The sequence below is a fragment of the Butyricicoccus sp. AF18-9LB genome (assembly GCF_027684505.1).
In the GTDB taxonomy this organism is placed as follows: domain Bacteria; phylum Bacillota; class Clostridia; order Oscillospirales; family Butyricicoccaceae; genus Agathobaculum; species Agathobaculum butyriciproducens.
The window spans coordinates 1-54,118 of the sequence record NZ_JAQCWA010000017.1 but is presented as its reverse complement, the minus strand read 5'-3'; the positions used below and the strand labels follow the sequence as shown (position 1 = coordinate 54,118).

Annotated in this window: 55 protein-coding genes, 2 pseudogenes and 1 riboswitch; of the genes and pseudogenes, 34 read left to right on the top strand and 23 right to left on the bottom strand. The window is 53.5% G+C overall.

Features of this window, described 5'->3' with window-relative positions; genetic code table 11:
* The 7 genes from PGY33_RS10300 to PGY33_RS10270 form a co-directional block, all read right to left on the bottom strand.
* Nucleotides 1-445: FAD-binding oxidoreductase (locus tag PGY33_RS10300; protein ID WP_270478494.1), on the bottom strand; the 445-nt coding region annotated here is incomplete at its 3' end.
* A 211-nt stretch (nt 446-656) separates the two neighbouring features.
* Complete coding sequence (locus tag PGY33_RS10295) at nt 657-1,652, bottom strand: sugar ABC transporter substrate-binding protein (RefSeq protein WP_118480705.1); 996 nt, start codon at nt 1,650-1,652, stop codon at nt 657-659.
* 125 nt (nt 1,653-1,777) lie between these two features.
* On the bottom strand, nt 1,778-2,773 hold the full coding sequence (locus tag PGY33_RS10290) for a Gfo/Idh/MocA family oxidoreductase (RefSeq protein ID WP_270478492.1): 996 nt from the start codon (nt 2,771-2,773) through the stop codon (nt 1,778-1,780).
* Between the two features lie 207 nt (nt 2,774-2,980).
* A complete protein-coding gene (locus PGY33_RS10285) occupies nt 2,981-3,988 on the bottom strand; it encodes a Gfo/Idh/MocA family oxidoreductase (protein WP_118286021.1) in 1,008 nt (335 codons plus the stop codon).
* A 15-nt stretch (nt 3,989-4,003) separates the two neighbouring features.
* Complete coding sequence (gene iolE / locus PGY33_RS10280; protein WP_270478490.1) at nt 4,004-4,894, bottom strand: myo-inosose-2 dehydratase; 891 nt, start codon at nt 4,892-4,894, stop codon at nt 4,004-4,006.
* 15 nt (nt 4,895-4,909) lie between these two features.
* Nucleotides 4,910-6,040: a Gfo/Idh/MocA family protein gene (locus tag PGY33_RS10275; protein WP_118648954.1), complete on the bottom strand. Its 1,131-nt coding sequence runs from the start codon at nt 6,038-6,040 to the stop codon at nt 4,910-4,912.
* A gap of 108 nt (nt 6,041-6,148) precedes the next feature.
* A complete protein-coding gene (locus tag PGY33_RS10270; protein ID WP_118480699.1) occupies nt 6,149-7,744 on the bottom strand; it encodes a solute:sodium symporter family transporter in 1,596 nt (531 codons plus the stop codon).
* Between the two features lie 303 nt (nt 7,745-8,047).
* On the opposite strand from PGY33_RS10270, the gene PGY33_RS10265 reads away from it, so the two are divergent.
* The 4 genes and pseudogenes from PGY33_RS10265 (at nt 8,048) to PGY33_RS10250 (ending at nt 11,256) form a co-directional block, all read left to right on the top strand.
* The gene (locus tag PGY33_RS10265) at nt 8,048-8,887 is read left to right on the top strand and encodes a helix-turn-helix domain-containing protein (protein ID WP_118361181.1); all 840 of its coding nucleotides are present in this window, start codon (nt 8,048-8,050) and stop codon (nt 8,885-8,887) included.
* Nucleotides 8,888-9,094: 207 nt separating this feature from the next.
* Nucleotides 9,095-9,185: riboswitch (cyclic di-GMP riboswitch) on the top strand.
* A 377-nt stretch (nt 9,186-9,562) separates the two neighbouring features.
* A pseudogene (locus PGY33_RS10260) lies at nt 9,563-10,350 on the top strand (IS256 family transposase); the annotation flags it as partial.
* 62 nt (nt 10,351-10,412) lie between these two features.
* Entirely contained in the window at nt 10,413-10,949 is a 537-nt protein-coding gene (locus PGY33_RS10255) for a hypothetical protein (RefSeq protein WP_118480695.1), read from the top strand.
* A gap of 148 nt (nt 10,950-11,097) precedes the next feature.
* A complete protein-coding gene (locus PGY33_RS10250; protein WP_118480693.1) occupies nt 11,098-11,256 on the top strand; it encodes a helix-turn-helix domain-containing protein in 159 nt (52 codons plus the stop codon).
* A 385-nt stretch (nt 11,257-11,641) separates the two neighbouring features.
* On the opposite strand, the gene PGY33_RS10245 is transcribed toward PGY33_RS10250, so the two are convergent.
* The gene (locus PGY33_RS10245; RefSeq protein ID WP_270478486.1) at nt 11,642-12,478 is read right to left on the bottom strand and encodes a MurR/RpiR family transcriptional regulator; all 837 of its coding nucleotides are present in this window, start codon (nt 12,476-12,478) and stop codon (nt 11,642-11,644) included.
* 302 nt (nt 12,479-12,780) lie between these two features.
* Here PGY33_RS10245 and PGY33_RS10240 point away from each other — a divergent pair, with 302 nt between their 5' ends.
* The 8 genes from PGY33_RS10240 (at nt 12,781) to PGY33_RS10205 (ending at nt 19,297) form a co-directional block, all read left to right on the top strand.
* Nucleotides 12,781-14,190: an MFS transporter gene (locus PGY33_RS10240; protein ID WP_118361188.1), complete on the top strand. Its 1,410-nt coding sequence runs from the start codon at nt 12,781-12,783 to the stop codon at nt 14,188-14,190.
* A gap of 154 nt (nt 14,191-14,344) precedes the next feature.
* The gene (locus tag PGY33_RS10235) at nt 14,345-15,388 is read left to right on the top strand and encodes an endonuclease/exonuclease/phosphatase family protein (protein WP_270478484.1); all 1,044 of its coding nucleotides are present in this window, start codon (nt 14,345-14,347) and stop codon (nt 15,386-15,388) included.
* Nucleotides 15,389-15,477: 89 nt separating this feature from the next.
* Entirely contained in the window at nt 15,478-16,203 is a 726-nt protein-coding gene (locus PGY33_RS10230; protein WP_118361192.1) for an MgtC/SapB family protein, read from the top strand.
* Between the two features lie 13 nt (nt 16,204-16,216).
* The gene (locus PGY33_RS10225) at nt 16,217-16,909 is read left to right on the top strand and encodes an MgtC/SapB family protein (protein ID WP_118480685.1); all 693 of its coding nucleotides are present in this window, start codon (nt 16,217-16,219) and stop codon (nt 16,907-16,909) included.
* 274 nt (nt 16,910-17,183) lie between these two features.
* Entirely contained in the window at nt 17,184-17,471 is a 288-nt protein-coding gene (locus tag PGY33_RS10220) for a DUF960 family protein (protein ID WP_118480683.1), read from the top strand.
* A gap of 30 nt (nt 17,472-17,501) precedes the next feature.
* Nucleotides 17,502-18,464, top strand: a complete 963-nt coding sequence (locus PGY33_RS10215; protein WP_118480681.1) for a zinc-binding protein — start codon at nt 17,502-17,504, stop codon at nt 18,462-18,464.
* 1 nt (nt 18,465) lies between these two features.
* Nucleotides 18,466-18,855, top strand: coding sequence for a class II glutamine amidotransferase (locus PGY33_RS10210; protein ID WP_243022932.1), 390 nt, complete (start codon nt 18,466-18,468; stop codon nt 18,853-18,855).
* The gene (locus PGY33_RS10205) at nt 18,797-19,297 is read left to right on the top strand and encodes a hypothetical protein (RefSeq protein ID WP_243022931.1); all 501 of its coding nucleotides are present in this window, start codon (nt 18,797-18,799) and stop codon (nt 19,295-19,297) included. Before PGY33_RS10210 ends, PGY33_RS10205 begins: the two co-directional genes overlap by 59 nt.
* 253 nt (nt 19,298-19,550) lie before the next feature.
* On the opposite strand, the gene PGY33_RS10200 is transcribed toward PGY33_RS10205, so the two are convergent.
* Together PGY33_RS10200 and PGY33_RS10195 are read right to left on the bottom strand one after the other, a co-directional pair.
* Nucleotides 19,551-19,838, bottom strand: coding sequence for a nucleotidyltransferase family protein (locus PGY33_RS10200; protein ID WP_270478480.1), 288 nt, complete (start codon nt 19,836-19,838; stop codon nt 19,551-19,553).
* The gene (locus PGY33_RS10195) at nt 19,831-20,493 is read right to left on the bottom strand and encodes an HI0074 family nucleotidyltransferase substrate-binding subunit (protein ID WP_270478479.1); all 663 of its coding nucleotides are present in this window, start codon (nt 20,491-20,493) and stop codon (nt 19,831-19,833) included. Before PGY33_RS10195 ends, PGY33_RS10200 begins: the two co-directional genes overlap by 8 nt.
* Nucleotides 20,494-20,548: 55 nt before the next feature.
* On the opposite strand from PGY33_RS10195, the gene PGY33_RS10190 reads away from it, so the two are divergent.
* Nucleotides 20,549-21,118, top strand: a complete 570-nt coding sequence (locus PGY33_RS10190; protein ID WP_270478477.1) for a recombinase family protein — start codon at nt 20,549-20,551, stop codon at nt 21,116-21,118.
* A 133-nt stretch (nt 21,119-21,251) separates the two neighbouring features.
* On the opposite strand, the gene PGY33_RS10185 is transcribed toward PGY33_RS10190, so the two are convergent.
* Nucleotides 21,252-22,337: a HipA protein gene (locus PGY33_RS10185; protein ID WP_270478475.1), complete on the bottom strand. Its 1,086-nt coding sequence runs from the start codon at nt 22,335-22,337 to the stop codon at nt 21,252-21,254.
* 1,296 nt (nt 22,338-23,633) lie between these two features.
* On the bottom strand, nt 23,634-24,095 hold the full coding sequence (locus tag PGY33_RS10180; RefSeq protein ID WP_270478473.1) for a hypothetical protein: 462 nt from the start codon (nt 24,093-24,095) through the stop codon (nt 23,634-23,636).
* 131 nt (nt 24,096-24,226) lie between these two features.
* Between PGY33_RS10180 and PGY33_RS10175 the strand changes: the two genes are divergently transcribed.
* From PGY33_RS10175 to spoVAE, 4 genes are all read left to right on the top strand, one after another.
* Complete coding sequence (locus PGY33_RS10175; protein WP_270478471.1) at nt 24,227-24,442, top strand: DUF6870 family protein; 216 nt, start codon at nt 24,227-24,229, stop codon at nt 24,440-24,442.
* 111 nt (nt 24,443-24,553) lie between these two features.
* Nucleotides 24,554-26,212: a recombinase family protein gene (locus PGY33_RS10170; RefSeq protein ID WP_270478469.1), complete on the top strand. Its 1,659-nt coding sequence runs from the start codon at nt 24,554-24,556 to the stop codon at nt 26,210-26,212.
* The gene (locus tag PGY33_RS10165) at nt 26,196-26,633 is read left to right on the top strand and encodes a hypothetical protein (RefSeq protein ID WP_243022721.1); all 438 of its coding nucleotides are present in this window, start codon (nt 26,196-26,198) and stop codon (nt 26,631-26,633) included. Before PGY33_RS10170 ends, PGY33_RS10165 begins: the two co-directional genes overlap by 17 nt.
* Nucleotides 26,630-26,986 (top strand): stage V sporulation protein AE, encoded by a 357-nt coding sequence (spoVAE, locus tag PGY33_RS10160; protein WP_110435916.1) that lies wholly within the window; start codon nt 26,630-26,632, stop codon nt 26,984-26,986. The genes PGY33_RS10165 and spoVAE overlap by 4 nt, the downstream gene beginning before the upstream one ends.
* Before the next feature lie 64 nt (nt 26,987-27,050).
* Here the strand turns inward: spoVAE and PGY33_RS10155 are convergent, their stop codons facing one another.
* On the bottom strand, nt 27,051-27,239 hold the full coding sequence (locus PGY33_RS10155) for a hypothetical protein (RefSeq protein ID WP_118647595.1): 189 nt from the start codon (nt 27,237-27,239) through the stop codon (nt 27,051-27,053).
* Nucleotides 27,240-27,655: 416 nt separating this feature from the next.
* Here PGY33_RS10155 and PGY33_RS10150 point away from each other — a divergent pair, with 416 nt between their 5' ends.
* Nucleotides 27,656-28,315, top strand: a complete 660-nt coding sequence (locus PGY33_RS10150) for a prepilin-type N-terminal cleavage/methylation domain-containing protein (RefSeq protein WP_270478467.1) — start codon at nt 27,656-27,658, stop codon at nt 28,313-28,315.
* A 44-nt stretch (nt 28,316-28,359) separates the two neighbouring features.
* Here the strand turns inward: PGY33_RS10150 and PGY33_RS10145 are convergent, their stop codons facing one another.
* From PGY33_RS10145 to PGY33_RS10125, 5 genes are all read right to left on the bottom strand, one after another.
* A complete protein-coding gene (locus tag PGY33_RS10145; RefSeq protein WP_117489259.1) occupies nt 28,360-28,710 on the bottom strand; it encodes a cupin domain-containing protein in 351 nt (116 codons plus the stop codon).
* Between the two features lie 81 nt (nt 28,711-28,791).
* Nucleotides 28,792-29,613 (bottom strand): 4Fe-4S binding protein, encoded by an 822-nt coding sequence (locus PGY33_RS10140; protein WP_270478466.1) that lies wholly within the window; start codon nt 29,611-29,613, stop codon nt 28,792-28,794.
* Nucleotides 29,614-29,638: 25 nt separating this feature from the next.
* On the bottom strand, nt 29,639-29,899 hold the full coding sequence (locus PGY33_RS10135; protein WP_118730023.1) for a TIGR04076 family protein: 261 nt from the start codon (nt 29,897-29,899) through the stop codon (nt 29,639-29,641).
* Nucleotides 29,896-30,447, bottom strand: coding sequence for a cysteine hydrolase family protein (locus PGY33_RS10130; RefSeq protein ID WP_118753624.1), 552 nt, complete (start codon nt 30,445-30,447; stop codon nt 29,896-29,898). Before PGY33_RS10130 ends, PGY33_RS10135 begins: the two co-directional genes overlap by 4 nt.
* Nucleotides 30,448-31,284: 837 nt before the next feature.
* Nucleotides 31,285-31,467, bottom strand: coding sequence for a hypothetical protein (locus tag PGY33_RS10125; protein WP_110435910.1), 183 nt, complete (start codon nt 31,465-31,467; stop codon nt 31,285-31,287).
* Between the two features lie 300 nt (nt 31,468-31,767).
* Here PGY33_RS10125 and pyrR point away from each other — a divergent pair, with 300 nt between their 5' ends.
* The 4 genes from pyrR (at nt 31,768) to carB (ending at nt 37,742) form a co-directional block, all read left to right on the top strand.
* Nucleotides 31,768-32,298, top strand: coding sequence for a bifunctional pyr operon transcriptional regulator/uracil phosphoribosyltransferase PyrR (gene pyrR / locus PGY33_RS10120; protein ID WP_118361225.1), 531 nt, complete (start codon nt 31,768-31,770; stop codon nt 32,296-32,298).
* Nucleotides 32,299-32,330: 32 nt separating this feature from the next.
* Nucleotides 32,331-33,248 carry an orotidine-5'-phosphate decarboxylase gene (gene pyrF, locus PGY33_RS10115; protein WP_117752127.1) on the top strand — a complete coding sequence of 306 codons (918 nt, stop codon included), beginning with the start codon at nt 32,331-32,333 and terminating at the stop codon, nt 33,246-33,248.
* A 214-nt stretch (nt 33,249-33,462) separates the two neighbouring features.
* Nucleotides 33,463-34,557 (top strand): carbamoyl phosphate synthase small subunit, encoded by a 1,095-nt coding sequence (locus PGY33_RS10110; protein WP_119214838.1) that lies wholly within the window; start codon nt 33,463-33,465, stop codon nt 34,555-34,557.
* Nucleotides 34,557-37,742: a carbamoyl-phosphate synthase large subunit gene (gene carB, locus PGY33_RS10105; RefSeq protein ID WP_270478464.1), complete on the top strand. Its 3,186-nt coding sequence runs from the start codon at nt 34,557-34,559 to the stop codon at nt 37,740-37,742. The genes PGY33_RS10110 and carB overlap by 1 nt, the downstream gene beginning before the upstream one ends.
* A gap of 298 nt (nt 37,743-38,040) precedes the next feature.
* On the opposite strand, the gene PGY33_RS10100 is transcribed toward carB, so the two are convergent.
* The 3 genes from PGY33_RS10100 to PGY33_RS10090 form a co-directional block, all read right to left on the bottom strand.
* Nucleotides 38,041-38,283, bottom strand: coding sequence for an HPr family phosphocarrier protein (locus PGY33_RS10100; protein ID WP_118361231.1), 243 nt, complete (start codon nt 38,281-38,283; stop codon nt 38,041-38,043).
* 269 nt (nt 38,284-38,552) lie between these two features.
* A complete protein-coding gene (locus tag PGY33_RS10095; protein WP_118480651.1) occupies nt 38,553-39,941 on the bottom strand; it encodes an MATE family efflux transporter in 1,389 nt (462 codons plus the stop codon).
* Nucleotides 39,942-40,097: 156 nt separating this feature from the next.
* Nucleotides 40,098-40,964 carry an AraC family transcriptional regulator gene (locus PGY33_RS10090; RefSeq protein ID WP_118480649.1) on the bottom strand — a complete coding sequence of 289 codons (867 nt, stop codon included), beginning with the start codon at nt 40,962-40,964 and terminating at the stop codon, nt 40,098-40,100.
* Nucleotides 40,965-41,147: 183 nt separating this feature from the next.
* On the opposite strand from PGY33_RS10090, the gene PGY33_RS10085 reads away from it, so the two are divergent.
* On the top strand, nt 41,148-42,062 hold the full coding sequence (locus PGY33_RS10085) for a sugar phosphate isomerase/epimerase family protein (protein ID WP_117752129.1): 915 nt from the start codon (nt 41,148-41,150) through the stop codon (nt 42,060-42,062).
* A gap of 103 nt (nt 42,063-42,165) precedes the next feature.
* Here the strand turns inward: PGY33_RS10085 and PGY33_RS10080 are convergent, their stop codons facing one another.
* Nucleotides 42,166-42,516 carry an LPS biosynthesis protein gene (locus PGY33_RS10080; protein ID WP_199667462.1) on the bottom strand — a complete coding sequence of 117 codons (351 nt, stop codon included), beginning with the start codon at nt 42,514-42,516 and terminating at the stop codon, nt 42,166-42,168.
* Between the two features lie 1,480 nt (nt 42,517-43,996).
* Between PGY33_RS10080 and PGY33_RS10075 the strand changes: the two genes are divergently transcribed.
* The 3 genes from PGY33_RS10075 to PGY33_RS10065 all read left to right on the top strand — a co-directional run bounded on the left by PGY33_RS10075 (nt 43,997) and on the right by PGY33_RS10065 (nt 46,687).
* The gene (locus PGY33_RS10075) at nt 43,997-45,139 is read left to right on the top strand and encodes an iron-containing alcohol dehydrogenase (RefSeq protein ID WP_270478461.1); all 1,143 of its coding nucleotides are present in this window, start codon (nt 43,997-43,999) and stop codon (nt 45,137-45,139) included.
* Nucleotides 45,140-45,413: 274 nt separating this feature from the next.
* The gene (locus tag PGY33_RS10070) at nt 45,414-46,205 is read left to right on the top strand and encodes an S-layer homology domain-containing protein (RefSeq protein WP_270478459.1); all 792 of its coding nucleotides are present in this window, start codon (nt 45,414-45,416) and stop codon (nt 46,203-46,205) included.
* 164 nt (nt 46,206-46,369) lie between these two features.
* Nucleotides 46,370-46,687 (top strand): hypothetical protein, encoded by a 318-nt coding sequence (locus PGY33_RS10065; RefSeq protein WP_118480645.1) that lies wholly within the window; start codon nt 46,370-46,372, stop codon nt 46,685-46,687.
* Nucleotides 46,688-46,737: 50 nt separating this feature from the next.
* Here PGY33_RS10065 and PGY33_RS10060 read toward each other — a convergent pair whose 3' ends face one another.
* A complete protein-coding gene (locus tag PGY33_RS10060; protein ID WP_270478457.1) occupies nt 46,738-47,817 on the bottom strand; it encodes a sensor histidine kinase in 1,080 nt (359 codons plus the stop codon).
* Nucleotides 47,818-48,209: 392 nt separating this feature from the next.
* Here PGY33_RS10060 and gap point away from each other — a divergent pair, with 392 nt between their 5' ends.
* The 8 genes and pseudogenes from gap (at nt 48,210) to PGY33_RS10025 (ending at nt 54,022) form a co-directional block, all read left to right on the top strand.
* Nucleotides 48,210-49,238: a type I glyceraldehyde-3-phosphate dehydrogenase gene (gene gap / locus PGY33_RS10055; protein WP_118480641.1), complete on the top strand. Its 1,029-nt coding sequence runs from the start codon at nt 48,210-48,212 to the stop codon at nt 49,236-49,238.
* 150 nt (nt 49,239-49,388) lie between these two features.
* A complete protein-coding gene (locus tag PGY33_RS10050) occupies nt 49,389-49,823 on the top strand; it encodes a MarR family winged helix-turn-helix transcriptional regulator (protein WP_118480639.1) in 435 nt (144 codons plus the stop codon).
* A 1-nt stretch (nt 49,824) separates the two neighbouring features.
* The gene (locus PGY33_RS10045) at nt 49,825-50,601 is read left to right on the top strand and encodes a sulfite exporter TauE/SafE family protein (RefSeq protein WP_118480637.1); all 777 of its coding nucleotides are present in this window, start codon (nt 49,825-49,827) and stop codon (nt 50,599-50,601) included.
* Between the two features lie 54 nt (nt 50,602-50,655).
* Nucleotides 50,656-51,165, top strand: a pseudogene (locus PGY33_RS10040) (zinc-ribbon domain-containing protein); the annotation flags it as partial.
* Nucleotides 51,166-51,305: 140 nt separating this feature from the next.
* Nucleotides 51,306-51,443 carry a zinc-ribbon domain-containing protein gene (locus PGY33_RS14530; protein WP_442861152.1) on the top strand — a complete coding sequence of 46 codons (138 nt, stop codon included), beginning with the start codon at nt 51,306-51,308 and terminating at the stop codon, nt 51,441-51,443.
* Between the two features lie 555 nt (nt 51,444-51,998).
* Complete coding sequence (locus PGY33_RS10035) at nt 51,999-53,162, top strand: AfsR/SARP family transcriptional regulator (RefSeq protein WP_270478455.1); 1,164 nt, start codon at nt 51,999-52,001, stop codon at nt 53,160-53,162.
* 56 nt (nt 53,163-53,218) lie between these two features.
* Nucleotides 53,219-53,797 (top strand): flavin reductase family protein, encoded by a 579-nt coding sequence (locus PGY33_RS10030; RefSeq protein WP_270478453.1) that lies wholly within the window; start codon nt 53,219-53,221, stop codon nt 53,795-53,797.
* Between the two features lie 66 nt (nt 53,798-53,863).
* Nucleotides 53,864-54,022 carry a binding-protein-dependent transport permease gene (locus tag PGY33_RS10025; RefSeq protein ID WP_270478452.1) on the top strand — a complete coding sequence of 53 codons (159 nt, stop codon included), beginning with the start codon at nt 53,864-53,866 and terminating at the stop codon, nt 54,020-54,022.
* Nucleotides 54,023-54,118 lie beyond the last annotated feature (96 nt).

The window sequence follows — 54,118 nt, the reverse complement described above, 5'->3', positions numbered from 1 at the left end:
AGGCGTTCTTCATCTCGTCCTCGAGGATGATGATGTCCTTGTTGCGGAAACCGGCGATCAGGTCAACCTCAGCGCCCATTTCGTGCAGCTTCTTGGCCTGCGGATATGCGATCGCGCAGCCCAGACCGCCACCGACAACAGCGACCTTCTTGAGACCCTCAAGCTCGCTCGCCTTGCCGAGCGGACCGACAAAATCATGCAGGCAGTCGCCCTCGTTCAGCGCGCCGAGCGCCATCGTCGTTGCGCCGACCTCCTGAAAAATGATGGTGACAGAACCCTTTTCACGGTCAAAATCTGCGATCGTGAGCGGAATACGCTCGCCTTCTGCGCTGACACGCAGGATGATGAACTGACCCGGCTCTGCCTTGCGGGCAACGTGCGGTGCCTCGATCACCATCAGCTTGGTGTTTGCGTTCAGCGTTTGCTTTTTCAAAATCTGATACATTGGTCAAATATCCTTTCGCCAAACCGAATCGGGGTATAGGAAAAGCCGCATAAGCGGCTTTTCCAGCAATATGAGAAGAAAACTTATGGGTTAGTTAAAAGAGAGAGAATAAAAAATATTAGAGAGTATGTCTTAATGACATGAAGAATGGGAGGAACATTGGAGCGTTTTCCCAAGCGCGAGAGTGAGATGAGGGATCAGAAAATGATGCTTATACCAGGCTCTTCAGCTTGTCCAGATACTCCTGTGCATTGTCCGGAGTAATGACCTTACAGCCGGTGTCGATGAAGTCATCCAGCTTTTCGCCTTCTACAACGTCGAGCAGGCTCTTAACACACTGGTAGCCCATGTTGTACGGGTCCTGTGCAACGGTGCAGGAGATTTCGCCGTCAACAACTGCCTGTACGCCGGAGGAGATGCCGTCGAAGCCGCATACGATGATGCCGTCGCCGTCACGGCCTGCCTGCTTGATGGCACGGGATGCGCCGAGCGCAACATCGTCTGCGCAGCATACGATCGCATCGATGTCCGCGAAGGACTGGAGAACGCCATCGGTTACGGTAACAGCCTTGTCGCCTACGCCGTCGGTGTACTGCGTGGAGATAATCTCGCAGCCGCCTTCTTCCAGTGCCTTCTTGTAACCGGCTACACGAGCCTCAGAGGTGGACTCGCCCTGGATATTCGCCAGAATAACAACCTTGCCGCCCTTACCGATCTTCTCGGCTACATACTTGCCGCCCTCGTAAGCAGCGTCCTCGTGCGCCGTGCCGATAAAGGTTTCCGCCTGATCAAAATTGGTGTCGATCGCCAGAACCGGGATCTTGACGCCGGTCAGTGCATTTGCGATCTGGTCTGCCTGCAGCGGTGCGATAGCGATCGCTTCGCACATATCTGCGTTTACAATGGTCTCTACCATGTTCAGCTGACCGTCGAAGTCGGTATCGCTATTTGCACCGCGTACGTCAACTTCTACGTTGCCGAGATCCTTTTCCGCCTGCTCGATGCCTGCGATAACGTAGCTCCAGTATTCGGAAGAGGTGGTCTTGAGCACTACGCTCAGCTTATGGGTGTCGCCGCTGCTGCTTGCCTGGGAATCGCCGGAGTCATTGCCGGATGCGCTGCTGCCGCCGCATGCACTCATGGAAACTGCCATCAGTCCTGCCAGCAGCATCGCTGCGGAACGCTTAAAAAGGTTGCTTCTCTTCATCTTTCTTTCCTCCTGTTAGACAAGTTGTCTATTGGAATCATATTACCGGGTAATATGACCTTCTTTATATCAACAGGGGCGGTTTCACACCTATTCCCGCCCCTGCTGTATACCATTTGCGGGGATTATGCCTCTACCTTTTCCCACTGACCGGTGGTCTGTGCCTTGATCAGTGCGTCGGAGATCTTGCATGCCTCGTAGCCGTCCTCAGCACCCGGGCCCGGAACATCGGTCTTGCCCTGCAGGTAATCTACCCAGTGCTGCAGCTCTTCCTGATAAGCAACTACGAAACGGTTGGTCCAGTCCTCCGGGATTGCCTGACCACACTGCAGGTAAGAACGGACGATCGGCTCTGCCGCTACCGGCAGGCGGATGGTGCCCTTCTCGCAGACCAGTTCGCACAGGATCTCATAGCCGTAGTAGCTGTTGCCGGAAACCTCAACGTCGATCAGTACGCCGGAGTCAGACTGCATCAGTACCAGCTGCGGGTCCTGGCAGGTGCCTTCTGCAAAGCAGGTAGCACGCGGGAAACGAACAGCGACTTCGTTCAGGTCCTCACCCAGCAGCCAGCGGCAGATGTCGATCTCGTGGATGGCAATGTTGGTAATGTGCTGCTCGGTGGTGTGGTTCTTCGGATGGCTGCGGGTACGGCTGATGCAGTGCGCCATCAGCGGAGCACCCAGCTCGCCGGAGTCGAGGATCTTCTTCATCTTGATGTAGTCCGGGTCAAAGCGACGCATGAAGCCGATCTGCAGCAGACGCTTGCCGGAAGCCTTCTCCGCCTCTACGACCTTCTTCGCGTCCTCAAGGGTGGTAGCCAGCGGCTTCTCGCAGAATACCGGCTTGCCGGCCTGGATGCACTTTACCGCCAGATCAGCGTGCGTGCCGTCCCAGGATGCGATAACAACTGCGTCGATTTCGGGAGAAGCGATCAGCTCCTCTGCGCTTGCCATTACCTTTGCGCCGCAGGTCTTAGCAACCTCCTCGGCGCGCTCGGTGTTCAGATCGTAAACAGCAGCCAAACGAGCGCCGTCTACATAGGTTGCAATGTTCTGAGAATGGGTGTGGCCAATGTTGCCGCCTGCGCCCAGTACGCCAATAGCGAGTTCCTTCTTGCTCATGATGTGAATCTCCTTTTTTCCTTTATCTAAGGCAACACCGCACACTTAAAGCTGCGGCGCTTTGCGGAAATTTTGTCCCCTGATTGCGTTGCGATTTCTTGCAATACGTCAGTATTGCTGCAAAACCGCGCCTTATCAGTACGCAAAATTTACTCGCAAATCGCTCTTGTCCAATTATGCGGTATTGCCATAAAAAGCGGTTGTAATTTACTTCTTCTTACCGTCCAGATATGCCTGATGCAGCTGCAGACAGAACTTGAGGCTCATCGTGCCGTCGTGTGCGGTGGTCTCCGGCTTGCGGCCGGTGCGTACACAGTCAACGAAGTCGTCGATCTCAGCCTGGAACGCCTCGCCCCAGCGAGCAAGGAAGCTCTCCTGGCACTCTTCCACAAAGCCGTTCTCGGTGAACTGCGAGAGGTAATTCTTGCGCGGTACCGAGTTGACACGCAGCGTGCCCTTGGTTCCGACGATTTCACTTTCAACGTGGCTGCAGGTTGCGGTGCGGCCTACCTGAATGTAAGCGGTGGTGTTGTTATCGAACTTGGTCAGCGAGAAACCGTTGTCGTAGTCGTTGTAATCTGCCAGACCGGTGCAGACATAAGCATCGCCGGTTGCAAAGGAATCGACCGGATCGCCCTCGAGGAACCAACGTGCAAGGTCGGTGTCGTGGCTGCCCATCTCGATAAACCACGGAACGTAAATGCCCTTCTTGACGCCTTCCAGATGTGCCTCGAGCACGCTGGACGGGTCGAGCGAAACGCCCTTGAACAGGATCGGCTTGCCGATCGCACCGGCGCGGATCTTCTCCTTGGCCTCTGCGTAGGACGGGTCGAAGCGGCGCATAAAGCCAACCGTGAAGCACTTGCTGCCGTTCTCGGCAACTGCCTTCTCGATCTCCTCGCAGTCCTCGATGGTCTTAGCCAGCGGCTTCTCGCAGAAGATATGCTTCTTGGCCTTGCAGGCTGCCAGACACGGTGCCTTGTGGGCATCTGCGCCGGTTGCAACAACGATTGCGTCAACCTCGGGATTGTTTACCAGCTCGTCTACATTGGTGTAGCCATACGGTACGCCGAATTCCTCCTGAAACGCCTTGACCTTGCTCTCGGTGCGGGCGCAAACCGCTACAACCTCTGCGTGAGGATTACGCTGCAGGCTGGTGGCGTGCATACGGCCCATCATACCGATGCCAACGATACCGAAACGAATCTTCTCCATTTGTAATCCTCCTTATCAGATACCTGCGGTTTTCTTGATATACTCGCGTGCCATCTTGGCATACTCGAGCGGATTTGCCTTTGCCGGGTCCTGCTCGGCCTCTACGATGAACCAGCCCTCGTAGTGTGCATCGTGCAGAGCCTTGAATACGCCCGGATAGTCGACGCAGCCGTCACCCGGAATGGTGAAGCAGCCTTCCAGAACCGCCTTGCGGAACTTGAAGCCCTCGGCGTAAGCCTTTTCCATCATGTCGGGACGGATGTCCTTGAGGTGAACGTGGCCGATACGCGGGCCGAACTCCTTGGCAGCCTTGACGGCGTCCTCCTTGGAGAACGTGAAGTGGCCGGTGTCGAAGCAGAGGTAAACATAGCGCGGATCGGTGTTGTCCATCAGGCGCTTGGTTTCCTCAAAGGTCTGAACAACCGTTGCCATATGATGATGGAAGCACAGCTTGAAGCCGCGGTCAGTAGCAATCTTGCCCAGCTTGTTCAGACCGTCGCACAGCTTATCCCACTCTTCGTCGGTGGCGATCGGCTTGTTGTCACCGAACATCGAGCACTCCTCTGCGAACAGGCAGCGGGTCAGCTCGCATACGTTGATGCGGCTTGCACCGACAGCCTCGAGGAAGTCCAGCTGCTCGATAAATGCCTTTTCGTTCTCCTCGTAGGGGGTCGAGCACAGGAAGCTCGAGAACCACTGGGATGCAATCTTGATGCCGCGCAGGTCGAGTGCCTTGTTCAGTACGGCCGGGTCGGTCGGGAACTTGCCGCCAACCTCGGTGCCCTGAAAGCCTGCCAGAGCCGCTTCGGAAACCATCTGCTCGAAGGTCAGCTCGCCGCCGAGCTGCGGCATGTCGTCATTCGTCCAGCCGATCGGCGCAATGCCGAGTTTTACATTATTAAACATAGCCTTGAACCTCCCTTAGCACTTTTCCCAAGTGCCCGACTTAACGGACTTGAGCACTGCGTTGATAATGCCGTCAACCTTGGCGCCCATCTCGAAGTTGCAGATGTACTCGCCGCCGTGCATTGCCTGCATGAGTGCGTGAGCCTGCAGCGTCTTCATGTCGTCGAAGGCGATTGCGATGCCGCCTGCCGGCTGGAAGTACTTGAAGCCCTCGTGCTGCGGGTTGAGCAGTACGGTGCGGAAGCCGCAGTCACGGCCGTTGTCCTTGTCAGCGTCAGCCTTGAAGTAAACCTGAACCTCGCACATGCGCTCCAGATCGTATACTACAGAACCCTCGGTGCCCTGAATCTCGTAGTAGAAGTAGTTCTTGCGGCCGGTTGCAACACGAGAGGACGAGAAGTCACCAATTGCACCGTTTTCATACTTAACGAGGAAGGTGATGAGGTCGTCGTTCTCAACCTTGCCCATCTCAGTGCTGCCTGCCTTGACCGGACGCTCCGGAATAACGATGGACTGTACGCCCAGAACCTCGCTCATGTCGCCCATGATCATCTGGGAAACGCTCAGCAGATGGCTGCACAGGTCGCCGAGTGCGCCCGAGCCTGCCAGCTTGTTGATGTGACGCCATGCGATCGGAATGGACGGATCGAGCAGCATATCCTGATCGTAGGTAGCGTGTACGCGCATGATCTTGCCCAGCTTGCCGGACTTGACGAGTTCCGCAACATACTGGTTTGCCGGGTTCATGATGTTGGAGAAACCGCAGTAGTTGACTACGCCCTTTTCCTTAGCCAGATCAGCCAGCTCGCGGGACTGCTCAGCAGACAGAGACAGCGGCTTCTCGCAGAAAACATGTTTGCCGTGCTCCAGAGCAGCCTTTGCCATCTCGTAGTGCATGCAGTTCGGGGTCGCAACGTCAACCAGGTCGATTTCGGGATCGGTAACAACGTCCATCCAGTTGGTGGTGTAGCGGTTGTAGCCCATGTTCTTCGCGAACTTTGCTACTGCGTCCTCGCTGACATCGCTTACCAGCTCAAATACCGGCATATCATCGCCGAAGATCATGCGTGCATTGTGGAATGCGGTGGTGTGGGCCTTGCCCATCCAGCCGGCGCCGATCAGACCGATTTTAATTTCCTTGCTCATAAGTTTTTCCTCCTCAAAAAATCTCAATACCTTTGTTGGATTTTATCGAAAACGCCTTGTGCGTTTCTTACAATGTGAATAGTTGAATGGTTTCCGGGGTCCGGCTCATTATCGAGCCAGACCGATCGGAGAGAACAACGCGTAGACGCAAAGCATCAGGATGAAGCAGGTCAGCGCGGCGGGTTTTACATACTTCCACGGGGTCAGGTCAACAGCCTTGGAATCCTCGAGGATAAAGTCGGTAGCACGGGGCTTGAACTTGCCGATGAGCAGCATCAGTGCCAGGTCTACCGGGAACAGTACCGAAAGAACATACAGGTAATGCACATTCAGCGGCAGGAACTTGGAGATCGAGTACAGGATAACGTGTACGACCAGCGTAATTTTCGGTGCACAGGCCGGAACGCGCTTGGTGTAGAAGCCTACCAGCACGATCGCGAGGATCGGCATGGAGTAGAAGCCGAAGCACTCCTGCAGGAAGTCATACAGACCGGACGGTGCATTGCTGACGAACGGCGCTACGCAGATGGATACGATCGCAAGACCGGTACCAACGCGCTTGCCTACGCTTACCAGATGAGAGTCGCTTGCGGTCTGGTTGAACAGCGGACGGTGGAAGTCCAGCGTGTAAAGCGTTACACAGCTGTTCAGTGCCGAGTTAAAGGACGACAGGATCGCACCGAACAGAACCGCTGCGATGATGCCGAGCAGCCAGTTCGGAACAACCGTGGTGATCAGAGACGGATATGCCAGGTCGCTGTTTGCCAAGCCGTCTCCGAAGAAGCGGTAAGCCAGCAGACCGCAGATGGTGATGAAGAACGGATCCAGCAGCTTGAGGAAGGCGGTGAACACTGCGCCGCGCTGTGCCTGCGCCAGATTCTTTGCTGCCAGCGTGCGCTGGATGATGGACTGGTTGGTGCACCAGTAGAACAGGTTGTTGAACAGCATGCCGAGGAACAGGACCGGCCACGGAATCATCGGAGGCAGGGCGTTCGCCGGATTGACCGCGTTGAACTTTTCTGCCGGAACATTGGTGATGAAGTCCTGAATACCGGCAAGGAAACTGCCGTTGCCGAGGATGCAGATGGACAGGATCGGAATCAGCAGACCGCCGATCAGCAGGCCCACGCCGTTTACGGTATCAGATACCGCAACTGCCTTCAGGCCGCCGAAGATTGCGTAGATGGAACCGATAACGCCGATTGCAACACACAGGATCGCAATACTCTGATAAGTGGTGATGCCGAACAGCTGATCCAGATGGAAAATCTGGTTGAAGGCCAGCGCACCGGAGTATAGTACGGTTGGCAGGTAAGTAAGCATGTAGCCGAGCAGGAACAGGAACGAGATGATCTGCTTGGTGGTGCGGTCAAATCGAACCTCCAGAAATTCCGGAATGGTGGTGATGCCGGCTTTCAGATACTTCGGCAGGAAGATCAGTGCCAGCGCCAGCAGCGCGATACTTGCGTTTACCGACCAGCTCATGGCGCCCATGTTGGTCGAATAGCTTTGTCCGGCCTGTCCGACCAGCTGTTCGGTGGACAGGTTGGTCATTTCCAGTGAACCGGCGATGACCAGACCGGTCAGTCCGCGTCCTGCAAGGAAGTAGCCTTCCTTGGTGGACAGGTTCTCCTCCTTGGTCTTGTACCATGAGATCAAGGCCACCAGACCGGTGAAGGCGATGAATGTTAAAATGATAATCAAATGTTTCAACCCCTCTTCTGAATAAAAAAATCCTATTATATTGTAGAATTTCCTATTCTGGTTTTTTCTTTTCCCTTCGTCTTTTTAACTCAAAAGAAACTATTTTTGTGTTTTTGTTCGTTTCCCTTTCGTTGTACCTATCATATATCAAATTCTCACATTCATCACTACACAGGATAATAATAAAATATCAAAATTTTATACTTTTTATCAGTATTATTTTTTGATATAATTGTATAAGAAAAGCGAATGACAGCATTTCCATACCATGATATGGTACAAAAAAAGGAGTTGACACCAATTATGCTTAACGATATGGGTATTCTGGCAGATTCTGTCCGCTATTACCACGATGCAGATGCCTTCACCGCGACTAACCTGTACCATGTTCCGCACGCAGGCAGCTACCATTGCGACGAAACATACGGTATGCAGCGTAATTATCTGGATATCTGCCAGATGCTTATTGTAGATGAAGGCGAACTGTCGGTCACCTACCGCGGTGAAACACGCACTGCCGGTCCCGGCAGCCTGATTCTGCTTGACTGCAGAGAACCGCACAGCTATCACGCCCTCACACCGATTCGCATGCGCTGGTTCCACTTTGCAGGCAACGGCAGCACGGCCTATACACATCTTATCCTCAATACGCACGGGTTCATCCTGCCCACCGGAAGCAATGCCGAGATTGAGGAATGTGTCCGCCGCATCATGGTCTCGGTGCACCAGAACCAGCCCAATCCTCATATTATTTCCCTGACGATCAACAAGCTGCTCGTTCTGCTCGTGCTCGTGCTCGGGGAAAAGAAAAAAAGCGATCTCGAGATCGCCATTCAGGACTCAGCCGACTATATGACGTACAATTTTGCGGACAAATCGCTCTCCATCGAACACCTGTCCCAGCGTGCTGCGCTCAGCACCTGCTACTATATGCGTAAGTTTAAGGAATACCAGTCGGCAACACCGCATCAGTTTTTGCAGACTGTGCGTCTGAGCGCCGCAAAGCAGCAGCTGCTCACCACCTCGCAGAGTATTGAGACCATCGCAGATAACTGCGGTTTCTCCAGTGCTTCGCACTTTATTATGGCCTTCCGTAAGAGCACCGGCATTACCCCGCATCAGTACCGCACCCAGTGGAAATAAAAAGCACACTCTCCGTACTGCGTCCACAGGATGAAACGGTCGCGTGTACAGACAGGCAAGCGCAGCGCAGCTGTGCTATCCGAACGGTGATATTCATCAGATTGCTGCGCGAAATGTCGTTTTTATGACACGAATCGTATAACAGACCAATCGCGTGCTTATACAGATTATGGTATAACAATCAAAAATCAGGTACATATACGGTGTCTGAGAGATAGGCAAACCCATCGAAAGATGGGGGACGCAAAGCCGGAAGGGTCTAAGGCGGCGAACGCCGCAATGACAGCCGGTTGTAAGCATCAGCGAAGACGCTGTTAACCTCTTCTGCGCTTTATTTGGCAGAAGGAGGTGTACGCCGTCAAAAGAATATGGCAAGCCGATTCGCGGTGCAATACACTGCTCGCAGAGCAGGTAAAACTCTGCCCTTTTGTGCTGTTCCAACAAAGATATAAAAACGCTTTCAAGTCATGAGTAGCCATGTCTTGAAAGCGTTTTTTTATTTAAATTTGAAGCCGTTAAAGCAGATAAAATACGGAGGGAAAGTTATGAAAAACGATTGTTATCGGCAATAGTATCATTGTGTTTGTTGCGACAATGGCGCCGACTGTGGCGTTTGCGGCGGTCGCAGAACTCGAACGCGAGTACATCCTCCAGCGCCAGCGCGAGGGTATCGCCATTGCCAAGACAAAGAGCCAGTACACCGGACGCAAGCCGATACCGCTGCCGGACAACTACGAGCGGGTTGTTTCCCGATGGCGTGCCGGAGAGATTACCGCAATCGAGGCTATGTGGCAGACTAGACTTAAACCTAACACCGAGTTCATGGAAAACGGTCTGGAGGCCGAGCTGGACGATCAACTGGGCTACAGCCGGTATGACTACAAGAACAAGGACACGGATAACGGCCGGAACGGGCGCAGCAGCAAAACCCTGCGCACCAGTTTTGGCGATGTAGAGGTATCTGTGCCGCGGGATCGCAAGAGCGAATTCGAACCCAAGGTGCTGCGGAAAAATCAGACCAGCATCAGCCAGGACATCGAGGATATTTTCATTGCTGTACGGATAATTTGACCGGTTTTTCTGCGGCGATCGAGGCGGTCTATCCCAAGACGGAAATCCAGAACTGCATCATCCATCAGCTTCGAAATTCCGGCAAATATGTCTCTTACAAGGATTTGAAGGCACTTATGGCTGACTTGAGAGCAGTCTACGCAGCGGTAGATGAATCGGCTGCTTTGGACGCGTTAGACACGTTTGCAGAACACTGGGACAAGAAATATCCTAAGATTTCTCAGTCATGGAGGGATAACTGGGCAAATCTCAGTACCTATTTCAAGTTTCCTCAGGCACTCCGACGGCTGATCTATACGACCAACACGATTGAAGGCTTTAACCGTCAGCTCAGGAAGGTAACCAAGTCGAAATCCGTGTTTCCGACCGATGACAGTCTTTTCAAAATGCTGCAGCATGAGCCGAAAACCTGTAAACGCTGCACAGTATGTGCTCAGAAACGGAGGAACAGCAGATGATTACGAACGAGTACGGTATTCATACCTTTTCACTAAAATTTCAATGCAAATATTCCGAAATTCAGAATATTATCGAACAAAATGAGTGCATTCGTACCGGCAAAGGGAAATCAGGGCTTTCGTCATATTACCAGATGCCGCAGTTCAAGTCCATCGGCGTTGAAATTCACTTAGGGCAATCCATCTCGCATCCGTGCTGGCTGATACTGATTGTTAACCCGTCTTCTCCGCTCGCCAGTACCTATGAACCGACTGCATTATTTCAAGCTGACGAAAAGTCTGTTCAACAGCTAAAGCACCACCTGCGGAATATCCTTGATAAGATCGGCGTTGACCGGCGGCTCAAGGGGTTTAAGCTGTCGAGGTATGATTTGACCTGCAATCTGTATTATGACCGCAAGGCGGATGTTCAAGATCGTTTGGATATTTTCAAGAAATCCTTTCCTATCCTCCACTACAGTGCGGTTAAGTTCGGCCAATATTCAAATTCCAATGAAAGATTCAAAGGCGCCAATAAGCATTCATCGAGTTAACGTACTGGAAATGGTTCGGATAAAGGCTTGTTACAGGGTATTTGTGTCTGCTTAAACGGTGCGATTTGACAATCAATCGCCAACATTAGAATAAGCATACATGAATTAAAGTGAAATGCGTTTTCACCTATGTTGATGGAGGTTTTCTATGCCGAACGATGAAATCCTAACCGTCAAAGAGACGGCCGCCCTGCTCAAGACCACGCGCCAGCAGATCCGCAAAATGATCGCAAACGAAGAACTCCCGGCCGTAAAGGTTGGCCGGGAGTGGAGGGTGCGGAAGGCGGGGATTATGGAGTTTTTTTGAGGTGAATTTGTAAACATACCTATTGGATCATATAGCCGTATATTTTCCGCATCAACACATCCAGATAAAGTTTTCTTTCGCGCTGTAAAATATAATTTGATCCTGTGGAAGATGAAGAGTTTGGCTGATATATTTTCGCTGATGTTCCAGATTGGCAATCTGAGCTGCCGTCAGAGATGTGCTATGTCGCGAGATTGGCGCTGCTTTATCGGCGCAGTTAATCGCAATAATCAAACGGGAACATGAGACAGGGACAGCATTGACTGAAACAATGCTAGATCGTTAGCATAATCTCTTTGATCCGATCGCAGCACATATACGATACAGATGCAATGATGCAATATATCTTTCAAGCATCAAATTCCACACACAGGATCAGAAATGATCAATCAATGCGAAATGGCAGGAGCACTTCATTCATGCGTTCAATATTCTGTACGACGCTGTCCTTGCGGCGGATAGCAAGGCTGACATAAAGCGTGTCGATGAGGGAGAACTGCGCCACGCGCGGCGACACGAAAAGCTGCTCGGGCGAATACAGCTCAAGGCAGATGTCGCTGACTTCTTTGAGCGGCGTATCCGGATAGCCGGTGATGCCGATGGTCGGTGCGCCGCACTCCTTCGCGGTACGCACGGCCGACACGATTTCGCGCGTCTTGCCGGTATGCGAGATGGCGATAACCGCCGTATCCGGGCCGCATTGGCTCGCCTGAATCTGCATCAGGTGCGAATCGGTCAGCGAAACCGCGCGGATACCGATGCGCATGAGGCGGATGTAGAAGTCCTCCGCGATGGTGCCGGACGCGCCGACTCCGAGGATGAGGATATTCTCCGCCCGGTTGAGCGCCCCCACCGCCTGCTCGATTTTCTCGAAATCAAGCAGCTGGAGCGCCCGCTCGAGCGTGTCGATATTCCGGCCGAACACATTCTCCGAAATGGTCGAAATACTATCGGTTTCGGACAGATCTTCAAAAATCGTGCGCACCGACTTAGGAGAATATTTCGCCAGCAGCAGCTTTACCTCGCTGAAGCCCGCGCAGCCGACGATCTTGCAGAATCGAATAATACTCGACTCCGCGATGTCAAGCTCGGCCGCCATCTGCTGAATGCTGATCGAGGTAATATGTACCGGATCGGCTAAGATATAGTCCGCAATCCGCTTTCCAACCTTGGATAAAGTCGAATACTGCGACTGAATTGCGGCATAAACGTTCTTGTCCATGCAATCACCCTGCACTTCCGCATCATATAGTAATTTCATTGTATCACAAAACATCGACCTTGTGAAGAATGCACAAAATTGAATATTATTCTTTTTACAATATGATTTATTGAATTTTATTCCGCTCAGTGCTATACTTGTAGATGTTCGGTGGAACGGACTTCCACTGAAAGGGTATAGCGAGAGACGAGTCCGGACAACGTCTCAAAGGCAGACCCACTCCCGATGCGCCCGGCGCACCGGACGGTCTGTATCGCTGCAACTGAAAAGAAAAGAAAAACAAAAAAGGACTGAGCAAAACCATGGGCAAATCCAGCAACCCGACTTTCGCGGGTGATAAGGAATTTGAGAAAATCCATCTCAAAGAAAAGTTTTCCTACGGCCTCGGCGACGTTGCCTGTAACGTTGTCTACGCCCTGACAACCTCGCTGCTGATTTACTTCTACACCAACGTAGTCGGTATCTCGGCGGCTATGATCGGTACCATCATGCTGTTCTCCCGTTTCTTCGATGGTATTTCCGACGTACTTATCGGTCATCTGGTTGACCGCACGCATTCCAAGCACGGCAAATCCCGTGCATGGATTCTCTGGATGATGATTCCGTACGGCATCGCAGCCATCCTGCTGTTCACCGTTCCGCCCGCAACCCCGATCGTCAAGGGCATCTACGTTTTCATCACCTATAACTTCTGCACCACCGTTGTCTACACCGCACTCAACCTTCCGTATGCAACGCTGGCTACCCTGATGACCCGCGATACCGACCAGCGCGCCGTTGTCAACCTGTTCCGTACCGGTATGTCTGCCCTCGGCAACATGGTCATCACCGCCATTACCTTCCCGCTCGTCACCCGTCTGGGTGACACCCAGCAGGCATGGATCGAGGTTTCCATCCTCTACGCCATCGTTTCCATCATCATGCTGTTCATCTGCTTCAAGAACTGCCACGAGCGCGTCAAGGAAGAGACCAAGACCAAGGACGGCAAGAACGTTCCGCTCTGGATGGGCATCAAGCTCTGCGTCACCAACAAGTACTTCATCATGTTCTTCATGCTCGCTGTGTTCCTGTCCTTCTATGAGGCAGTTACCGGCACCTGCAACGCATACTACGCACAGTACATTCTCGGCAACCGCGACCTGCTCGGCGCACTCGCGTCCTTCGAATCCATTCCGCAGATCGTCACCGTTCTTGTCCTCTCCCCGTTCATCGCCAAGTTCGGCAAGCGCAATGTCGCTCTCATCGGCGCAATCGTCGCCGTTATCGGCACGGTTTCCCTGTTCATCAACCCGAGCGCCCTCAATCTTGCACTGTTTGCCTGCGTCATGCGCGGCATCGGCAAGGGCTGCTTCCGCGGCGTCAAGTACTCCATGCTCGCTGACGTTATCGAGTACGGCGCATGGAAGAGCGGCATCCGTGTACAGGGCCTGATGGTATCTGCTACCACTGCCGGCCAGAAGTTCGGCTCCGGCATGACCAGCGCGATCTTCGGCGCCCTGATGAGCCTTGTAGGCTTCGCCGGCACCGCAACCATCAATGCCGCACAGTCTCAGATGCTCATCGCCATCTACATCATCGGCAACATCATCGCCTGGGGCGGCATCGGCGTACTGCTGATCTTCTACAAGCTCGATAAGATCTATCCGCGCATTATCACCGAGATGAAGCAGCGCGAAGCTGCCGAGGCAGCAAAGGCGACCGCAAACGCCTGATTTTCCCCCGCACTCCCTCATTTTTACGCATCATCTTTTTCTTCCCTTATATGGATCAGCCGGCGGAGTCAAGCATTCCTGCCGGCTGCCCCCATATTCTACCGCAAATAAAATTCTGTAAATATCCACCATTTATATGAAAGGCGTGTAACAAATGGAAACCCTGTCCTACGAAAAACGCATCGAACTCGGTAATCTCGTCCCGGCGCTCGGCCAGTTCAAGGTCATGGAAAAAATCCCGCAGTATCAGCAGTGCGAGGTGCACAACCTCGTGGATGCGCCCGCCGAGGTGCCCGAAACGCTGCGCCACGTTGTATTCAACATCGAGCGCGGCCAGACGCTTCACGAAACCATCGACTTTCTCAATATGTGCCCCGACCTCAAAAACATGGACATCATCTACGCCAACGAGCTGGATGACGGCGCGGTCCGCTCGGGCAACTGCAACGTTGCCTACGAAATCGCGAAATCCATCGGCATGAATTACGCCTACGGTCTGGAGTTTATCGAGCTGGTAAATCCCGAGGACAACAAGGGCTTCCACGGCAACGCCCTGTTCTCCCGCTGGCCCATCCGCTGGGCGAAGGTCGTCCATATGCCCGAGCAGTACAACTGGTACTATGACCGTCAGAAGCGTATCGGCGCACGTGTCGCCATTGTCTGCTCGCTCGACATCGGCGGACGCGAGGTCGGCGCGGTCAGCGTTCATCTGGAGAACCGTGCGGACAGCGAGGGCCGCGAAGCGCAGATGGCAGTCGTATATGATGAGATCAAGCGTTCGTTCGCGCCCGATACGCCGGTCATGATCGGCGGCGATCTGAACACCAATACGTTCGACGGCAACGACATTCCGGGATTTACCAAGCTGTTCAACGACCCGGAGCGTCTCTCCAAGCACATGGAGCACGTTGAGCAGTACGAGCGCGTTCTGCCGCAGGCGGAGGAAAACGGCTTCTCCTACCGCGAGTTCAGCAGCATCGAGGGCACGCGCCGCAAGCCGATGCCGGGCGGCAAGAGCATGCTGCTCAAGCTGGACTGGCTGATGGCGCGCGGCATGGAATGCGTCGATCACGGCACGATTTCGACCGAGACGAAGGACTGCACCTGGGCCGAGCCGGGCAGCGCGCTGGCGAAGTTCACAGGTCCCGAGCTGTCCGACCACAACGCCTGCTGGGCAGACTGTCGATTCGCAAAGTAAATACTGAAATCTATTGTAGAAAGCTGCACACGCTGCATACATATTGGCAGCGTGTGCACTTTTTATCGAGTGAGGAGAACCTACATCAAATGAGTGGAATGATACAATACCTGCGCGAACTTCATTTCGCCTCGGTCGTAGTGCGGCTCGCCCTTGCGATGCTGCTCGGCGGCTGCATCGGTCTGGAGCGCGGACGCAAGCGCCGTCCGGCCGGTTTCCGCACCTATATGCTCGTCTGTCTTGGCGCGGCGCTGACCGTGCTGCTCAGCCTGTACGAATTTACCATGGTGACAGGGCCGTGGTCGGATATTTGCGCAGAGATCGGCATAAAAACCGACGTTTCGCGTTTCGGCGCACAGGTCATCAACGGCATCGGCTTTCTGGGCGCAGGAACCATTCTCGTTACCGGCCGCCAGCAGGTCAAGGGCCTGACCACTGCCGCTGGTCTGTGGGCGTCGGCCTGCACCGGCCTTGCGGTCGGCGCAGGATTTTACGAGTGCGTGCTCATCGCATTCGCGATGATATTTCTCAGCATCCGCCTGTTCCCAATTGTGGATGCGTACATACAGGAGAACGCGCGTGACATCAATCTGTACATGGAGTTCCATTCGCTCGGGGACATCAGTACCATCATCAATCAGCTGAAAGCGCAGAACGTGCAGATCTACGACATCGATATCGAGCGGAACAAAAGTGGCGAGGCGCTGCACCCAAGTGCGATCTTCTCGATCCGCCTCAATGAAAAAATACCGCACACGCAGCTTCTCTCCGATCTGGCGGAGCTGGACTGCCTTTGCGTGATCGAAGAGCTGTAAGGAGTGGACTGCTATGTTATCTGTTTTTGACGGCCTGCGCGACGTGACGACGCTTTCCGTGTTCGTGCGTCTGGCCTGCGCGCTCATCTGCGGCGGCATTATCGGTATCGAGCGCTCGTACAAGCGCCGCCCGGCCGGCTTCCGCACGCACATCCTCATCTGCATCGGCGCGGCCATCACCACGCTGACGAGTCAGTATCTGTATCTGAATATGCACTATTTTACAGATATGGCGCGCCTCGGTGCACAAGTTGTGGCGGGTATTGGCTTCATCGGTGCGGGCACCATCATCGTTACTAAGCGGCAGCGCGTCAAGGGTCTGACCACAGCGGCTGGTCTCTGGACCTCGGCCATCATCGGCCTCACCTTTGGCGGCGGCTTCTACGAGGGCGGCATTCTCGCGACCGTGTTCATCATGCTCGCCGAGCTTGTGTTCTCGCGGCTGGAGTACCGTGTGTTGGAGCACGTTCCCGAGATCAATGTGTATATGGAATATGAGGATAAAACGTGTCTGGACGATGTGCTGCAGTTGTACCGCAGATGTGATGTCAAGGTGCTGAATATCCAGATCACCCGTGCGGCGGAAAACGGTGAGCACAATGCCTGTGCGATCTTCACACTGCGCCTGCCGCGCAGCTGCACGGTAAACCGTCTGATGACACTGGTCGGCGAGCGTGAAGGCATCGTGTCGGTCGAGGAACTGTAAAACAACAGAACGCAGAAAGAGGCTGACGAATCTGCGCTTTCAAACGAATGGAATTCGCGTCCTATGTCACAATTTTTCGTCTTTTTTGTAAAAAATGAAGTGTACATCCCCACTTTTACAAAGATTACACAAAAATGAATTTCTCTATTTAATACGCGTTGCAGTGCGAGAACTTTTTTCTGTTTTTCCTTCATTTTTAACTATATATTATAGATGTAGAAGCTCCTGAGATATTCTCAGGAGCTTATTTTTTGCCCAAAAGGAGGAGGCAAATATGTTCAACAGTCAAAAATTTCTGACGTGCGGCGTGATGGCTGAGATTCCCTCATGGCTGACCAACCTGATGTGGCACATAGTGCTCACGATGGAGGTTGAGAAAAAGGACTATTTGCAGGTATTCACGCTGACGAAATTGCCGACCGGTCAGCACATCGTCCACGAGCAAGAGCAGCCGCCGTATCGTTATGAGCTCGATGTACCGTGTGACGATTCCGTCAATGCGAAGGTGTTCGTCATCGACAATTTGACGCATTCTACTATGCTGTTTTCCGAAGAGTATTGAGTTTTACCAAACGAAATGGAGGAACAGACAATGAGTGAAACAAGAATTTGTGCAAATTGCGGTGAAGATCATCCGATAGATGAAATGTTTCAAGTGGGAAATGACTGGCTCTGCGATGACTGCGGCCGCATTATTCATCGCGACCGCGCGTATTGGGATAATGACGACAACGCTTACTGTTCGTCCTGTTGGGACGAACAGTGCTCGGTCATTCACGAGTACAGCTACACGCCCGACCTTGTTTTCCACGGCAAGGGTCTGCGGCACTTCGGCGTAGCACTGGAAATCGACAACGGCGGCACAGACCGTTACAATGCCGAAAAATTGTTGAACATCGCCAATGCAGACGCGGAGAATTTATATATCAAGACGGACGGCAGCTTGGACGATGGTTTGGAACTTGTCACGCACCCAATGACACTTACATACCATCTGAATGAAATGCCGTGGGCGGAAATCCTCCGTAAAGCGCAGAGCATGGGCTATCTCAGTCATGCGGCAGGCACTTGTGGCCTGCACGTTCACATCTCGCGTCTGGCGTTTGGCTGTACTTACGAACAGCAGGAAGCCGCGATTGCCCGTTTGCTCTACTTTGTCGAGAAATTCTGGGCAGAACTGCTGCGGTTCTGCCGCCGCACACAGAGCCAGATGAACCGCTGGGCGGCGCGATACGGCATTCGCCTTACGCTGTCTGAGCAGATGAGCCATGCGAAAAACTCCTGTGCCGGGCGCTATACGGCGGTCAACCTTACCAACTCGGACACGGTTGAAATCCGAATATTCCGCGGTACGCTCAAACTAAATACCCTCAAAGCCACCTTGCAGATGGTAAATCATCTCGTCGAGGTGGCTGTTGCTATGTCCGACACCACTGTACAGGAGCTTAGTTGGTTTGATTTTCTGGACACCGTGCATGAACCAGAGCTGATTCAGTACCTCAAAGAGCGCCGTTTGTACGTCAACGAACCCGTAAATGCAAGCGAGGAGGAATAATATGTGCAGTTTATTCGGCTTAATCGACTTTAAAGAGTGCCTGAGCACTCACACGAAAAACAAAATCCTGAATACGCTGGCGCGTGAATGTCAGGTGCGCGGCACGGATGCAACCGGCATCGTCTATAACTTCAAAGACCGTCTGCGGATTTACAAGCGCCCGATTCCCGCTCGAAAGATGAAGATTCACATTCCGAACGGCGTGAATGCGGTTATGGGGCATACCCGTATGACCACACAGGGCAATGCGCAGTTTAACCAGAATAACCACCCGTTCCTTGGTCATGCTGACGGCAGCAGCTTTGCCCTCGCACACAATGGCGTTCTCTGGAATGACAAAGACCTGCGGATGGACGAAAACCTTCCTCAGACGAGCGTCGAATCTGGATAAGGACAACTCCATCTGGTTCGTCGTCGGAGATAATCCGCTCTGCGTGGTGTTCTATGATAGCTTCCTGCTGTACGCTTCCACACAGGAAATCCTGTGCAAAGCGATCACAAAGCTGCACTTAAAGGCGCCAACGGACATTCTGGAGCCAAAGGAGGGCGAGATATTGAAGATTGACCGCAATGGCCGTATCACTACTGGGACATTCGCACCAAGAACCAGCTATGAGCATTGGTGGCGGCGTTATCCATATTACCGCGACTACTATGAGGACACACCTGAGAACTACAACGACCTGTTCAGTGTGGCAAAAGCATTCGGCGTAACCGCCGATGAGGTGCAAGCACTTCTCGATTACGGCTGTTCGGAGGAGGAGATCGAAGAAATGCTCTACGATCCGACTTTGCTCCACGAAATGACCGACGAGCTGCTATATGCGTACTGATTGGAGGTGATTTCATGGACGCAGCAAAAATCGTTCTCGGCGTGATGACGGTAATCGGCCTGCTGGCTGATCTGCTGTCAGACGATGACTGAACGCAAAAGTACCGGATCACGCGAACCGGTACTTTTTTGAGTCTGTCATTTTGGTATACCCTATCGAAACAGGGAAAAGTTGTGTCAATAGAGTTGCTTTCGGAGTTTTGCAATATGTCAGAACAGAGTGTGATCCTATTGCAATACCCTACCGTTTTCGGTCAAGAGGCTTCATACAGTAACACCTCATCATCATGAATAGAATCTAAAAAGCGCTGGTCCAGGCTGGTGGTTGGTACCAGATCGACCGGTCGTCCAAGAGAATCCTCCAAATCGAGGAGAAGTCCTGCAAGCTGAAAGCCTTTGATACTGCCCTTGTCAATACGCAGGTCAATGTCGCTGGAATCCGTCATATCGCCGCGAGCGAATGAGCCGAACAGGTAAACACGCTTTGCGCCATACTGGGCAGCAAGTAAAGGAAGTACGGCGACCCTATTGCAATTAACCACGTTTCAACTGCTCAATAAGATTATCAAACAGAGATACAAACTCGCTCTCAATCTGCGAGTAAATTTCCTGTGCGGTTGCATCGTCATAAATGTGCAAGGTCTGATTGCGTGCGTTCAGCAATGCTATCCATGCTTGCTCATCGTCAATCAGGCCATACGAGAACGCCTTACGCATCGTTGCTTTCGGACTGTTCAGTTCAGTAAATCCTTGGTCAAGTAAGAACTCACGTGTGGTTTTCCACGCCAGCTCACAGGTGAACTCAAAGCGCTGGATTACACCATCGCGAATGATTTTGGCCGGATTCTCTTGATGCGCCTGCACGCCTTCGCGCAAGCGCTCTACAGCATTGGTGAGATTTTCGAATTTCGTATTGTAACGGTCCAGCAAGCAAATCCCGTCCTTCTCTATATTTTGAAGCAATGCGGCATCGGTGTGTTCGCTGACAAACACCAAATCAACCGAATACAGCGAGTCCAGATCATTTTCCACTGCATCGCTGAATAGTGTACGCTGCTGCGGCGTGCAGCCCCATACCGCGAAATCATAATCACTGCGGGCGTGATGATCGCCGCGGGCACGCGAACCGAATAATATCAGTTTCGGCACTCCATAACGGTGCGCTAACTGTTTTACCTGTTCGATTGTCTTATCCATCAGCGTCACCGTCCTTATATTTCTCATTATACCATACTTAAAGGAGAGATACACCATGAAAATCGGCTATATCCGCGTCAGCACCGGGGACCAGAATACTGCACGTCAGGAAGTCCTGCCGCACGACCTCGGCGTTGATGAACTGTTTATCGACAAGGCCAGCGGCAAAAACGCTGACCGTCCAGAGCTGAACCGCATAATGGAATACATCCGGCACGGCGATACGGTTATTGTCGAGTCCATCAGCCGCTTTGCCCGCAACACACGCGACCTGCTTGATCTCGTGGAACGGCTGACCGAGAAACAAGTAGAATTCGTCAGCCGCAAGGAGGCCATCGACACGACCACACCGACCGGCAAATTTATGCTGACCGTATTCGCGGCAGTCGCGGAACTTGAGCGGGAGTATATTCTTCAGCGTCAGCGCGAGGGCATCGCGATTGCCAAAAAGCAAGGTAAGTACATCGGCCGCAAACCGATGCCGTTGCCGGACAATTTCGAGCGGGTAGTCGCACGCTGGCGTACCGGCGAAATCACCGCGACCGAGGCCATGCGGCAGACCGGATTGAAGCCGAATACGTTTTACCGGCGGTGTGCGAAATCGAAACAAACCGCAAACAACTAAGATTCCATTGTATACTTTAGTTACCGCTATACCTTAAACATTAACCGCCGAACCTCAAAACAGCACGAGGTTCGGCGGATTTGTTTTTTTGTATTCAATCTATGTTTCCGGCCAAAAATGCGGCAAAGCCCTGTCATGCCAGAATCGCTCTTCTCTGTTGCTCCACGATTTCAGACAGCCGGTTCAGCCGTTCCTCCGGCAGTTCGATAGTCGAATGCGGCCTGAATCGAAAGCCGTCCAGGTTTTTCAGCTCCTGCCGAATTTCATCTGTCAGCACACCGCGTGCCGTCTTGATAAAATCCACGCCGATACGCGGACGGCACTTGCCGATGTACCAATCCGGATTGGCCAGCTGATCTTCGTCCAGATCGAACAGTAGACTGCGGTTGTGGTCAAAGACCGGCGCAGGCTTCTTAATTTCCATCGTCTGATTGTCGAACAGGAAGCCGAAATTGCCGAGATGGCGGTCTGTGTTGAGAATGAGCGCGTCCAGCACGAACATGCGGCGGAGTGCGTCTTCCGCGCCAAACCCGGTATACAGCCGCAGCAGCTCGGAAACCGTTGTCGGCCGGTCGGGAAAGTCACTGATTTTGATGAGTCCGGCCTGCTCATCGGTAAACAGACGGCACTTGGATATCAGCCGATGATGGTAGAAATCCAAGTCGTAATCCACAGCCTGTGGACAAATACATACCGCAAGCTGACACGCAAGGAATTCGGACAGCGGCTCGATTTCATAGGTGTCGCTGCCGCCCTTGTAGAGATAAATTCCGTCCGGTTCGCGCACCCAGCATTTTGCGTAATAGCCGTCCGTACCGAACTCCGGCGAGGTGGAGGACAGGGACTCGACGCTGATCACGCCGCTGAAAGCCGCCTGCGCGATGAGGGCATCAAACTCGTTTCGATATAGGGAAACCTTGTCCCAGCCGAGCGTTTCCGACTCTTCTTTCACCCAAAACGTATCGTTGAGCGACAGCGCATGCGTCACACGAAGAAAGCCCTCCAGACCGATGCAGCCGTACTGCTCCAGAAGCTGCTCAATGTGCTTGCGGTGCTTGGGTGCTTTACGCTTCTCAAGCCACGCCGTCAGCGATTGCAGACCGAGCGGGCGCAATTCGGTGTACCACTCCTGCAGAACCGCGCTTTCCTCTCCAAATTCGTCCTGTATACAGGAGAACAATGCCCACGGCTCGTCTTTATTCATTAAGATGTATCGCATAAGGCGCCCTCCTTTCGCACTTTGGTGAGGTAATTATAGCATATTGAACACAGAATGGCAAAAGTAGCATAGCATCCGCCAGAACTACAATGTAATTGATAAATTGTGCCATTCCGCAAAAACCTGTTTTCCTCATCAAGAACGAGGATGGCGATCTTGGTGTCATGGATTCATTCTCCGTGCGTAGCCGCTGAACTTCTGCGTCCTCTGCGCTCTATGGCAAATGCCTCCGGCCCTTTACTTCAAATCGTCTTGCTGTTTCGCAGTAACTCAACTTTTCTTTCATCATGTTTTGCACGACCAGTTTCTTAAGGCAATACCGCATAATTGAACAAGAGCGATTTGCGAATAAATTTTGCGTACTGATGAGGCGCGGTTTCGCAGCAATACTTGCCGTATTGCAAGAAATCGCAACAAAATCAGAATACAAAATTTCCGCAAAGCGCCGCTGCTTTAATTGTGCGGTGTTGCCTTAAATTCTGGCGTGTCCCGTTTGTTCATTTTTTCCTCTTGGCATAATAAATCACTCCATCTGTTAGATAGTATATCATACTGTCTAACAAATGGGGGTGCAGTTCAACATATGTCCCCCTTCTTTCTCATTCCTCTGCTGCAGTAAATCTGATTCATCGTTGGGTTTTCGATCAAGATCAGCAAGCAGATAATCTATAGCACTCCGAAGCGTAAAAGAACGCAGAATATCGTTTTTTAGGCATGGACGCATTTCCTTAACAGTTTCCCATTTGATATCCTCGAACATTTCTTCTCTATCTTCGTCTTCATCTTTTCGGCAATTATTTGTAAACTTATGAACCAGCTTTTTGTAATGTTCAGGCAGCACCCGTTCCTTCCCATACAGCGGGTAATACGGTGCTGAATGAAAGAGTAACAATCTTTTCGAGTGGGAAATACAGTTCTTTTATACAGAACCAGATGTTTTACCAGTACATCCTCTACTCTCTCCAGCAAGTGCTCTGACGCTTCACTTATGACAAAAGTTTCATACACATTATCTATTAAAGAGCAGGAGGTATTGTACTTCAGCAGTTCCGCTTTATCGTGCTTATTCCCGTCTCCCTTAACTTTATATATGGCATTTAATACGAACAGCAATGGCAGTACAGGGTAAATATATGGTGTCGAAAAAACTGCGTTACACCTTGTCTTACTGCAAACTGTTATCTTCTTTACAGGCACACCTTTATACAGTAGTTCGTTATCAAATCGCCGATAGCAATTATTGATATCCTCCGTAATTTTCTTTATTAGGTTTTTTCCATTATCCTCATAGTCATGCTATTTATCGCTCGTCTCTGAACGGCTCAGCAGATGCACCATATTACTGATCGCCTGAAACAAGTAATCATTTTCATCACGAATTTTAAACAGCAGTTTGTAAGACTTCATGTCAGCTTCATCATCATAGCTACGCATGTTAATTTTTGTAATATCTTCTTCAGTCCCAAAAACAAGTCTCGTATAGAGAAACTGAAGCTCATCCGAGCTCAATTCTTCTCTTTTTCCGGGCTCAGTCAGAAAATCTGTAAGAATACGGAAATTCCTATCTTTGTACCCAGTAATGAGGAAAAGAGCAACACCTGTCACCTGGGAACAGATAAAAGGGGCCGCATTCTGCTGCGAGTATTGCAGATCGACGTACAAACGCTGCGTGACAACGCCGAGAAGTATGACCTTTTCGATCAGCAGGCATACGAATAAGCCTATTTTTAGTATAGCCCCTGCGGCATTGAGCCGCAATACAGGCGCGGTTCCGCAGGTGTCTGATACGGCGAAATCCGGTTATCCCGAACTGTCGTATATATAGTATAACAATGGAAAGAATATACAATACACCCACCATCTACACAAACCAAAGGAGGTCAACCCTTATGTTCAAGCCCACACCCACCTGTCCCCTGCCCGACATCCGCGAGGCACGCATCGACCCGACCCTGCCGGTGAACGAGCGCCTGCGCCTGTTCGCCTCGTCTGTCAGCGACCCACACCGCTTCCGCGTAGGCGACACTGCGGTTGAGGTGCTGTTTGATGACGGCGCACCCAGTCTGCAATCCTGCCTGACCAACCTGTGCAAGCGGTTCCAGTGATGGTAAAAGCCGGATAACCGAAGCGAAGCCTTGCGGCACGCCGTGTGCTGTGATACACTATACGTGCAAAACACAGCCTGCGGCGTGCCGTCCGTTTTTAGGAGGCACTCAATGGCACGAAAAAGTAAATACGATCCCCAAAAGTTATCCACAGTCCTGTGGAAACCCGCGCTCTATATCCGTCTTTCCCGCGAGGACGGCGACAGCGAGGAGAGCAACAGCATTATCAGTCAGCGCGAGCTGCTGACCGAGTTTGCAGATACGCAAACCGACATGACCGCGTCCCGGCTGTACGTTGATGACGGCTATACCGGCACCGACTTCGACCGGCCGGATTTCCGACGCATGATGCACGACCTGCGCGCCGGCATCGTCAACTGCGTGATCGTCAAGGATCTATCCCGACTGGGACGCAACTACGTCAAGGTCGGCGAGTACCTTGAGCACACGTTTCCGCTGCTGAACGTGCGGTTCATCGCGCTGAGCGAGCGCATCGACAGCGTTGCCGACCCGCGCTCGGCGGACAGCCTGATCGTGCCGTTCCGCAACATCCTCAATGACGAGTACGCGCACGATATCTCCAATAAAGTCCGCGCTTCGCTTGACCTGAAGCGCCGCCAGGGCAAATTCATCGGCTCGTTCGCGTCCTACGGCTACCGCAAAGACCCGAACGACCACAGTCGGCTGCTGATTGACGAGCCGGCTGCCGCCGTTGTCCGCGATATTTTCAACTGGTTTCTCGCCGGAACAAGCGTACTCGGTATTGCCAAAAAGCTGAATGCTAAGAGCATTCCGAATCCATCTGCCTACAAACGGCAGCAGGGCATGAACTACCGCCATCCGGCCTCGGACAAGCTGAACGATCTGTGGCCGGACAGTTCGGTTCGCCGTATCCTGCGCAATCCTCTCTATACCGGCACTATGGTGCAGGGCAAAAACCGCATGAAAAGCTATAAGCTGCATGTCAGCGAGGCCGTGCCCGAGGAGGACTGGATCACTGTCGAGCAGACACACGAGGCTATCATCTCAAGCGAGCTGTTCGCCAAAGCGCAATCCCTGTTCGCCCGTGATACGCGCACCTCACCAACACAGCCCAAAGTCTACCTGTTCTCCGGTTTTCTTCGCTGCGCGGACTGCGGCAAGGCAATGAACCGAAAGCTGATTTCCCAGCCGCATCGCGACTATTACTACTATATCTGCTCGACATTCAAAAAGCAGCACAGCGGCGCCTGCACGAAGCATACCATCCGCAGCGACCGGCTGGAGCAGGCTGTATTGGAAACGCTCCGTCACCAGATTGCTCTGGCGGTCGAGATGGATGAGCTGATTGCCGAGATCAACCGCAGCGGCACGCGAAACCGTTCCGTTAAGCCTCTGCTTGACGAGCGGACACAGCTTGAAACCGAGCGCGAACGCATCGAGCAGATGAAGCTGTCCCTGTATCCGGACTGGAAAGCCGGAGATATTTCGCGTGAGGAATACCATCGGCTGAAAAAGCAGTTTGAGCAGCAGCAGGCCAAACTGGACACACGTCTTGCGTCCCTGCAAGCGCGCATTGACGAGGTGCAGAGCGGCGTGGACGAAACCAATTCGTTTGTATCACAATTCGTAAAATATCGCAATCTGCCCAGTCTGACGCGCGAAGTCGTAGTCGAACTGATTGACATGATTTATGTGCATGAGGGCGGAAAAATCACGATAAAGTTTAAGTTTTCGGACGCCTATGCAGTCGCGCAGGAGTATATCCGCAAGCATGGTCAGACCGCATAAGGCACATAGTCCTAAAATAACATCTTCCCCCGCTGCTGCCGACACCCTTTCCGCACTGCTGGAGGATTTGGGTGCCGAGCCGCGGGACTTTGACTGCATCGTCACCGGCGACCTCGGTCACATCGGTGCGGACCTGCTGCTGACGCTGCTGCGCGGTGACAGCATCGACCTGTCCCCTGTCTACTCGGACTGCGGCAGCCTGATTTTCGGTGACGAGCAGGACGCGCATGCAGGCGGCTCGGGCTGCGGCTGCTCAGCGGCAGTTCTCTGCGGACCGCTGCTGCGCGATATGCATCGCGGCAAAATCCACCGGCTGGTGTTTGCGGGCACGGGTGCGATGATGAGTCCGACCTCGGTGCAGCAGGGACAGCCGATTGCGGGCATCTGCCACGCCGTCGTGCTGGAAAGGAGCGAAGCATGAACTACCTGAACGCTTTCTGGGTCGGCGGACTGATCTGTGCGCTGTGTCAGGTGCTGATTGACAAAACCAAGCTGACACCGGCGCGTATTCTCGTTTCGCTGGTGGTGCTCGGTGTTATCCTGCAGGGGCTCGGCTGGTATCAGGCAGTCGTGGACTACGCAGGTGCAGGCGCGACTGTGCCACTGCTCGGCTTCGGATACTCGCTGGCAAAAGGCGTTGCCAAAGCAGTTGCGGAAAGCGGCCTGCTCGGCGTGTTCACCGGCGGCGTGACCGGTGCGGCAGGCGGCATTGCCGCCGCGATCGTGTTCGGCTGTCTGTTCGCGCTGCTGTCCAGACCGCAATCAAAGTCGTAAAAAATAACACTCCCGCTCGGAATCCACCTTCCAAGCGGGAGCATTTTTGCAGCCAATTCTTTCTTTATCCGATTACGCAGATCACGGTCATTACCATGGCGCATACCACCGCAGCCGCGCTGACAGTGCGTACCTTGCTTACCGCGCCATCGGCCTGCTGCCGGTCTTCACCCAGCAGCCATGCCGGTCGGAAATAGAACAAGATACCGAGAACGAACAATACGCCTATGCTGACCCAGTCATAGATTTGCATTTTCAATGCCCCATTTCTTCATTTCCGTAACCCAATACTCTCTCTTCATTTCTCTCTCCTGCTTCCGTCTGCCGAAAGCTGCGGCACTAACCGACCGGCTGCAATCCGTCGGTATCTGCCGCTCGCGCACCTGCGTCTGTATACGCGGTGCAAACCTGCTCATCGCCTGTCTCTGCAGGTGATTCTTTTTTATCAGGTTGATATTATTTTATCACATCCCGCTGAAAATCTCAATGTTTCTGCGGCTTTACAAAACACTTTCTCCAATTTAACCAATTTCTTTTTTATGTTTTTGGCAAGAACCCTTTATTTTTGTGCACTTTATCTGTATCTATCTCCTTGCTTTATTGCATATTTTCGAGTATACTAAGAAAGACGAACTTTATCCCGCAATTGGGAAGGAGGAACTTTTTCAAATGCTGTACTCCAAAAACAAAAAACGCGGCTTCACGCTCGTGGAGCTGATCGTTGTGCTGGTGATCCTGGCGATCCTCGCGGCGCTGCTCATTCCGGCACTGACAGGATATATTGATAAGGCGAAAAAGGACCAGGTCATCGCGGAGACGCGCATGCTGCATGAGGCCGTGCAGACGGAGATGTCCGAACTATATGGTTCTTCAAATTGGAAACTTAATTCCGCCACCACACTTGCAAACAGTACCGGCAAAGTAATTGGCAATAATCCTAATGGTTATGATTTGAAAGCCAACTACGATAAAATTGCAAAACTTTCCGAAGTACCTTGTCTGCAGAAAGGCGGTTCTGGACAATTTCTCGTTCTTATCAATAGTAAGGCACAAATCCACGCGATTATTTATCACTCCGACCGTGGCTATCTCGGTCTTTACTTTAGTGATACCAACCAATATAGTGCCTATAAAATTGGTGAAACCGCTGAAGGCGGTAAAATAAGCGATAACATGTTCCGTTCTTATTATAGTTCGGTTTATTATACTGCCGCCGTTGATGCCGTGCCCGACTCCAACGGCAATTACAACGACAAGAACTATTATTGGTGGTCTTGCACCGGCATCCGCGGTATGCTGAACATCAGCGAACTTGTTTTCCCATCATAACAAAATCCCCGCCACTCAGCGGGGATTTCTTTTACCATATGATATTACGCCTCAAACCCATCCGGGAACACAACGGTCAGCACCCACTTGAACGCCTCTTCGCCGTAAACGGCGTGCGGCACCTTTGCGGGCATGACCAGCGTTTCGCCAGCCTTGACGATATGCGGCACACCGCCGACGGTAAAGCGTCCCGTGCCCTCGAGCACAGTTACCATTGCGTCGCCGGTGGAGTCGTGCGTGCCGATCTCCTCGCCCTTGTCAAACGCGAACAGCGTAATGCTGACCGCCTTGTTCTGCGCCAGTGTCTTGCTGACCACCTGTCCCGACTGAACGGAAACCAGCTCGGCGAGCCTTACAACGCTCTCGTGGTCGATATTGCGGATGAACTTGTCCATAGCTTCTCCTCTTTCCTGTCGTTTGCTTTATGCGGACAGTATACCACGCCAAGCCGCCGATTTCTGTTGTCCGCACAACATTTACAGAAAAATCGAATTTTCCTTGCGCGCTTCAGTCTGGAATTGCTCGAGCATAGCGGTGTGCGACAGAAAATCCGGATCATCAAATTTCTTTGCACCGCTCGGGCAATAAGTCGTGCAGGCACAGCATTTAATACAGGTGCCCGGAATATTAGACGGGTCGTTCGGGTCAATCGCACCCATCGGGCAGATTTCCGCGCACAGACCGCAGTGCTCACACAGCATCATCATCGTGCTCGGCTTGGCCTTCAGGAACTTTGCGGGCGTTTTGTCGGTCTTGAGCGGCGTGTAGTAGGCTGCCTGCGCGTCACCCGGCACCTTCGGCGGCTTGATCTCTCCCTCGCTTCTCAGCTTGAGCGCCGCACCCTGAGCCAGCATACGCAGCTCACTGAGGTCAGCCGCGTCCGGACGGTCTGCCGCCAGTTTGTCCGAGAATACATGCCGGCACAAAAAAGCGCCGCCTGCCGCCGGTTTGAAGTTGTTTTTTGTCAGCAGCTCGCACATTTCGGCAAGCGCGTTGTCATACGCTCTGCCGCCGTAGGTGACAAGCGCCACCGCCGGTGTACCCTCACCGTGCAGGCAGCGAGCAAAGTCCGGCGAAATCTTGTTCGGCAGCCGACCGGCATACACCGGACAGCCGAATACAACCAACTCATCCGGGGCAAACTGATACTCCTGCGCACGGTCAGACGGCGTGTTGAGCGATATGTACCGACACTCTGCCTTAAACAGACGCGCCAGTTCATCCGCCGTTGTTTCAACAACGGTCTTTGTGCTTCCTGCCGGACTGAAATACACACCCGTAACTTTTTTGATATCCATATCCTTTTCGTCCTCCGCTTTACGCTTATTCTACAATTTCAATACGGAATACGTTGATCGTGTCAACATCGGGGCAGCAAAACACCGCCACGCCGTCCTCCTGCCCGGGAAGATGGCCGCCGTAACGCAGAATGTCGATGTATGGGAACGCAACGTGCATCGCCATCGGGCAAAGCTGCCCGCGCTCGGTGTCGAAGTCGAAGCTGTCGCCGATTTTGTGCCCGCGGTGGCAGCCGTGCTTGCCTTTTCGGTCGATCAGCGTAATTTTGATCTTGGGTCTGCTCATTTGCGCCACGGCTCCTCACCCTGATGCAGAATTTCCATCTGGCACAGACGCATCGCGTTCAGCGCGGTATCGTGCGACTCCGGCGTGACGCACGCGCACAGTGCCGCGTCGATTACGATGTTTGCCTCCGGGAATGCTGCCTTGCACAGCATGGCGTTGGAAATCACGCAAATACCAGTGCATACGCCGACAAATTCGATCTCCTCCGGCGGCTCGTGCAGAGCGTGCAGCGCGTCCACAAGCGACACCGCGCCGAAGGTCGGCTTGCAGATGATGCGGGACGCCGGAATGCCATCCACAGCGGCAGCAATGGCATCGTCCAGCGCATGGCCTTCCGTTCCTTCGATGCAGTGCGGCACCGGCAGATGACGCCCTTCGTTTGTCTCCATGTAGTTCGGCTGGTGGGTGTCCAGCGTGACAAACAGGTTCTCACGCGGTGTATTTTTTGCCTTCTCTGCCACATAGGGCACGATAGCGCGCGCTTCAGCCGTACCGAGAGGGCCGCTGATAAAATCCTTCTGCATATCCACTACGATAAGAATTTTCATAAATGACGGTTCTCCTTTGTGTAGTGGTTATAGTATAGCACCTTTTGCGGGGTTTTCAAACGAAAATTGCGTGAACAGCGGCACGCGCTGTCCGAGGCACGCGACCCGCGAAGCGATACGTTCCCTCTGGGCGAGTATTTCTCAGCACCCGCTGTCCGGTGTGCCCGAAACGCGCAGGCGGTTCGCCTATCTGAGCGAGGTGTTGCGCCGTCCGGCGCGGGGACAAAAAGGAAGGGACACCCATGGTTTCCCTTCCTCTTTGAACTCCTGCCTTTCCTTCAGAGGGCTTGGGTGCAGATGGTAGACTGCGTAAGCGTGGAAAAAGAGTCCGGCAGAGGATTTTTTCTTCCGCGTGGTATCCTCACATTCGCATTTCGGATAATTTACTGCTACACATACCGGCTATTCTACGCAGAGCGCGGCACAAGGTGAATTGCCCGAAGGGCAAGAGAGGGTACTCTGGAGTATGACATGCCGCGCAAACCGTTTTCTGGTGCAAATTGGCTACAACCGCAGGATTTAGATAATCTGCACAGGTAAAAACGTTGCGCGGCACTGTCATGCCGCGCCTGTGTTAATTTTACCGCCTGTGTAGCAGTACGGCAGCCGAAATGCGAAACGGTGTTATACCACGCGGAAGAAAAAATCCTCTGCCGTTCCCCTTTTTCCACGCTTACGCGGTCTACCATCTGCACCCAAGCTACACCGCAAGGGAAACGGGTGTTCAAAGAGGGTAGAAACCGTAGGTGTCTACCCTTTTTGTTCCCGCGCCGGACGGCGCACGTTCCCCGCACGCCGCAGCGTGCGAAATCTCTCACCCAGAAATGGCGAACCTCTTCACCCGATGAAATCCTCCACCCGGTCTGCCGCCCTGTGCATCGCATGCTCCGCCTTATGCGCCGCGTGCTTGGCATTCCGCCGCATCGACGGATTGAGCATCGCGCCGGCCGCTACCATCGAAACCACCGCGCCTGCCATCGCTCCGGTTGCAATGCCGGAAACAAAAGGTGAAATTCGCATAAAAGATCTACCGCCTTTCATAAAGTTTATAGAATCAGTATGCCCGCTCGTCCCTCAAATTTTACACAGCAAAAAAATGCTTGTTTGGCACAATCGACTATTTACAATCGCATGTTCATATTATATAATATATCTAACAATCCGCCTTTAAGGTGCGGCCCGTGAGCCGCGCAAGGCAGAAAACAGTGCATACGCCGTCAGCCGTAAGACAAGGGGGACAGGTGTAGTATTTCGTGCGGCTTTCTGCTAATTGTTGTGGCGGAGAGTCATTTTTTTGCATTTTTGAAGGGAGGCGGCAGATTGACCGAACCGAAGATCATACTCGATCAGGATGGCATTCGCCGTGCACTGACCCGCATCGCGTTCGAAATCGTGGAAAAAAACAAGGGCGCGGAGCACCTGCTGCTCGCCGGTGTGAAAACACGCGGTATCTATCTGGCACAGCGCATTGCTGCCAAGCTGGGCGAGGTTGAAGGCACGGCACCTCCTGTGCTCGAGCTGGACGTTACGCCGTGGCGCGATGACGTGCCGCGCATGGACGCTCCTCTGCCCGATCTCGATCCGCGCATTGCAGGCGCGACCGTCATCATCGTGGACGATGTGCTGTACACCGGACGCACCGTGCGTGCCGCCATCGAAGCCATCTCTCACCGAGGACGCGCCGAGCGCATACAGCTGGCTGTGCTGGTCGACCGCGGTCACCGCGAACTGCCGCTGCGGCCGGATTATATCGGCAAAAACCTGCCTACCGCGCGTGATGAACGCGTTTTTGTCCGCCTGACCGAAGTGGACGGCGAAGACAGTGTAAACATACAAGCTCGCAATCCGTAAAACAACATCGCACCTGAGAAAGGAAGAACCGAATGTCTATCCAAACCTTAGTAGAAAAGATCAAGGAAAAGGGCAACCCGACCGTAGCCGGCCTGGACGCTCGACTGGAGTACATCCCGCAGCATATTTCGGGACGCAACATGATGCTGCACGGCGAAACGCTGCGTGCTGCCGCCGAGAGCGTCGTAGCCTTCAACTGCGGCCTGATCGACGCACTGTGCGACATTGTTCCGGCCGTAAAGCCGCAGGCTGCGTATTACGAGCTGCTCGGCTCCTACGGTGCGATGGCACTCAAGGAGACCATCGACTACGCACACGCCAAGGGCATGTACGTTATCGGCGATATCAAGCGCAACGACATCGGCGCTACCGCGACCGCTTACGCAGAGGCTTACCTCGGCAAGACCCGCGTCGGCGATACCGAGATCGCACCGTACGGCTGCGATTCGGTTACCGTAAACGGCTATCTCGGCACCGACGGCGTGGAGCCGTTCCTCAAGGAGTGCCGCAGCCGCGAGAAGAGCCTGTTCATGCTGGTAAAGACCTCCAACCCGTCCTCCGGCGAGCTCCAGAACCGCGACATGGAGGGCAAGCCGCTCTACGCCCGCATGGCGGAGATGGTAGCAAAGTGGGGCGAGGGTCTGGATACGCCGTGCGGCTACAACCAGATCGGTGCCGTAGTCGGCGCGACCTACCCGGAGGAGCAGAAGATCATCCGTGAGCTGCTGCCGAAGAGCTACTTTCTCGTACCGGGTTACGGCGCGCAGGGCGCAACCGCCAAGGACATCGCCAATGCGTTTAACGACGACGGTCTCGGCGCGATCGTAAACTCCTCCCGCGGCATCATGTGCGCATGGAAGAAAACCGGTAACAACGGCGAGGACTATAAGGAAGCTGCACGCGCAGAAGCCATCCGGATGCGCGACGACATCGTAAACGCAATCAAATAATATAAACCGCGCCATCGGCGCGCATTAAAATAGAATTTGCCTCGCAAATTCATAAAAACCTGGAGCACGTATCAAGGTTTTTATACAAGTACGGAGCAAAGTTTCGCTCGTCGGAACTTTGTGCAGTTCTGGACATATCCGCGCTTTCAGCGCGGTATGTCCCCTCGATTGAAACCGTGGTTTCAATCGAAGAATTAAGGAGCGTGTGGATATAGTGAAAAAAGCATACTTACTGCTGGCGGACGGCACTCTGTTCGAGGGTACCGCAGTCGGCTACGAAGGACAGAGCATCGGTGAGGTCGTATTCAACACCGGCATGGCAGGCTATCAGGAGGTTCTGACCGACCCGTCCTACTACGGTCAGGTCGTTACCATGACCTACCCGCTCGTCGGCAACTACGGCATCAACTTTGAGGATTATGAGTCCCGCAAAAGCTGGGTTTCCGGCTTTATCATGCGCGAGATGTGCGAATACCCGTCCAACTGGCGCTGCAAGGTAACGCTCGACGAGTACCTCAAGGCACAGAAGGTCGTTGGCCTTGCCGGCATCGATACCCGCCGACTGACCCGCAAGCTGCGCGGCGAAGGCGTTATGAACGGCGTTATTTACACCGAGGGCTTCGAGCCGGATGAGCAGACCATTGCGGAAATGAAGGCTTACGTTGTAAAGGATGCGGTTAAGACCGTAACCTGTGACGAGAATATCGTTTATCCCGCTGACGGTGAGACCAAGTACCGCATTGCCCTGTTCGATTACGGCGTAAAGTACAACATTGAGCGCGAACTGTGCAAGCGCGGCTGCGAAGTCACCGTTGTTCCGGCGTACACCAAGCCGGAGGACGTAGTCGGCAAGTACGACGGCGTGATGCTGTCCAACGGCCCCGGCGATCCGGCGGAGAACGTTGAGATCGTGGCAAACCTCAAGGAGCTGCTGAAGTCCGACATGCCGATCTTCGGCATCTGCCTCGGCCACCAGCTGCTGGCACTGGCTATCGACGCAAAGACCACCAAGCTGAAGTACGGCCACCGCGGTGTCAACCATCCGGTAAAGGACATCGACGCGGACCGCACCTACATCACCTCGCAGAACCACGGCTATGCCGTTGTAGGCGAGTCGGTTGACCCGCAGATTGCCCGCGTGCGCTATGTCAACCTGAACGACGGCACCGTTGAGGGCCTCGAGCACATCGACCGTCCGGTATTCACCGTTCAGTATCACCCGGAGGTATGCCCCGGCCCGATGGATACCTCGTATCTGTTTGATAAGTTCATCGAAAATATTGAAAAGTCGAAAGGAGGCGCTCAGTAATGCCGCTGCGCAAGGATATTCATAAGGTAATGGTACTGGGCTCCGGCCCGATCGTTATCGGTCAGGCTGCCGAGTTCGACTATGCAGGCACGCAGGCCTGCCGCGCACTGCGCGAGGAGGGTCTGGAGGTTGTTCTGGTAAACTCCAACCCGGCAACCATCATGACCGACAAGGCTATGGCGGACAAGGTTTACATCGAACCGATGACCGTCGAAGCCGTTCAGGAGATCATCAAAAAGGAGCGTCCGGACTCTCTGCTGCCCAACCTCGGCGGTCAGACCGGTCTGAACCTCGCCATGGAGCTGTGCGAGAACGGTTTCCTCGATAAAATGGGCGTAAAGCTGCTCGGCGCTAATCCGACCACCATCGCAAAGGCAGAGGACCGCCAGATGTTCAAGGACACCATGGAGAAGATCGGTGAGCCGATCATTGCCTCCAAGGTTGTTCACTCGGTCGAGGATGCGGTTGATTTCACCCGTGAGATCGGTCTGCCGGTCATCATCCGTCCGGCGTACACGCTCGGCGGCACCGGCGGCGGCATTGCCTACACCTGGGAGCAGCTGCGCGAAATTGCGGCCTCCGGCATCATGTACTCCCGCGTGGACGAGATTCTGGTCGAGAAGTGCATCGCAGGCTGGAAGGAAATCGAGTACGAGGTAATGCGCGACCACAAGGGCAACGCCATCACCATCTGTAACATGGAGAACGTTGACCCGGTCGGCGTACACACCGGCGACTCTGTCGTAGTTGCGCCGTCGCAGACCCTGTGCGACAAGGAATATCAGATGCTCCGTACCTCCGCGCTCAACATCATCACCGAGCTGGGCATCGAGGGCGGCTGCAACGTGCAGTACGCGCTCAATCCGGAATCCTTCGAGTACGCCGTAATCGAGGTAAACCCGCGTGTTTCCCGTTCCTCTGCACTGGCTTCCAAGGCAACCGGCTACCCGATTGCAAAGGTAACCGCAAAGATTGCAGTCGGCTATGGCCTGGATGAGATCTCCAACGCCGTTACCGGCAAGACCAAGGCATGCTTCGAGCCGACCCTCGACTACTGCGTTGTCAAGTTCCCGCGCTGGCCGTTTGACAAGTTCGTTTACGCGGACAACACCCTCGGCACCCAGATGAAGGCCACCGGTGAGGTTATGGCCATCGACAACAGCTTTGAGGGCGCACTGATGAAGGCCGTTCGCGGCTGTGAGATCAAGCTGGACAGCATGATTGCCCCGCACATCCAGAAGCAGTCTGACGCCGAGATTAAGAAGGGCGTGGCACGCACAGACGATCAGCGTCTGTTCCACATCTGCGAGGCTCTGCGCCGCGGCATCATGACCATTGAGGAGATTCACGACATCACCACGATGGACGTGTTCTTCCTGCATAAGTTCCAGAACATCATCGACATGGAGAAGGAGCTGGCTGCAGCTGACAAGATCGACTCCGATCTGTATCTCCGCGCCAAGAAGATGGGCTTCCTCGACAAGACCATCGAGCAGCTGTCCGGTAAGGACATTTCGGACGTTAAGCGTCTGCCGGTATACAAGATGGTTGATACCTGTGCCGCTGAGTTCGAGGCAGAGACCCCGTATTACTACTCCACCTACGATGAGGAGACCGAGGTTGCACCTCCGTCCGGCAAGAAGAAGATTCTGGTACTTGGCTCCGGTCCGATCCGTATCGGTCAGGGCATCGAGTTCGACTACTGCTCGGTTCACGCTGTCTGGGCGCTGCAGAAGCTGGGCTGCGAGACCGTTATCATCAACAACAACCCGGAGACTGTTTCCACTGACTTTGACACCGCAGACCGTCTGTACTTCGAGCCGCTGACGCCGGAGGACGTTACCGGTGTTGTTGAGGCAGAGAAGCCGGATTATGCAATCGTACAGTTCGGCGGTCAGACCGCCATCAACCTTGCGGCGCACCTTGAGAAGCTGGGCGTTCCGATCCTCGGCACGCCGGCATGGTCGATCGACGCCGCTGAGGACCGTGAAAAGTTCGACGTTATCCTCGAAAAGTGCGGTATCCCGCGTCCGGCAGGCCATACGGTTATGACCGAGGAAGAGGCGGTCAAGGCAGCCGACGAGCTTGGCTATCCGGTTCTCGTTCGTCCGTCCTACGTTCTGGGCGGTCAGGGCATGGAAATTGCCTACAAGGAAGCCGATGTCCGCGAGTTCATGCAGGTTATCACCCGCAACAAGGTTGAGAACCCGGTTCTGGTCGATAAGTACATGATGGGCCGCGAGATCGAGGTCGATGCCATCTGCGACGGCGACGACATCCTCATCCCGGGTATCATGGAGCACTTCGAGCGCGCAGGCGTTCACTCCGGCGACTCCATTTCCATCTATCCGTCCATCAACATCGAACAGAAGCACAAGGACACCCTCGTTAAGTATACCGAATCTCTGGCAAAGAACCTCGCTGTTCTCGGTCTGGTCAACATCCAGTTCGTGCTGTACAACGATCAGATTTACGTTATCGAGGTAAACCCGCGTTCGTCCCGTACCGTGCCGTACATCTCCAAGGTTACCGGCGTGCCGATGGTCGATCTGGCTACCCGCTGCATGTTCGGTGAAAAACTGAAGGACATGGGCTGCGGCACCGGTCTGCATCCGGAAAGCGACCACTATGCGGTCAAGGTTCCGGTATTCTCGTTCCAGAAGCTGCGCGATCTGGATACCCAGCTTGGTCCTGAGATGAAGTCCACCGGCGAGGTTCTGGGCGTTGCGAAGACCTTCCGTGAGGCACTGCTCAAGGGTCTGACCGGCGCAGGCTTCCAGATGAAGAAGAAGGGCGCTGTCCTGATCTCGGTCCGTGATTCGGACAAGCAGGAGGCTATCCGCATCGGTGAGCGCTTCGAAGCTCTCGGCTTTGATATTTACGCCACCAGCGGCACTGCGAACGTGCTCAACCGTCACATGGTCGCCACTAACGCCATCCGCAACGTGGACGAGCCCTCCCCGAACATCATCGACTTGATCGAGTCCGGCAAGATTGACTACGTTGTTGCTACCTCGGTCAAGGGCCGTCACCCGGAGCTTGGCTCGGTACACATCCGCCGTACCGCGGTAGAGCGTGCAATCCCGTGCCTGACCTCGATGGATACGGTTTCCGCGCTGCTGCGCTGCCTGGAAGGCGATATTAAGATTGAAAACTGCGAAATGGTTGATATCAACACCATCTGATTGCAGTGAAATAAAACAGAAACCCGAAGGGAGGAACTTCGTAAAGAAGTTTCTCCCTTCGGGTTTTGTAATCTGCCGGAATAGATGCGCCGTATGAACAGCATCCGGAAACGCGCAAAGGAAATGGAAAAATCCTTTCAGTCTCTTGTATAGCGTAAGAAAACAGAAACGATGCAGTCAATAAGACTGCACCGTTCCGAAAAATGTTAAATTGAGATGCAAAAGCTGTCTTGGTCATCTTCTTTGTGAATGATGTCCAAAATCGGCTGCTTTTAATTATGCTGTTGTACGAGAAAAATTAGTCCTCGTCGTCGATCTCCAGGTAATCCTCAAGATCCTTGAACAGTGCGGTCGGATCAACATCGTCCTCGAGAACGATCTGAAGCGGCTCGTTCAGGGACAGCAGGAACATACCGAGCAGGCTCTTTGCGTCTACCATACCGCTCTTGCCGTGAATCCAAATATCAAAACCGTAACGGGTTACGATCTTGTTGATCTTCTGAATGTCGTCCGTATTCTTTACACGGATACCTCTGGTCATAATAACTACCTCCTGAGATTGTACTTCGTGAAACCCTTTTATGTTAGTTTCATTATAGCATAAAACAGCAGAAAGAAAAGAGGTTTTTGTAGATTTTCTCATTTTTCAGCGTTTTTCGCTTAACATAAGCACAATTTCTCAGTTGTTTGGGCACTATTCACAGATTATATCCTCTGTGTTTGTGCACAGTGTCGAGTCTCTCGGTCGGATGATTCATGAGAAGCGACAAAAAACTGTGCAGAAAATCATATATTCTGTCAGGCAGAATTTTACTTGCTCAGTGAAGCAGCGTGATCCTGCTGTGACAGGCGGCCTTTCCCTGCGGTATGCCGCAACAGCACGGCGGCGATTACTGCGGTCAGCACTTCCGCGATGGGGAACGCCAGCCACACGCCGGCCGGCAGCAGGCGCGCGAACAGCCATGCCGCCGGCAGTACGAAGATCAGCTGACGCAGCAGCGACACGAGCAGCGACTGCACACCGCCCTCGGTGGCCTGGAACATGCCCTGTATGGCAATGTTTGCACCTGCGAACACAAAGCTGACCGCCAGCACGCGCAGACCGGTCACGCACAGGCCCATCGTGCCTGCGGACAGTGAGAAAATACCTGCCAGCGGCTGCGCCAGAATTTCTACAGCCGCAGTGCAGACCAGCATGAGAACACTGGTATACATCAGACCGCAGCGCACGCCCTCGCGGATGCGTTTCGCGTTTTGCATGCCGTAGCTGAACGACACAATCGGCGTAATCGCGTCACGCAGACCAAATGCCGCGAACAAAACAAACTGCTGAATTTTGTACACAATGCCATAAGCGGTGACATACGAACTGTCCAGACTGCCGAAAATCAGATTGACACAATAATTCATCACGCTCATCGCGCCCTGTGCTATGATGGCCGGTACGCCGATGGAGTAAATCTCGCCGACGATACTGCGGCGCAGGCACAGAGCCTTGCGGCTGAACGGCAGTTCCCTGTTCAACCGGAAATGGAACACGGCCGCCAGAGCCAGAGACGCAATCTGACCGAGCACGGTCGCCCATGCCGCACCTGCCACGCCCAGTTTCGGACAGCCGAGCAGACCGTAGATCATGATCGGGTCAAGCACGATGTTCGTCAGTGCGCCTGCCACCTGTGCGATTGTAGAATAAAGCGAACGGCCGGTCGCCTGCAGGGTTTTCTCAAACACCGAGAAAAACAGAATGCCGAACGATGCCATACAGCAGATGCGCAGGTACTGACTGCCCATCGCCAGAGCGGTCGGGTCGCTCGTCTGCGAGCCGATGTACGCACCCGCACCGAACGCGCCGAACAGCAGGCACACCGCATAAATAATCCCCATGAGCGTCAGCGCATTGCCTGCCGCTGCCCCCGCCTTCTCCCGGTCACCCTGACCGAGTGCGCGTGCGATGAGCGCATTTGCGCCGACACCGGTGCCGATGCCGACGGCGACCATCATCATCTGCACCGGAAACGCAAGTGTCAGCGCGTTGACCGCGATTTCACCGTTTTCCGCCATGTTTGCCACGAAATAGCTGTCCACAATGTTGTAGACCGCCTGCAGCATCATGGATAGTATCATCGGTGTGCCCATCTGCAGCATGAGCCGTCCTACCGGCGCGGTCGCCATTCGTTTTTCTGCCTTGTTCCGATCCATATCGAAACCTCCTGATTGGATTTTCGGAGTCTTTACGGAAAGCTGCCACAACCTGTCTTTTGCACAAAAGAAAAAGTGCGTAAATCCATCTGGATTTACGCACTTCTGCTACTCGACTGCTTTATTTTATCAGCGTTTTTCGCACTTGTCAAGCGGTTAGACCGGATACTTCCGAAAGATTCCGGGTGCAACGCCAACGTTCTTGCGGAAGCTGTGAATGAAATTCTCCTCGCTGTTGTAGCCGGTCGCGTAGGCGATTTCCTTGACCGACAATTCGGTGGAGGCCAGCATATACTTCGCCTTGTCGATGCGGCGCAGCACGATATACTCATATGGCGAATAGCCGGTCCGCGCCTTGAACTGCCGTGAGAAATGCGACGGACTCAGGCTGATGGCTGCTGCCGCGTCCTGCACGCCGATCGGCTCGAACAAATGCCGGTTCATATAGCGGATGGCCTGTGCAATACGGTCGCCGCCTGCGGTGCTCTCGGTGGTCTCATCCAGCAGGAGCAGACACAGCAGTCGGTGGATCAGCTGTGAGCACCGTGCCTCGCTCAACCGCGCGTCCTCGGCGCAGGCGCTCCGCAGAGAATCCAGCATTTGCGCAATCTCTGCCGGTGCGGCCGGCGAAAATGCCCTGCGGCCGCGTGCCTGCAGGATTTTCTGATAGAATGCGCGGGCATTCAGGCCGTTGAACAGCAGCCAGGTGAACTCCAGTCCGTCCGAGGCGGCATAGCTGTATGGCTCACGGCAGTCGAACAGCACGATCTGTCCGGCTCCGGCGATGGCAGGCGTACCGTTCAGCGTCAGCTCCATTGCGCCATCATGCACAAAAAACAGCATGATATTTTGGTTGTGGTCACCCTGCAGGGCGATTTCCGACCGGTGATTGAAGGAATACCGGCTGCTGCAAAAATAATGCCCGAGCCGCGTCGGGTAATAAAAAAGCTCCTTTGCAAGCGAAGACGGCGTGAAAAAGTACCGTTCCGAGGTCTGATGGACACCTAATTCGGGAATCAGCATAGCGGTCACTCTCCTTGTCTCTATCCTACCAGAAGTATCCGTTTGATGCAATAGCGAATAGCAGGATTTCGCAGGTTTAGGGTAATTTGTATCATTGGCAAGACGGCAGAAACGCTTTATAATAGAGCCATCAAACAGGGAAGCCACCCTTGATATGGCAAACAGACAAGGAGGATCATTCTTATGAAAATCGCATTTGACGTTGACGTTCTTGCCAAGCAGATGTCCATCAACGATTATGTTCACAAGGTAGCTGACTGGGGCTACAAGTACATCGAGCAGTCCCCGCATCCGCGCATCAACCCGTTCTACAAGCACCCGCTGTTCTCTAAGGAGTGCCAGCAGGAGTACAAGCAGGCTCTCAAGGAGACCGGTGTAGAGATTTCCTCTTTCATCGTTGTTTACCGCTGGTCCGGCCCGACCGAGGAGCAGCGCCAGCACGCAGTTGCAAACTGGAAGCGCATGATTGAGATCGCGGTTGACATGGGCGTACCGGTCATCAACACCGAGTTCTCCGGCGACCCGAACCAGCAGGAGATCTGCAACGGCATGTTCTTCAAGTCTATGGAGGAGCTTCTCCCGATCATCGAGCGTGAGGGCATCCGCGTAGAGTGCCAGTCTCATCCGTATGACTTCGTAGAGCTGAACGACGAGGCCTGCGACATCGTTAAGTCCTTCCGTTCCAAGAACCTGGGCTACGTTTACTCCGCATCCCACGGCTTCTTCTACGATCAGGGCAAGGGCGACGTTCGCCACATGCTGAAGTACGCCGGCGATGAACTGACCCACGTTCTTCTGGCTGACACCTGGAACCAGACCAAGGACTGCCGCTACATCGTAAATCCGCCTTGGCTGAACCAGCACGGCCGTGCTGACTACACCATCCATCAGCACACCGCTATGGGTGAAGGCGAGGTTGATTTCGACGGTATCTTCGAGACCCTGCGTGAGATGGACTTCGCGAACAAGCAGCTGAAGCCGGACGCACCGAAGGTTGGCGGCGACAATATCATCTGCGTATCCTACTTCGGCTTCCCGGAGAAGATGGATCAGCAGGCTCCGGAGGCACTCGACCGCATCAAGCACGAGCTGCTGTAAAGAATACTTCCTGAATACACAAAAGGACTTGGGTTTTCACTCAAGTCCTTTTTCATTCGGCAGATAAAAACGGACAAACCGCTTTGGTTTGTCCGTTATATTTTTATTCTCCGCAGCCGGGACAGTCGGAACAGTCGCCGCACTCGATACCTTCTGCGGCCTTACGGTCCTCATAGGCGCGTAGCGTGCCTTCGGTTATGTGGCTGAGAGCCGCCAGCCGCTCGTTTACCATATCCCACAGGCACATCGGCAAATGGTCGCGGTGCCCGCGGTGGATAGTCACGCACTCGAAGCAGTTGCCGTGATGGCGGCACGCCTCCTTACACGGGCAGTGATCACCGGATTCGCGCACCTGACGCAGAAATTCCAGCTTGATCTTGAGCGCTTCTTCCTTCTTGCCCTCGCGGTCAAGGTCGTTCTGCAGGATGGCCAGCTCGTTTCCGTCTATTTTCATAAGTATCGCTCCTCTATATATTGCACTGTATTGCATTTCCATCATAGCAGAGTTTTGACAGTTTCGTCAAAGCAACTTTATCCAAAACCGTGTTTTCGTGCAGTTATACAGATTTTCAACACTCATTTTATCTATTTTGCTATTGACAAAAAGGACAAAATAAAGCCCTCATTCACAGACACATGAACGAGGGCTTTTACTTCCAAATCTCCATAGATCCTCTTTTCCCGACAGGATATTTCCCATCGCATTTGGATTGGTATTCGGTTGTTTTTTCGGCATCTTTCGATCTTACGTTCGCGGAACCGCCCGGCTAAGGTTCGTTTACTGCACAAACTACATAGTCCGTTTGGTTGCCTTTCCTACATTCGGGAACTCTATTTCCAGTGGGTGATGCGTCACTGCTCGGCGGAAGATGTGATACAGCCTGCCTTGTCGAACCGGATTTTACTCGGACTTTGATATTATCTCGTTCCGATGCGGTATGTCTATGCTGCAGATACTCATCAGTATGCCCATCGGCGGGTGCAGCATCCGGCAGGTATCGTAAGATACTTCGTTTTGTTCGCCGGCGCATCAAATATCAGGGTTCTGTCATGTATGAACCTTACTTTCCTGCTGCCTCGATCCGCTTGACTGTCTTAGTATGCCATGTACGGATAGTTAAATTCACGAGGATAGCTTCCCCAAAGTTACCGTTGTTGTTACCTTTGCTTAGAAGCCGATCGCGCTTTTCAGGCGGTTCAAATTGTGGAATTGGAACTCGCTCATTTTTTCAGCTATCACCTTGATCGTTTCGGTCACAGCGCCGCGGCGAGTCCCGCGAACTGGTAAGATGCCTCTTCTGATACCATTGGACTCACCTCTTTCGTGGGTATCAAACCGGATTGACATCCTTCAGATTAGATGAAGGTTTGCGCCTTTTGGAGTAAAACCCCTGTTTTACTTTGCCTTTGGTGTTTGCCTTTATCTTTTCTGTGTCATTATAATATCATTAATATTGCACAACGTCAAGCGTTTTTTACGACTTTTTAGGCTGCATATTGCACAACAAAAAGCCGTTCATTTCGGTGATTTGGCTCTTTTCTCCAAGTGTGGAATTTGGTATAATGAAAGTGTTAGGGCTTGCGAAGCGAGCGGAATCTGCGCTGACGCCGCGCGGGCGCGGCACGGGTATGTCGCGCAACTCGTTGATCTGGATATAACGGATGACACCTCCGAGTTACAATTATCAGTAATCTTTGCCGTAGGGTGCAACGTCCTCGGCACACCGTTACTTTCTGAACTGCACCATCTGCATCGTAGGGGCGGTCATTGGCCGTCCACGCAACGTGAGGACATTACTTAAGGCAACACCGCAAAATTTATTTGCAAATCGCTCTTGTTGGGTTATGCGGTATTGTCTTAACTCCCACTTGGTAGGAGCTCTTCACTCTAATTTCTAATCACTAACTACTAATCCCCAAAGGAGGCTATTGCAGTGGAAAACTTTAGCTTTTATATGCCGACACGCTTATTTTTCGGTGCCGGATCGGTCAAGCGTCTGGCCAAGGCACGTCTGCCGCAGGGCACGGGTCTGATCATCACCGGCGGCACCTCCACCACCAAACTGGGTTATGTGGCCAAGGTGGCGGATACGCTGGCGGAAGCCGGTCACCCGACCATGGTATACAACAAGGTACAGCCGAACCCGACGATCGAGGGCGTACGCGAGTGCGCTGCGCTCTGCCGTGAGCAGAACATTGCATTTGTTGTCGGTCTCGGCGGCGGCTCGTCCATCGACACGGCCAAGGCGGTTGCCATTATGGCGACCAACGACGGCGACTGGTGGGACTACATTCACGGCGGCACGGGCGGCGGCAAGCGCATGGCCAATGCCGGACTGCCGATTGTTGCCATTCCAACGACCGCAGGCACGGGCACGGAGGCCGACCCGTTCACGGTTATTACCAACGGCGAGGAAAAGATCGGCGGCGGCGGCGAGAAGTGCTTCCCGACCATTTCGATCGTCGATCCGGACTTTATGATGACCGTTCCGCCGCATCTGACGGCATACCAGGGCTTTGACGCATTCTTCCATGCGGCCGAAGGCTATCTGGCTAAGACTGCAAGCCCGATGAGCGACATGTTCGCGCTGCAGGCAATTACGCTGATTGGCAAATCGCTGGCAACGGCTGTTAAGAACGGCGGCAACGCCGATGCACGCGCGGATGTGGCACTGGCAAACACGCTGGCAGGTTTTGTCGAAACGCTGTCGAGCTGCAGCGGCGAGCACGCCATCGAGCATGCGCTGAGCGCATTCCATCCCGATCTGCCGCACGGCGCGGGTCTGATCATGCTGTCCAAGGCATACTGGAGCCGCTTCAAGGACACCTCGGCTGACCGCCTGCAGGCCATTGCACACGCACTCGGACGTGCGGACGGCGATTTTCTCGCTGCGCTGGCTGAGCTGCAGCAGGCGTGCGGCGTGGACAAGCTGCGCCTGTCCGACTACGGTGTAAAGCCGGAGGATGCAGGCGAACTCGCTGACAACGCAGCAAGCACCATGGGCGCTCTGTTCCGTGTCGATCCGCGCACGCTGTCCCGCGAGGAGATTATGGACATCATCACCGAAAGCATTTAAGCGAATACGCTGAGAGCGGACCGATTGGTCCGCTCTTTTTTCGATAACGGCAGTTGCTAACACATTTTCGCGCGATAGCGCTGACTTTTTGACTTTGGGAGGGAGAAAGTTTCAACCAACGGGCGGAACTTTCGGACGACTTTGTGTCGTTTGCGTTACATCTGTGTTACACTGCTTGTATTGCCGCCAGATCATGCTATAATAGTCACAGAGTATGATATACGTCATACATCTATTAGCTTGCGGCTCTGCCGCAGACAAGGAGGTACACTCTATGAAATTTCAACAGGTAATGGCATTTTTCCTCACCGGTGCAGTGGCACTCTCCATGAGCACCACCGCGCTCGCTGCCGACCTTCCGGATAACGTTGATACCACCGTATCCACCACCCAGACCGCCGACGAGCAGGAAAACAACCTTTACACCAGGAACGACAAGGACCTGACCGATGCCGAGTTCGAGCAAAAATACGAGCTGCCGGAGAACTCGTGGTTCACGCCCGCAGTCCGCTATGTGATTGAGAACAACATCATGCTGCCGGCGGGTCATATCGACGGTAAAGAATTTTTTCCGTGGTTCAATCCGGCGGAGAACCGTTATGCGGTTGCCAACGCGATTTACAACAGCGCAAAGCTCATTGACCCGGAACTGACCGCATCCTATGCGGGCATGGCCATCAAGGAAGCACCTGACTACAACCAGATTTATGAATCTGATCGTCCCGGCATGACATTCTGCTTTGAATCCGGCATTATGACCGGTGACAGTCAGCACTACCTGCGTCCCTATGACTCCATCTCCCGTCAGGAGTTCGCGGCAGTGCTGCAGCGCTACATCACGCTGCTCGAAAAAGCCGGAAAGATTACGGTTTCGACTGATACGAGTGCGAATACCGCGTTTACCGATGCTTCTTCGATCGCTCCGTGGGCGAAGGATGCCGTTGCGTTCTGTCAGACCAACAAGCTGATGAACGGCGACAATCACGGCGCATTCAATCCCAAGGGACAGATTAAGTCGGTTGAGCTGGCACAGGTGCTGTACAACCTGTCTCAGCAGATCAAATAATGTGCAAAACCACCTGTTATCACTGATAACAGGTGGTTTTTCTATGTCTTTGGGGCGTCAATTTCACGTCACAGTTTTCAGTCAAAACGCGAATTATCAAAATACGGTTTATCTGCTATAATGCAGATACCGAGAGACAGCTTCCGCGAAAGAGGTAACAGCTCATGAAAAAACGCATTGCATTCCTGCTGATCGTTCCGCTGCTGTGCGTGCTGGCTGCAAGTCTGAACATCAGCTATATGCCGACCGGCGGCCTGCTTTTTGTCAGCAGCACGCCGGACGATGAACTCACTGTCTGGCAGAAAACCATGCCTGACGGCACCAAAATCGCCGTTTATAACAGCGAAACCTCCATCGTATATGCGAAATACCACGGTTTGGCATACACCATCACCGAGATTCAGAAACCTGTGGACGGGCATTGGCTGCCGGAGTCCATTAAAGTCTACCGCGGTTCGTACACCTCTCCCGACAACACATAAGAGAACAGCCTCAGAGCGTGATTTTTGCACGCCTCTGAGGCTGTTTTATTTCATTCCATGATGGAAAATTCAATTTCTTCGGCGGTATAGCCGTCCTCGATGATAGTCGGTGCGCGGAACAGGTCATCCTCGAGCGTATGCGGCAAATGCGCCAGACACAGGTGCAGCACACTGCCGCCGCCCTCTCTCTGTGTGAGCAGCAGCCGTCCGCCGTGCGCCTGCGCAATTTGACCCACGAGCGGCAGACCAAGACCAAGCGGTGTGCCGCCGCGCACGAGCTCCCGGTAATCGTCCATCGAGGTGGTGCGCCGCCAACCGGAAAGCAGGTCATCGAACTTCGCAGGGTCCAGTCCCGGACCGGTATCGGCAACCGCAATCGTCACAAAATCCCGCGTATCGGTCAGCGAAACCGTGATTTCGCCGTCCTCCGGTGTTGCGCGCAGCGCGTTTGTCAGCAGGTTATAGATTGCCGTACGCACCAGTCTCACGTCAATGAGCGCGTCTGCATGCTCCGGCACCTGTACGATGAATTTTGCACTGCCCGCAGGCGCATGCGTCTCAGCCTGCTGCACGGCATCGCGGCAGAGCGCTGACAGGTCGCAGCGCCGCAGAGAAAGCTGCTCGGTCAGCAGCGGGTCGTGCAGTAAATCCGAGTGCGTCAGCAGCCGATACAGTCGCATGCACTGCCGCCGCAGTCCGTCTGCCAGTGCAGGATCCTCCACCTGCTCGGCCTCGGCCATCAAAGCGCCCAGATAACGCGAGCTTTTGTCCTGAATGACCCGCAGGCTGCCGTCATAGGCGGCACGGTCGCGCCGCAGATACGCCAGCAGTGCACCGCCGCGGTGCGGGATCATTTCGACCGTGTAGACCGTTCCGTCGATGTCCTCCTCTGCGGTGCAGGCAGACTGTGTATTTATGCACCGGAGCAGTATATTCCGCGTGCTGCCGCTCAGGAACGGATCCAGCTCCTCCATCGGGTGCAGACCGGAAAGCTGCTGTGCCGCGTCGCTGCACCGCTCGATACGCAGCGTATCGCTCACCGCGAACAGCGCCGCATGCCGCAGCTCGGTGCGCAGCAGCAGCTCGCGGACTGCGTTGCCGTCCAGCTGCGAAAAAAATGCGTCTTCCATCATTATCCTCCCAAAACACCGTGTAATTTTACCTTTGTACTGTGGGAAAGCTGCTGTCATTCTCGATCGTGTTTTCCTGCGTCCGGTATATGCTGCGCGGTATTTGGCATACTAATCTCTGTCTTCGCGGATGTGAAAAAACAGCACGGCGCGCGCTGTGCTTTTCTCATCCCGAAAATCGGGGGATTATACAAACCGAATCCCCATATTTTGTACGATGTGTTTATTATACCACTGCCGCTACTGTCATTGCAAAGAAAATTATACAAAAATACCGGTCGGAATGACAAAAAAATCACAAATATTACACCTTGCGGCAAACTGCGCATTTAGTGTATAATAAAAACATCAACAGAGAACTTCATCAAAACATTTAGGAGGAACACTGTAAAATGGGTATCAAAGTAGGTATCAATGGTTTTGGCCGTATCGGCCGTATGGTTTTCCGCGCTGGTCTGAAGAACCCGAACATCGAGTTCGTAGCGGTAAACGATCCGTTCATGACTCCGGACTACATGGCATACATGCTCAAGTATGACACCATGCACGGTCGTTACGACGGCACCATCGAGTATGATGACAACTCCATCACCGTTGATGGCAAGAAGGTTCTGTTCTTTGCAGAGATGGACCCGAAGAACATTCCGTGGGGCAAGGTTGGCGCTGACTACGTTGTAGAGTCTACCGGCGTATTCCTGACCAAGGAGAAGGCACAGGCTCACATCGACGGCGGTGCTAAGAAGGTTATCATGTCTGCTCCGTCCAAGGACGACACCCCGATGTTCGTAATGGGCGTTAACCAGAACACTTACACCAAGGATATGACCTTCGTATCCAACGCATCCTGCACCACCAACTGCCTGGCTCCGATCGCTAAGGTACTGGACGAGGCATTCGGCATCACCGAGGGCCTGATGACCACCGTACACTCTGCAACCGGCACCCAGAAGGTTGTTGACGGCCCGTCCAAGAAGGACTGGCGCGGCGGCCGTGCTGCTTGCGGCAACATCATCCCGTCCACCACTGGCGCTGCAAAGGCTGTAGGCAAGGTTTATCCGAAGCTGAACGGCAAGCTGACCGGTATCTCCATGCGTGTACCGACCCTGGACGTTTCCGTTGTTGACCTGACTGCTAACCTGGCTAAGCCGGCTACCAAGGAAGACATCTGCGCTGCTATGAAGGCTGCTTCCGAGAAGCCGCTGTCTGAGGGCGGCCTGAAGGGCGTTCTGGGTTACACCGAGGATGCTGTTGTATCTTCTGACTTCCTGGGCGACGAGCGCACCTCCATTTTCGACGCTAACGCTGGCGTTTACCTGACCGACACCTTCGTAAAGGTTGTTTCCTGGTACGACAACGAGTGGGGCTACTCCAACAAGCTGCTGATGCTCATCGAGCACATGGCAGAGGTTGACAACAAGTAATTGCTGCCCACCGGCGTATAAAATGTTTTCAAAAAGCTCTTGTTCTTCGGAACAAGAGCTTTTTTCTTTCTCTCCGGCTTGACGGCACAGGCATATCATGCTATACTTAGTTCAAATTTAGACTATCTATTTTTGAAGCAGGTGATATACATGAATCCCTATATGGAATTTACGCACAAGACCGATCTGGCATACAGCGCAATGTGCCGACCGCTGTGCCGCGAACTCAAGCTGACACAGACGGCGTTTGACATCCTGCTGTTCCTTGCCAACAACCCCGGCCATGACACCGCCAGCGACATCGTGGAGCTGCGCCGGATCAAGGCGAACCTCGTATCAGTCAACGTCAACCGGCTGGTCGAGGAGGGCTATCTGCGCCGCGAGAGCATCCCCGGCGACCGCCGCAAGACCCGTCTGATATGTACCGACAAGGCGCTTCCCATCATCGACCGCGGCCGCGCATTGCAGGCGCAGTTCATCGACCGTCTGCTCTCCGGCATGAGTGATGAACAGCGGCAGGCGTTTGGCGATGCCGTCGGTGTCATCGACCGCAATCTCGACCAGCTCTTGCAGGAGGTGCGCTGATATGACGATGCTTTTCACCGTGCTCGTCACGTTTTTCGCCGGCATGGGCGCTGGCCTCGGCACCGGCTTCGCGGGCATGAGCGCCGCCGCCGTTATCAGCCCCATTCTCATCACCTTTCTGCACATGGACCCGTATATGGCGGTCGGCATCGCGCTCTCGTCTGACGTACTGGCGAGCGCCGTTTCGGCCTATACCTACGGCAAAAACAAAAATCTGGATGTCAAAAACGGCCTGCTGATAATGCTCAGCGTGCTTGTATTCACCGTGGTCGGCAGCTATATCGCCAGCCTGCTCCCCTCGCGAACGATGGGCAGCTTCTCGGTGTTTATGACGTTCCTGCTCGGCGTGAAGTTCATCGTCCGTCCGGTCATGACCACCAAAGAGGCGATGATGAACGTGTCCGCACGCAAACGAGCTGTGCAGTCCATTGTCTGCGGCGTGCTGATCGGGTTTATCTGCGGCTTCATCGGCGCGGGCGGCGGCATGATGATGCTGCTCATCCTGACCTCGGTGCTCGGCTACGAGCTGAAAACCGCCGTCGGCACCAGCGTGTTCATTATGACGTTCACAGCGCTCACAGGCGCGGCCTCGCACTTCGCCATTGGCGGAATGCCTGACCCGCTGATCTGGGCTCTGTGCGTGATCTTCACGCTCGTGTGGGCACGCATCGCTGCCGTGTTCGCCAATAAGGCCAGCCCGAAAACGCTCAACCGCGCCACCGGCGTGATTCTTGTCGTGCTCGGCCTTGCTGTTATGTTATTCTCCAAAATCGCATAAACAAACCCCTTTCCGCTCTGTCGGAAAGGGGTTTTTCAGTTGAAAATTGAGAATATGGATATTTTTTTACCTGAACACAAATTGGTGCTGGAACATGATGGGTACTATTATCACAGCAGTCTGGCGGCCAGAGAGAGGGCAGAACGGAAAGACCGCGCCCTGCGAGAGGCGGGATATCAGGTGCTACGAATCTGTGACAGCCGGGAGCTGGCTGAGCCGGTTGTATTGCAGAAGACGAAAATTCTGTATCGGCTTGATGAGCAGGATAGGCATCTTGACCAAATGATCGCCTCTGTATTTTGCTATCTTGATTTGCAGCCGCTCGATTTTCATCACCGGCGGGATCAATATGCAATTAATCAAATGTATTTTCATGAGCGAAAGAAACGCACTCTGGCGGTAGAATATCCTGCAATCGCGTTGGAGTGGAGCACCCGCAACGCCGACAAGCCTGATACTGTATTCGGCGGTTCACCTCGAAAAGTTTGGTGGCACTGTCCAAAATGTCAGCAGGAGTATCAAGCAACGATCGCTAACAGGACCAAGCGCCGTTCCAACTGTCCGTTCTGTGCCAATCTTCAGGCGTATGAAAAAAACTGCCTGGCAGTGCTCCGGCCGGAAATTGCCGCGGAGTGGCATTCTGCGTTAAATTCCCCTCTGACACCTTATGATGTAGTGCCCGGCTCTGAAAAAAAGTATACTGGATCTGTTCGGAAGGACATGTTTGGAAAGCAGCCATCTGTTCCCGCACCAATTCCCGAAAAAGCAGATGCCCCATCTGTCATCCGAGAACTGGGACGCGATGCGGCTTGGTGAGGCCGTCGGAGCCTGCGCTTATTTGAATCTGGCACTCCACAAAGAATTTGCCGCTTTGGCCCAGTGAGATAGCAGGGCAATCCAATAAGAAATTTGGGTGGAAATGTGAAAAGGCCATGAGTGGCAATGCGAGAAGGGACATGTCTGACAGAGTTCCATCAGCAAGCGGATTCGCGGGGATGGCTGTCCATATTGTTCCGGTCGGCGTCCAAGCAGAGCGTATTGTCTGCAAGCCTGCTACCCTGCCCTTGCTCCTATCCATACAGAGAAATTGAACATTCAATAAAGAACGTGCGTTCTTTTTAGTGCAAATCATGCTGCATTTTCGTATTTTCCTCAGAATCAATCCATATACTATGTTATTTTATGCGCTCGCTTCTCAACGGCAGTTCTCCCTCAAATCTGCGGCTGCACCTGCAGGAACTCCTCTGTTCCCTGTTCTCCGGTTTGCATTTTTGCCGGTTTCGTGGTATATTTTAATATATGCCGTATGACTTTGTAATCGGTCATGCGCGTCAATCTGCGAACACATCATACAAAGGTAGGGAGCAAAGATGAACGGACCTACATTACAAGTGTAGATGCTCGGGCAGTTTACCCTTCGATACGGCGACCGCACCATTTCCGACAGCGACGACCGTTCCCGCCGGGTATGGTCACTGTTGGCCTATATGATATATAACCACGGCCGCTCGTTCGCCCAGGAGGAGCTGATCCATCTATACTGGAGCAACGGCGAAAAAAGCGCGGATCCCGGAAATGCGCTCAAATCAATCTTCCACCGCATTCGTATCGCGCTGGACAAACTGCAGCCGGGACTTGGCCGCCTGCTCATCCGCCGCAAAGCAGGACGATACTTCTGGAACAACGTTATACCGCTTTCCCTCGATATTGAGGACTTCGAGGCGCATTTTCATGCCGCCGAAGCCGCCGGAGATGACGATGTCCGTCTGGCAGAGTATCAGGCTGCACTGGCACTGTATGCCGGCGATCCGCTGCCGCGCATGACCGATGAAATCTGGACCATTCCAATCGTGGCCTACTATCACAGCCTGTACACCCGTACGGCAGCCGGGGCGATCGAACTGCTTGAAAAGCAGGAACGCACCGCCGAAGCCGTTGCGCTGTGCCATCAGGCGATTCATATTGAGCCGTATCAGGAGGACCTGTATGAGCACCTCATGCGTGGTCTGCTCCGCACCGGCGATATGAAGGGCACTATGTCGGTCTACGAGGAAATGAGCGAGCTGCTGTTTGCGCATTTCGGCGTTATGCCGTCCGAGACGCTGCGCACACTGTATCGTCAGGCAACACGCACCGTAAACGACCGCACACTGACTATGGACGAGGTTTGCTCTCAGCTTGCGGAGCCTGCGCCGCACAGCGGCGCCATGGTATGCGAATACGACTTTTTCAAGATTCTGTACCGTTCCGAAGCCCGTTCGATCGCGCGAAACGGCCATTCAGCGAATATCTGCCTGCTGTCGGTCTCCGGCAAGGACGGCGAAATGCTTGCACGCCGCAGTCTGGACCCCGCAATGAACAATCTGCAAGTGCTTGTCCAGAACAATCTGCGCCGCGGCGATGTGATTGCTCGATGCAGCATTTCGCAGTATATCATCCTGCTGCCGCAGGCGAATTACGAAAACAGCCGCATGGTTGCCGACCGACTGGTAAGCGCGTTTTACCGTCGGTATCCGCACTCGCCCGCACGGCTCCGCTATACGGTGCAGCCGCTGACGTAATCGGACTTTCAAAAAACTGCGTGCCGTCTATCCCGCGCACAATAAAGGAGATAAACATGGGTAAACAAAGCTGGAAGCCCGGCAACATGCTCAATCCCGTTCCGGCGGTGATGGTCAGCGTTGCCGATGAAGCGCACCGTCCCAACATCATCACGGTAGCGTGGGCCGGTACGATCTGCACCAACCCGCCGATGGTGTCGATCTCGGTCCGTCCGTCACGGTATTCTTACGATATTATCGAGAAAACCGGTGAATTTGTCATCAATCTCACCACCGAAAAGCTGGCGCGCGCGTGCGACTACTGCGGCGTTGTCAGCGGCCGTGGTGTGGATAAATTTGCGAAAACCGGTCTGACACCCATGCCGGTCGAGCATGTCAGCGCACCCGCTATCGCGGAAAGCCCAGTCAACATCGCCTGCCGCGTCACCGAGAGCCGCGCACTCGGCAGCCATACCATGTTCATTGCCGAGGTGGTCGGCGTGACGGTTGATGACGAATATCTGGACGAAAACGACCGGTTTCATATCAACGATGCGAACCTGATTATGTACTCCCACGGCGAGTATTTTGCGCTCGGCAAGTATCTCGGCAAGTTCGGATACAGCGTGCAGAAGAAGAAAAAGAAGAAGAAGTAAGGCGTTTTCAACTGCATACTATTGGCTGAAATATTAAATCGAAATTTGACAAAGGAGTGTGATTATATGGGTAAAGCGATTTTGGCAGCAATCGTTACATTGATTGTTGGTTATTTAGGTACGGTCGTAGGACTTGAACTTTTAGGTAATTGGTGTGAGTTTGGATTGCTCATTGCTATTGCAGTAATGGGTGCTTTTATCATCTACTTCAATGACAAGAAGTGAGACAACTTCCAGTTTTCCGCACTATGCACCCCATAACAACGTAAAACCGGCATCTTTGAAGTGACCCCAAAAAGTTAGACAATATTTTGAAGTAAA

Coding starts and splice junctions, on each gene's coding strand:
- PGY33_RS10295 (WP_118480705.1), bottom strand. CDS start 1,652: ATGAAGAGAAGCAACCTTTTTAAGCGTTCCGCAGCGATGCTGCTGGCA.
- PGY33_RS10290 (WP_270478492.1), bottom strand. CDS start 2,773: ATGAGCAAGAAGGAACTCGCTATTGGCGTACTGGGCGCAGGCGGCAAC.
- PGY33_RS10285 (WP_118286021.1), bottom strand. CDS start 3,988: ATGGAGAAGATTCGTTTCGGTATCGTTGGCATCGGTATGATGGGCCGT.
- iolE (WP_270478490.1), bottom strand. CDS start 4,894: ATGTTTAATAATGTAAAACTCGGCATTGCGCCGATCGGCTGGACGAAT.
- PGY33_RS10275 (WP_118648954.1), bottom strand. CDS start 6,040: ATGAGCAAGGAAATTAAAATCGGTCTGATCGGCGCCGGCTGGATGGGC.
- PGY33_RS10265 (WP_118361181.1), top strand. CDS start 8,048: ATGCTTAACGATATGGGTATTCTGGCAGATTCTGTCCGCTATTACCAC.
- PGY33_RS10255 (WP_118480695.1), top strand. CDS start 10,413: ATGATTACGAACGAGTACGGTATTCATACCTTTTCACTAAAATTTCAA.
- PGY33_RS10250 (WP_118480693.1), top strand. CDS start 11,098: ATGCCGAACGATGAAATCCTAACCGTCAAAGAGACGGCCGCCCTGCTC.
- PGY33_RS10245 (WP_270478486.1), bottom strand. CDS start 12,478: ATGGACAAGAACGTTTATGCCGCAATTCAGTCGCAGTATTCGACTTTA.
- PGY33_RS10240 (WP_118361188.1), top strand. CDS start 12,781: ATGGGCAAATCCAGCAACCCGACTTTCGCGGGTGATAAGGAATTTGAG.
- PGY33_RS10235 (WP_270478484.1), top strand. CDS start 14,345: ATGGAAACCCTGTCCTACGAAAAACGCATCGAACTCGGTAATCTCGTC.
- PGY33_RS10230 (WP_118361192.1), top strand. CDS start 15,478: ATGAGTGGAATGATACAATACCTGCGCGAACTTCATTTCGCCTCGGTC.
- PGY33_RS10225 (WP_118480685.1), top strand. CDS start 16,217: ATGTTATCTGTTTTTGACGGCCTGCGCGACGTGACGACGCTTTCCGTG.
- PGY33_RS10220 (WP_118480683.1), top strand. CDS start 17,184: ATGTTCAACAGTCAAAAATTTCTGACGTGCGGCGTGATGGCTGAGATT.
- PGY33_RS10215 (WP_118480681.1), top strand. CDS start 17,502: ATGAGTGAAACAAGAATTTGTGCAAATTGCGGTGAAGATCATCCGATA.
- PGY33_RS10210 (WP_243022932.1), top strand. CDS start 18,466: ATGTGCAGTTTATTCGGCTTAATCGACTTTAAAGAGTGCCTGAGCACT.
- PGY33_RS10205 (WP_243022931.1), top strand. CDS start 18,797: ATGACAAAGACCTGCGGATGGACGAAAACCTTCCTCAGACGAGCGTCG.
- PGY33_RS10195 (WP_270478479.1), bottom strand. CDS start 20,493: ATGGATAAGACAATCGAACAGGTAAAACAGTTAGCGCACCGTTATGGA.
- PGY33_RS10190 (WP_270478477.1), top strand. CDS start 20,549: ATGAAAATCGGCTATATCCGCGTCAGCACCGGGGACCAGAATACTGCA.
- PGY33_RS10185 (WP_270478475.1), bottom strand. CDS start 22,337: ATGCGATACATCTTAATGAATAAAGACGAGCCGTGGGCATTGTTCTCC.
- PGY33_RS10175 (WP_270478471.1), top strand. CDS start 24,227: ATGTTCAAGCCCACACCCACCTGTCCCCTGCCCGACATCCGCGAGGCA.
- PGY33_RS10170 (WP_270478469.1), top strand. CDS start 24,554: ATGGCACGAAAAAGTAAATACGATCCCCAAAAGTTATCCACAGTCCTG.
- PGY33_RS10165 (WP_243022721.1), top strand. CDS start 26,196: ATGGTCAGACCGCATAAGGCACATAGTCCTAAAATAACATCTTCCCCC.
- spoVAE (WP_110435916.1), top strand. CDS start 26,630: ATGAACTACCTGAACGCTTTCTGGGTCGGCGGACTGATCTGTGCGCTG.
- PGY33_RS10155 (WP_118647595.1), bottom strand. CDS start 27,239: ATGCAAATCTATGACTGGGTCAGCATAGGCGTATTGTTCGTTCTCGGT.
- PGY33_RS10150 (WP_270478467.1), top strand. CDS start 27,656: ATGCTGTACTCCAAAAACAAAAAACGCGGCTTCACGCTCGTGGAGCTG.
- PGY33_RS10145 (WP_117489259.1), bottom strand. CDS start 28,710: ATGGACAAGTTCATCCGCAATATCGACCACGAGAGCGTTGTAAGGCTC.
- PGY33_RS10140 (WP_270478466.1), bottom strand. CDS start 29,613: ATGGATATCAAAAAAGTTACGGGTGTGTATTTCAGTCCGGCAGGAAGC.
- PGY33_RS10135 (WP_118730023.1), bottom strand. CDS start 29,899: ATGAGCAGACCCAAGATCAAAATTACGCTGATCGACCGAAAAGGCAAG.
- PGY33_RS10130 (WP_118753624.1), bottom strand. CDS start 30,447: ATGAAAATTCTTATCGTAGTGGATATGCAGAAGGATTTTATCAGCGGC.
- PGY33_RS10125 (WP_110435910.1), bottom strand. CDS start 31,467: ATGCGAATTTCACCTTTTGTTTCCGGCATTGCAACCGGAGCGATGGCA.
- pyrF (WP_117752127.1), top strand. CDS start 32,331: ATGTCTATCCAAACCTTAGTAGAAAAGATCAAGGAAAAGGGCAACCCG.
- carB (WP_270478464.1), top strand. CDS start 34,557: ATGCCGCTGCGCAAGGATATTCATAAGGTAATGGTACTGGGCTCCGGC.
- PGY33_RS10100 (WP_118361231.1), bottom strand. CDS start 38,283: ATGACCAGAGGTATCCGTGTAAAGAATACGGACGACATTCAGAAGATC.
- PGY33_RS10095 (WP_118480651.1), bottom strand. CDS start 39,941: ATGGATCGGAACAAGGCAGAAAAACGAATGGCGACCGCGCCGGTAGGA.
- PGY33_RS10090 (WP_118480649.1), bottom strand. CDS start 40,964: ATGCTGATTCCCGAATTAGGTGTCCATCAGACCTCGGAACGGTACTTT.
- PGY33_RS10085 (WP_117752129.1), top strand. CDS start 41,148: ATGAAAATCGCATTTGACGTTGACGTTCTTGCCAAGCAGATGTCCATC.
- PGY33_RS10080 (WP_199667462.1), bottom strand. CDS start 42,516: ATGAAAATAGACGGAAACGAGCTGGCCATCCTGCAGAACGACCTTGAC.
- PGY33_RS10070 (WP_270478459.1), top strand. CDS start 45,414: ATGAAATTTCAACAGGTAATGGCATTTTTCCTCACCGGTGCAGTGGCA.
- PGY33_RS10065 (WP_118480645.1), top strand. CDS start 46,370: ATGAAAAAACGCATTGCATTCCTGCTGATCGTTCCGCTGCTGTGCGTG.
- PGY33_RS10060 (WP_270478457.1), bottom strand. CDS start 47,817: ATGGAAGACGCATTTTTTTCGCAGCTGGACGGCAACGCAGTCCGCGAG.
- gap (WP_118480641.1), top strand. CDS start 48,210: ATGGGTATCAAAGTAGGTATCAATGGTTTTGGCCGTATCGGCCGTATG.
- PGY33_RS10050 (WP_118480639.1), top strand. CDS start 49,389: ATGAATCCCTATATGGAATTTACGCACAAGACCGATCTGGCATACAGC.
- PGY33_RS10045 (WP_118480637.1), top strand. CDS start 49,825: ATGACGATGCTTTTCACCGTGCTCGTCACGTTTTTCGCCGGCATGGGC.
- PGY33_RS10035 (WP_270478455.1), top strand. CDS start 51,999: ATGCTCGGGCAGTTTACCCTTCGATACGGCGACCGCACCATTTCCGAC.
- PGY33_RS10030 (WP_270478453.1), top strand. CDS start 53,219: ATGGGTAAACAAAGCTGGAAGCCCGGCAACATGCTCAATCCCGTTCCG.
- PGY33_RS10025 (WP_270478452.1), top strand. CDS start 53,864: ATGGGTAAAGCGATTTTGGCAGCAATCGTTACATTGATTGTTGGTTAT.